We start from the raw sequence: 56,107 nt of genomic DNA, 5'->3' as shown, positions 1-56,107 counted from the left end.
AGAGCAGATTCCCACGCAGGCAAGAGCTCGGGGAATCGGTTTTGTAACCTCCTTTTCGGTGGCGATTTTCGGAGGCACAGCGCCCTATCTCAATACATGGCTCAATTCTACGGGACATGGGCATATTTATCTCGGTTACGTGATGGTGCTTGGCCTTGTTGCCTGTGTGGCGTCGATGATGATCCGAGAAACCGCAGGTGTCGATCTCAACGATATTACGGTTCCCGCCTCCGGCAAAAATGGAACCCAGAATGAGATTGTTCCCGGCAGCGTTTGATCCGGTTTCAAGACTAAAACCTGCTCTTCAATATTGAAGTGAATGCACAGACTGCAAGCAGATGTGCGAAGACCCGGCGATTTAAGCAGTATCTGCGTAAGTTGCCTTAATGAACAGGAAAATACCTATGAAGAATACTAATCCCACCGATCTCAATGGCAAAGTAGCTGTCGTAACAGGAGCCAATGGTGGCATTGGTCGTGCGACAGTGGAAGCTCTGTGCGCTCGGGGAGCCCGCGTCGTCATGACGGATATGAAACAGCCCGAAAATCTGCCCGCAGGAGTAGAGTTCCAGTTTCTGGACGTCACAGATGTGGAAGCCCTGCGCAATCTTGCCGGGACGGTCGCCGCCAAACATGGCTCGTTGGATATTTGGGTGAACAATGCTGGCATGTTGAACCGGCAAGATTCGCTTGAACTCGAGCTTGACAATTGGCTCAAGACCCAAGCCGTCAACCTTCAGGGAACGTTCTTCGGCGCACAGGCAGCGGCCAGACAGATGGCAAAGCAGGGCAGCGGCGTGATCGTCAACCTGTCGAGCTATGCAGGCGTCAAGGCTCGTCCCAACTGCGCTGACTATGCATCCGCCAAAGCTGGTGTTGCCCATCTGACCAAATGTCTTGCACTGGAATGGGGGCATCTCGGCATTCGGGTCAACGCCATTGCGCCGGGCTATATCGAAACGCCAATGAGCAGCTGGATGCACGGAGATCCCGAAAACTACAAAACCTATCTTGCGAAAATTCCGGCCGGCCGTTTGGGGCAGCCTGAAGAAATCGCCAAGACCGTTGTTTACCTGGCTTCAGATCTTGCCTCCTATGTAACCGGACATGTCGTGGCAGCGGACGGTGGAGCTTCCAAATCCTGACCGATGCAATGGACATAATCCGACCAGAGTGAAACGAGGGTCGATAAGATTATGCTTGGATTATAGGTGGTTAGAGCGACGATCCGATCCAATCAAGATCGAAACGCGCTCCAAGAACTTTCAAAATCAAATAACGGGGCACATCGAAAGTCGGAGTTATCGAAGTGCTCTCCTGGGAGATATGAATGGTACAGGATTATTGGGTCGATAAAGCTGCTGTGGTGACAGGGGGAGCACGTGGACAGGGTGCCGCAGAGGTCATAAGGCTTTTGAGCGCTGGTGCTATCGTTTATGCGGTTGATGTTTTGCCGGATAATGGTGAGAACTGGGGTGAATTGCGCTCTGCCTCCGACGCTTGGAAAGACAGGCTGCATATCGTTCACACTGATGTCTCGTCGGCCAAATCCTGGGACGATCTCGCAGCCAGATTGAAAAATGACGATGTAAAGCTCTATGCCCTCGTCAACAATGCAGGAATAACGCTGCGCAAGACCGTTACGCAAACCAGCCCGGAGGAATGGGAAAGGCTGATTGGCATCAATCTCAATGGCGCTTTTCTCGGAATCCGCGCATTGGCTCCGCTTATGAAGCGCGGTGGAGCGATAGTGAATATCTCTTCTACGGCCGGTTTGACAGGCTACTTCAGTGCCGCTTATTGCGCCAGCAAATGGGGGCTTCTGGGTCTTTCGCGCGCGGCTGCACTTGAACTTGCTGACAAGGGAATTCGTGTTAACTCTATATGTCCCGGTCTGGTCGAAACCCCTATGGCATTGCTTCCCAATGCCGAGCATGACGCCGAAAAAGCCAAAGCATTTTTTGACGGAAATCGTGATGCAACATTGCTTTCCCGTGGCGCTGATCCTGATGAAATCGCAGCTGCAGTAATGTTCCTGCTTGGACCCGATGCTTCTTTTATCACGGGAGCGGACTTGCCAGTCGATGGAGGTATGACCGGTGGCGGGATTTATTGGCGCATTGGAAAAGCAACCGGGAATCTATAAAATTTTCAAATAAGGTATCGACCAACGTCAACAATGATAAAGTATTGAATTAATATAGTTTATGGATTTGAAGTTCCTGAACGCCGACGTTGCGCAAAAGACAGAAACTTCATATCTGGCATGGAAGCAATTCCAGCCAAACTTAGATGCGAAGAAGCAAATACTTAGAGCGGCTTCAGCGACATTATTTTAACTGGAGCCGCTTCAAGGACCAACTCTTGTTCGTCCCTCGATCGGATATCTGTCTTCACGTTTATTGTGTTTATGCAACCTTGAACTTGCGAGTTGCAATCAGGCGCATGATCTTGATCTACGCTGCAGTTACTGCGGGTGATCTGCCCCCTGCAAAGTGATCCTTCATGAAGTATGGCTTTTTGAGCCTCAGAAGGACATTGAAATGGCAGCGACAAGACACAAGGCAGAAGAGATCGTCACGAAGCACCGCCAGGTTGACGTGCTGAATGCGCAAGGAAAATCGATGGTGGAAGCGATCCGTTCGATGGGCGTTAGGGAAGTTACATATTACCGGTGACGGTCCGAATACGGCGGATTGAAGGGCGATCAGGTGAAGCGGCTGAAGGAACCGGAGGCAGAGAATGCACGGTTGAGGCGGGCTGTTTCCGATCTCACCCTGGACAAGATGATCCTTGCCGAGGCCGCCAGGGGAAACTTCTGGGCCCCGACCGTCGCCGCGCTTGCGTAGACCATGGGATCGATGAACTGAAGGTGTCCGAGAGACGGGCATGTCGTGTTCTCGGTCATCCTAAGGGGCATCCCGACGCACGTTCGTTCCGACAACGGCCCGCAGTTCATCGCCAAGGCACTCCGGGAGTGGATCGCAGCAGTCGGGGCCAAAACCGCCTACATCATGCCGGGCAGTCCGTGGGAAAACGGCTATTGCGAAAGTTTCAACTCGAAGCTCCGTGACGAACTGCTCAACAGCGAAATCTTCTATACGCTCAAGGAGGCGAAAATCATCATCGAAAACTGGCGACAGCATTACAACACCGTGTGGCCCCACTCATCGCTGGGCTACAAGCCACCGGCACCCGAAGCAGCCCTCTGGCCTCCACAAAATGGGACAGCGTCAACACCAGTAGTGGCAAGTCGACCCAGCATGCACTAACATTCAAAACGGATCACCCCATGGGGGCAGGCCAGTTTGTGATTTAAGCTAGCTTATAGTAAACCTTGATGAACTTGACGCATAAGCAATTGGTCAAGCTCGCGCGACAGTTGAGTATTTTGAGGGTGTAATCGTCAGCATTTTCGCTCCCCAGTATCACGCTATATATTGAAACAGATTCAAAAAAAATTAGCTTGAAAACTTTGCAGGATTACCTTGCTTTGCGCGAACTGGTTTGCTGTCCCGAGCAGCTTTCAAGTTATAGAAGTTACAGTTCGACCGATAATCGAGGACGCTAACTAATGGTCACAAAATCGTGTGTGGCTTAATGTTTTCTGCAATCAAAACTTGCTGCTGATTTTTCGTTCTCGGTTATATTCATCGTTTTCCTCGCCTTCTATGCTCTCGTGGCTTTATGAGTGCTGGGAGGCAGAGGAGTGTTTATAATTTCGAAGGTTAATCCATATGACACCGACACGCAGGGACTTTCTGAGGTTTACAGCGTCAGGGATAGCGATCACCATTTTGCCCGTGCGTGCGGCAAGAGCTGCTTTGTTCGAGGATAAGATTCTGGAGCTGCCGCTTCCCCAGGGAACGAGCAAACTCAAGCGCCGCATCGACGGTGTGGCCAAGGTGACTGGCAGCAAGGTTTTCGCGCGCGATATTCGCGCCCGTGATATGGAGGGCTGGCCAACGGAACAGGCACATGCCTTCGTTATCTGGTCGCCGCGTGCGGATGCCTCCTTTATGGGTCTTGATCTCACCGTGCTTGGCGATGATCTCCAGCCGGATTATCTGGTGACCGCTGAAGACACCATGAAGGCGGGGCTGGATTTTTATGACGCCTATACTTACGGCGAAAAAATGCTGCTGCCCAAGGGAGAAGTGCCTCTATTCCTGGGACATCCGCTCGCTATCCTGGTTTATCGCGATTTTGCGCGTTTTACCGTGGCAAAGCGCACCTACAAGACCAAGCGTGACGAGATCATTCGCTACGGTGAAGCCACCGCGCCTGTCGAGCAAGGTCCATTCGCCAATTTCCGTTTCGTGCGTCTTGAAGGCGAAGGCGGCGCCAAGGGCGAAAAGGACCTCTTCAATCCGGTTGATGACAGCTATGTATTCGCTACCTATGACAAGAACGTGGTCAATTGGCCGAAGGCGAATGCATCGGGCGATGTCATGGGCCGCGGAATGGCCTATGCCGACGCCATCCGCTCGGAGCTGGAGACGCCGCCGGAAAATTGGCATGTGATCGAACGCGAATATTATTCGCCCTATATCGACGCGGCTGCGCTTGAACCGGACAATTGCAATTGCTGGTATGATGCGAAGGCGGGCAAGCTCGAAATTATCATGGCAAGCCAAAGCCCGCATGAAGTCATGACCGGCACTGCCGCCATGCTCAAGAAAAGTACGTTCAATATAAGCGAGCTGAAAGGTCACCCAGCCTATACGGTTGGCTACGGAACCAAGGAGCACAGCCCGTTCCCGTATTATTGTATCGTGGCAGCGCTTTTCGCCGAAGGGCATCCTGTGCGGTTGGCGCTCGACCGTGAAGAGCATTTCCAGACTGCCATCAAGCGTCATCCGGTTCGCATGACATACAAGCTGGGCATCGACCGTAAAACGCTAAAGATGCAGTCGCTTGCCGCCGATCTGGATCTGGATGGCGGTGGCCGCCAGAATTATACTACACCGGTAACCCAGGTGGCTGCTGGCGCGGCACAAGGTATCTATTATTTCCCGAAAAACGATATCGCCGCTATCGGCCGCTCATCCCGCGCGCCGCTTGCCGGCTCGGTGCGCGGTTTCGGTTCGCTCGAAGCACAGATCGGTACGGAAATGCTGGTCGAGGAACTGGCTGAGGAACTGGGCGTGGATTCGATGGAGCTACGCCTCATAAATGCTTTGCAGGATGGTCAACGTAATTCGGCCGGTGCATTTCCGCTGAGCCTGTGTCGGATGCGGGAAATGATTGAGCTTGATCGCACCAATCCCGTTTGGGTTGATCGCGCCAAGCGCAAGGCGGAATTTGAAGCAGAGAATCCGGCTTTGAAATACGGTGTTGGCTATGCAATCGCCAAGAAGGGCTTCGGGAATTCGAACGAGGCGGTCGCAGCGAGCATCGAACTTGGCAAAGACGGCAAGATTCGTCTTCAGCATATCGCTGTCGAAATCGGCACAGGCGCGGTCAGCACGCAGGCGCTGATCTGTTCGCGCTGGCTAGGCAAGCCTGCTGACGTGATTGAGAGCGCAGCACTCGACTGGTCGCCACTGGAAATGTTCGCTACGCTGAGTCCTTTCGTGATGGATAAGGCGCATCAAGACGAAATGTCCGTCAATCCGCTCTGGACACCTGCACTGGCGTCAGCATCAAGCGCAACCAATAGCGCGTTTTACTTTACGCACGGCACCAGTGAGGCAGGTCGCCTGATCTATGAACGCGGCATTATTCCGGCTGCGGCCCAGCTCTGGAACGTTACGCCAGAAACGGCGGCAGGCGCGACGTGGAAGGACGAGAAATTCGTCCTGCCTGACGGTCGTTCGCTTACGCTGGCCGAGATTGCAGCCAAGGCATACGAGATCAAGGCTATCACAGGCGCAATGATTCACGCTTTTGACCGTTGGGGCTGGGGTGAAGCGGATTACGATATTCTTGGCCAGACGACACGCCGTCCCATTGACGGTCTGGCGATCCAGACCGGATCGGATCAGTGGCAGCGCATTGAGCGACGCAATGTACACTATATGGACCCGCAGGTGGACAATGCCAGCTGGTCGCGGTTTGCGCCGATCTCGGCGCTCATCGAAGTCAGCGTCAATCGCGGTACGGGTGAGGTCAAGATTCTTTCGCACCATTCAACGGTCGATTGTGGTCGGATACTCGTTCCGGAATTTGTCTCGGGTCAGCTTCAGGGTGGTATTGGAATGTCGATCGGCCACGCTCTTTACGAGGGAATGCCGCTTTATGAAGGCGGTCCCGGCAGTGGCGACTGGAACTTCAACCGCTACAGGCTACCGCGCGGCAAGGATGTTGCGGTCTGGAAACATACGGCGACCATTCTTCCAGTCACCGAACAAGAGGATCATCCGAAGGGAATTGCAGAGGTCGTTCAGATTCCGACCATTCCCGCTATCGGCAATGCGGTCGCCCATGCAATCGGCAAACATCTGCGCGAACTGCCGTTGACGGAAGAAAAGATTAAAGAGGCTTTGTCATGAGTATTGCAACACGCGAGATCAGCCTGCGCATCAACGGCGAGAATGTCGGGCCTATTTCGGTTCCCGAAGAACTGCCCATGGTCGAATTCCTGCATGAGTATGTCGGATTGACTGGCAGCCGCTTCGGTTGCGGCCAGGGGCTTTGCCGTGCATGTACCGTTATCATTGATGAGGAGGATGGCAGCAGCCGTGAAATGCGAACCTGTATCACGGGAGCTCTCTATTTCAATGGCCGCTCCATCCGCACCATTGAAGGCCATGCGACCAAGGATGCAGACGGCAATCTGAAACTATCTCCTGTCCAGGAAGCATTTCTGGACCACTTCTCGTTCCAGTGTTCCTATTGCACGCCGGGCTTCGTCAATGCGGCTACTGTACTGATCGAGCGTCTGCAACGTGAGCCGGTCGCACGCGATCAGGTCGAGCAGGTCATTGAAGATGCACTTAACGACCATATTTGCCGCTGCACCGGTTACGTGCGTTATTATAGTGCGGTGCACGATGTTGTCATGAACACACCGGGGCTTGTGAAATGAAGCCGGTTTACAAGTGGTGTCTCGCTATCGTTGTGCTAGGCGGTATAGCGACAGCATCGGTTCCGTTCTGGCCAGCGAAGTCTTCCTACGACCAGGCGGTCGCCGATCAGCGGCTGTCTGCCGACAAGGACCGGCTGGTGGAGCGGGGAAAATACCTTGCAGCTGTCGCTGACTGCGCAGCCTGCCATCAATCACCCGATGGTGCCCCTTATGCAGGAGGTTTGCCGATTCAGACACCTTTCGGCGTCATCTACGGCACCAATATTACGCCTGATAAAGAAGACGGAATCGGCAGTTACACATCGGCCGATTTCTTCCATGCGGTGGCGGATGGTGTAAGAGCGGACGGACAAAGGCTTTATCCTGCCATGCCTTTTGGTTCCTATCATGCAATCCGTCAGGAAGATTCCGACGCGATCTACGCTTATCTGATGACCCAGCAGCCTGTTCACCGCAAGAATCCGCAGACAGAGTTGCCGTTCCCCTTCAATCAGCGCTGGGCGCTGGCCTATTGGGGTGTGGTCAATGGCAAAGTAAAACTGCCTGACGATCCGGCACGCGCACAGGGCGCCTATCTCACGGATGTTCTGGGGCATTGTCAGGAGTGTCATACGCCGCGTAACGCCGTTGGCGGGCTGAAACTGGCGGAAGCCTATCAGGGCGGTGATCTCGGGAAGATTTCGGCACCGAGCCTGACACCGGAAACACTTGCCGCGCGAGGCTGGACAGCGGAAGACCTCCGCACTTTCCTGAAAACAGGCATGGCGCCTCAGGGCACAATGACACTGGAAATGTATCCCGTGTTGCTGCATTCGTCACAATATATGAAGGATGAGGACATTGCCGCGATCCAGAACTATCTGACAGGGGACAAGCTGCCGGAAGCGGAAAAACGTGCGGAAGTACCGATTGATGCGGCTGTGCGTCAAAGCGGACGCGATGCTTATATTTCCGTTTGTGCTGGCTGCCATGGTCTGAATGGCGAAGGTAAGCCGCATATTGCCCCGTCGATGAACACCAATACGACTGCGCAATTGGCCGATCCCCGCAATCTTGTTCATGTCATCCTGGATGGATTGCCTGAGCAAAAGCTCGCCAACGGCGAGGCCATGCAAGCCATGCCCGGGTTCCGCGATACGCTATCGAAGAAGCAGACCGCCGATCTGGTCAACTATATGCGTGCGGAGTGGGGAGGCCAGCCAGCCAACATCACGATCAAGGATATAGAGAAGGCGGGCGGTTAATACCTGCCCGTCAGGATGGGGCATGATGGCCCCATCATTATGCAGGTTTTCTGAATGGATGGATATATTGTAACGGAATTGCCTGATCCGCATTGCGCCTTATCGACGGATCGGGCGGGGGATATTCTTCGTTTTGCGCATAATGCACTCGAACGAGGTCATGGCTGCGCCCTGGTCACACTCGTAGAAATTATTGGTGGAGCCTCGCGCGCACTCGGCGCACATATGGCTATTGCAGACAATGGCAGTTATTGCGGTTATGTCTCCGGCGGTTGTGTGGAAGGGATAGTGGCGCGTGAAGCGCTGATGGCATTGGCTGAGGGCAGAGACCGGGAATTGCGTCTGGGCAGGGGGTCGACCTATTTCGATGTCGCGCTACCCTGTGGTGGCGGCATTGTCTTGTCGATCCATATCATTCGCGAAATCGAACCAATAAAAGCTGTTCTGGAGGCCAACAAAATGCGTAAGGTCAGTGGGCTGACTTATGATCCGCAAGCCGGTCTGCTGACACAAACCGCATGCCCTGCCGAGACCGGTTGGCACTCCGGCATCTTTTCCCGCAACTATCGACCAGATCCGCGCATTTTGCTTTTCGGTCGGGGGCTGGAGAGCGATACTTTGGAAAAAGTTGCTGCTTCGCTGGATATCGATACAGTTCGTGAACCCATCGATATTTTGCCAGATCGAGATACAGCCATCGTCGTCCTCTATCACGATCTTGAAAAAGAGTTTCCTGTTTTACGGCAGGCGCTCGCGAGCGAGGCATTTTTCATCGGCTGTCTCGGCAGCAGGCGAACCCATGCACTTCGCTGTGCGGCATTGACCGAAGATGGCTTTTCGCAGGAGCAAATTGACCGTATTTCTGCGCCTATCGGCCTGTTTGGTCCGGCACGTGACGCACGGTCATTAGCGGTTTCCATTCTGGCAGAAATAATGTCACATAATCGATCTGCGAAGACTGGCTAAGTGGGGTATGCACCTTGGAAGATGCTTCTACCGTCGCGGTTCTTGTCCTTGGCGCTGGTCTTGGTTCCCGCTTCAATGGCGGCGACAAACTTGGAAAACACCTCGGCGGCATGCCGGTAGCCCATTATATCCTCTCTTCTCTGAAACCGTTCAACTGGGGACAAAGAATTTTGGTTTGCCGCGGCGCGCCACAATGGACGGAAGCTTATGCGGAAGAGGGTTTTGTACTGGCATCTCGCTCCGACGCGGAAAGCGGAATGTTGGGTTCAATCCATCGTGGACTGATGGAAATCGCCGGCCAGACACATGTATTGATCTGCCTTGCAGATATGCCTCTGATCCCGAAGGAACACATGAACCGCCTGTTAGAAGCCCGACAATCGAACCCTGTCACAGCCATTGCATCCCGGTCGCATTCATATCGCGGAGTCCCCGCGATATTTCCGATCGGCAGTTTGTCAGCTTTGCCGAGGTCGGGCGAAGGCGGTGCACGCGACCTGCTGGTGAATGCGAAACTCGTCGACGCGTTTGACCCATCGCTGTTTGTAGATATCGATACTGCACAGGATCTCGAACTGCTTCAGGCGCGTTGCTCGAGCACGGGGGTATGATCCGGTTACAGGCTTATTCCCTTTGGTATCTGTACTTTGAACAGGATAATTATCGATTGCAGCAACTACTGATATTTTTGAATATTATCTTCGATAATGGAAAGTCGCTTCCGGGTGAAGTGCTCCCCGAATTTGGACCACGGAGAACTGAAATTTTCCGGGTTCTGCACTGAGCCCAAGATTGGACCGCCGGGGATTAGAAATTTCCGGCTCTTATGCCAATGGCGGGCTGATGACGCCATCGGAATTATGCAAGGCAATCGGCACGTTATATCCGATTGTCGAGTGAGGGCGATCCTCATTATAGTGTCGACGCCAATTCTCCATAAGGGTCATAAGTGGAAAATTCCATTTCTGAATGGCTTAATTTAACGGGGACACATCAAATTCTACACCATCACATGCTGAGACTAAACACCTAACGCTTTTCTGCATTGCGCCGGGTTTCCGCGTCCACCATTTCGCGGAACTGGCGCAGTAGCGGATGGCGTGCCGTCTGCTTGACGCCGTAGCCGAGATTGAACGCATAATTGAAATCCGGTGGATTGCGCCCGATATTGTGCTGCATCATGGTTTCAAGCTTGTCGAAGCCCTTGGCAAAGATGGCTTCCACCGATTTACCCTCACTGTAATCCGTCCACAGCTCCATGATTTCGGTGCTGAGATCGTCCGGCAGCGGTGCGCAAAGTGTCATGAGGTCCGCTTTTTCACGCTCCGCACGTCCATCATCGGCGGATTGATGGATGGCAGGGACATCGCCGGAAATCGCCTCGCCCAGATCGTGGACGATGCACATCTTGATGAGTTTCAGCCGGTCGCAATCGCCCAGCTCCCGGTCGAACAGCGTCACCAGCAGGCATAGCCGCCAGCTATGTTCGGCTGTGCTTTCCGGTCGGCCCTGAGAAGTGTGGCCGGAACGCAAAGTGCTTTTCAGCCGTTCTGCATGTTGGATAAACTGGATTATGCCGCCAAGCCGGGCTGGATCGATCGGGTATTCCGTTTCGGCGCTCATGGCTGACTCCTGATTTATCTGTATGAATCAATACATATAATTGCAATTTTAACGGTTTATTTGCCATGATGAATATTAATCTGGATCAATAGCCACGGGTGAAAAGCGGGACGGAGCGATGGTGGAACGGGAAGGGGAGAGGAGACGTGTAGCTGCGCGCCCGCTTCTGGCCTATGCGCCGGAATTCCTTGAGCCTGTGCCACCTTTCCGTGCGATCGAAGATAACGACGAAGACCGTGAACATCAAAGGCGCCGTGAGGCGTTGCTTCGTCGCAAGCAGGATCTGCTAGATGCAGAACAGAGCGAACGGGTGGATCCGAAGGCTGATATGCAGGGCCGGATGAATGCCGTGCGGGAGGCATTGCAGGCCAATCTCGACGCTACATCGATCAAGGAACCGTCTGCGTCGGAAGCGTCGGCATCAGCCGCCGTCCCGAAACCTGAAAGCGAGCCGATACAATTACCGCGCCGCAAGCGGCGCTGGGGCCTTCTGGCCGGTTTCACGCTGCTGGGTGGAATTGTCGGAACCACATATGCTTCTCTGGTGCCGCCCCAATATGGTGCGACGGCATCCATGCAGGTTTTTCCACCAGAGCGGCGCAGCGAAATTGCCTCGACTATCGTTCTGGAACGCGCCGCACAGATGGCGCGCATCGAACGTGCAGCCGATCTCGGTGCTCCTTCATTTCTGGAGGAATTGCGCACTCGTCTGAACAGATTGCTGCCAGAAGACCAGCAATCCCCGGCCTTGGCAGGACACAAAAAGATGTCGGGTGCGCAATTGCTGCGCCAGCGGCTGGGTTTCACACAGGCGCTCGACAGCGGAACGGTGAGTGTCGAGGCTACGGCCGACAGGCCGGAAACGGCGGCGCTTCTGGCCAATGCCGTTGTGCAGGCGTTTCGCGATCATCTGCAGGGCGGCACAACGCTGAACGGTGCTGGGGGCGATCTTCCGACACGCCTGCTCAATCTGGAAGCGGATGCTGAGGCGGCAAAGCAGGCGGCAGCGGCTTTTCGCGTCAGCCGGGATTTTGGCGATGACGACAACAAGGCCGCACTTCAACGCGAATTTGCCGACAGCAAGGCGGAGACGGCGCGCATCGCAGCGGAGGCCAACAATCTGAACGGCGCAACCGCCGAGAGCCTCGCCAAAAAGGGCGTGCCCGAATCCATGCGATCCGGGACGCTGGGTACGCTGGTGGAGCGCTATCGCGCTGCGGGGCAGGGGAGTGAAGCGAAGCAAATTAAGGCCGAAATTGACAAGGAGATTTCCAGCCAGCGTAGCATGTTACAGGCCGATCTTAAGAATGCGGTCGAACACGAGCAAAAAGCAGCTGCCGCCATTGCCGGTTTTGGCTCGACGCCTGCGACGGACGAAGACAGAGCCCGCCTGCAAATGCTGGAACGCGATGCGGCGGCAAAGCAGGTGCTGTTCGAAGATTTGCAGATGCGTGCGGCGCGGGGCGAAACTTCCGCGGCGGGGGCTGCTGCAACCGTGCGGGTTGTTGCACCCGTCATGGCGGAACCGAACCCGCGCAATCTCTCCCCGCAAGGGGTTGTCGTCCTTGGATTGCTGGGCGGATTTTTGTTTGGTCTTGTTTCGATGATGCTGGCCGGACGCAAGCCCCGATCATCGGTCAGAAGCGAAGCCGAGCCGGAAGAGGTTCTGGAACCCTACGGTGAAACCCGTCTTGCTGCCGTTATCCGCGAAGCCAATGCGCGCTGGGAAGCCGAGAATGCAGGCTCGAACCGGCCGAAGGAAAATGCCGCGCTCGGTCGTGCCATCGACGACGTACGTTCTGAAACTTCATAAAATCCTGCATTGTCGCGCATTCGCCAATTGTCATCGGGCGTCATGACGCTTATGGGCATGTGTACGGAAAAGATGTCGTGTATCTCCCAGACATTCACGAAAGAACGGAGCGCTCGCTATGGCTCAATTGATTGATGGCAAGAAGCTCGCCGAGGATGTGGTTTCCACGGTGAAGCGTGAGACCAAAAAGCTCGTGGCCGCAACCGGCGTTGTGCCCGGCATTGCGGTGGTGATTGTCGGCGAAGATCCGGCAAGCCAGGTCTATGTCGCCTCCAAGAGCAGGAAGGCCAAGGAGTGCGGCTTTCACTCCGTTCAGCATGATTTGCCGGAAACGGCGTCGGAGCAGGAGCTTCTCGACCTGATCGAGAGCTTGAACAATGATCCCGCGATCCATGGCATTCTGGTGCAGTTGCCGCTGCCGAAGCACATCGATTCAGGCCGGGTGATCCAGACGATTTCGCCGAACAAGGATGTCGACGGCTTCCATTTCATCAATGTCGGCAAGCTTGGCACCGGCGAGGTCGAAACGGCCTTCGTTCCCTGCACGCCAGCCGGTGCGATGATTATGATCGAGCGCGTTCATGGCCGCGATCTTTCGGGGCTGAATGCCGTGGTGATCGGGCGTTCCAACATCGTCGGCAAGCCGATGTTCAATCTTCTGCTTGCTGCAAATGCCACGGTTACGGTTGCGCATAGCCGCACGAAAGACCTGCCCGAGATTGCCCGCACGGCGGATATTCTGGTGGCGGCGGTCGGGCGTCCACAAATGGTCAAGGGCGATTGGGTCAAGCCGGGCGCAACCGTGATCGATGTCGGTATCAATCGCATTCCGGCACCGGAACGGGGCGAAGGCAAGACGCGGCTGGTCGGCGATGTCGATTTTGTGGAAGCCGAAAAGGTCGCCGGAGCGATCACCCCGGTTCCCGGCGGCGTCGGTCCGATGACCATCGCCATGCTGATGGCGAATACGCTCACCGCAGCCTGCCGCACTACCGGCTTGAAAAAGCCAGTTTTTTAACACAATTGAACTGCGTTTTTCGTGCAGTTTAAATCCGGTTTTGATGGTTTGAGAGGCAAAACAGTGTGAATCACTGTTTTGCCTTAATTTCATTTGGGCTGTTTTCAGAACACCGAAGCGCCTTCGTCGGCCCGTCCGGCGATCTGGCGGAAAGCGCGGAACAATTCGCGCCCCATGCCGTGTTCGTTGCCGGAAAGATCAGGGCGATCTTCGCCGCGATCATGCAGCAGCGCGATATTGGTCAAAACTTCCAGAGTACCATTGACGGCATCGAGGCGGATAACATCGCCATCGCGGATTTTTCCGATGACGCCGCCGTCGAGCGCTTCCGGCGTGACATGGATGGCGGACGGAACCTTGCCCGACGCGCCGGACAGGCGACCATCGGTGACAAGGGCGACGCGCTGGCCGCGATCCTGCAAGATGCCGAGGACGGTCATCAGCTTGTGCAGCTCGGGCATACCATTGGCTTTTGGACCCTGATAGCGGACCACGGCGATGAAATCGCCGGTCAGCTCACCAGCCTTGAACGCGGCCTGCATTTCCGCCTGATCGTTGAACACCCTGGCGGGTGCTTCAATGACCTGACGCTCCGGTTTCACGGCGGAAACCTTGATGATCGCATTGCCGATATTTCCGGTCAGCACCTTGATGCCGCCGGTCGGCTGGAAAGGCGCATGGATCTTGGCCAGAACCTTGTCGTCGCCGCTTTTTTCCGGCACCGGCTCGCGCACAACCGTGCCGTCGGCGCCAAGCTTCGGTTCAATCGCGTAAGGACGCAGACCTTCGCCGAACACGGTGCGCACATCCTCATGCAGGATGCCGCCATCGAGCAATTCGCGGATCAGGAAACCCATGCCGCCAGCGGCGTGGAAATGGTTCACATCGGCAAGACCGTTCGGATAGACGCGGGCCAGAAGCGGAACCACATCTGAAATTTCCGAAATATCATGCCATGTCAGCTTGATACCGGCAGCTGCCGCCATGGCGATCAGGTGGATGGTGTGGTTGGTCGAGCCGCCGGTCGCATTGAGACCAATGACGCCATTGACGAAGGAACGCTCGTCCAGCATTTCGCCGACCGGCGTATATTCATTGCCGCAGGCGGTGATCGCCAGCGCACGCTTGGCGGCTTCGCGGGTCAGGGCGTCGCGCAGCGGCGTACCCGGATTGATGAAGGATGCGCCCGGCAGATGCAGGCCCATGATTTCCATCAGCATCTGGTTGGAATTGGCCGTGCCGTAGAAAGTGCAGGTGCCGGGGCCGTGATAGGATTTCGATTCCGATTCCAGCAATTCGGCGCGCCCGACCTTGCCTTCGGCATAAAGCTGGCGGGTCTTGGCCTTTTCGTCATTGGGCAGGCCGCTGGTCATCGGCCCGGCAGGCACAAAGACGGCTGGCAGATGGCCGAAGGTCAAGGCACCGATGATGAGGCCGGGCACGATCTTGTCGCAGACGCCGAGATAGACGGCGGCGTCGAACATATCGTGCGACAGGCCGACGGCGGTTGCCATCGCGATCACCTCGCGGGAGAACAGCGACAGTTCCATGCCCGCAAACCCTTGCGTGACCCCATCGCACATGGCAGGCACGCCGCCCGCAACCTGCGCCACGCCGCCCGCTTCACGCGCTGCCTGCTTGATGAGTTGCGGAAAGGTTTCAAACGGCTGATGCGCCGACAGCATGTCGTTATAGGCGGTGATGATGCCGAGGTTCGCAATCTCGTCGCCGGTCAGCGCCGCCTTGTCGTGCGGGCCGCAGGCGGCAAAACCATGGGCGAGATTGGCACAGGCCAGAACCGTGCGGTTCGGCTTCTTCGAAGCAGCCTCGCGCACACGGCCAAGATAGGCCTCTCTGGTCGGCTTGGAGCGTTCGCGAATGCGCGCGGTGATTTCCTGTATGCGTTTATGTGCGGACTGCATGGGCATGGGTATCACCTGTGCCAATCTGGCTTGAATCGAATTTAACTTGTCCAGTAAAGCTGGATCGGTGTGCGAGCGTGGTGGAAGACAGCCCGCACGGGCATTTCATTCTCGTCATCGCTGGAAAGCGCCTTTTCCAGCGTTGCCTGCTTGGCAGCGCCTTCAATATGCAGAACCAGCATTTCGGCCTCAGCGATGAGCGGCAGGGTCAATGTCAGGCGCTTTTCACCGGCACTCTCGGCATGGATCGGTAGCACGAGCGCGCGCGTTGCCGGGTCGATCGCCTGATCGAGCCGGTCGGCATCGGGAAAGAAGGAGGCGGTATGACCGTCATTGCCCATGCCAAGCACCACCACGTCGAAAGGACGGCGCAATGCGTCGATGCGGCTGGCGGCGGCAAGTGCTGCCGTTTCGACCGTCGCTGCCGGATTGTACAGGCCGACGAACCTCGCCACACCCGCATGATCGCGCAAAAGATGCTCCCGCACCAGCTTTTCATTGGATCGGTCGCTTTCAACGGACACGAAACGTTCATCCACAAGGGTGATCGTGACGAGATTCCAGTCGATCATCTTGCGGGAGAGCACCTCGAACAGCCTTAGCGGTGTGGTGCCGCCGGAGACGGCGAGCGTTGCCTGTCCCCGTTCAGCGATGGCGGCATTCAGCTTGTTCGCAATGGCTTCCGACAGTGCCTGCGCCAGTTCCGTTCCGCTGGTAAAATCATGCCGTTCGATGCTCATTCCATTCCTTTCCAAAGCAGTAACTGAAGCGCTCGGCTTCGGTGTCACAGGCTTTCGTGCCACGTGCGCCCGTCACGCTCGATGAGCGCTATGGACGATGACGGTCCCCATGTTCCTGCTGTGTAACCCTGCACAGGCTGGCTGTTCAACTCCCATCCCTGAAGGATCGGATCAACCCAGCGCCAAGCCGCCTCAACTTCGTCGCGGCGCATGAACAGGGTCTGGTTGCCGCGCACCACATCCATGATGAGGCGTTCATAAGCATCCGGATTACGCTCGCTGAAGGATTCGGCAAAGCTCATATCCAGCGGCACGTGACGCAGGCGCATGCCGCCCGGACCCGGATCCTTAATCATCAGCCACTGCTTCACGCCTTCATCCGGCTGGAGACGAATGACGAGCTGGTTGGCCATCACCTTACCGGCGCTTTCACCGAAGATGGAATGCGGGATCGGCTTGAAGGTCACGACGATTTCCGAAACGCGCGTGGCAAGCCGCTTGCCGGTGCGCAGATAGAACGGCACGCCAGCCCAGCGCCAGTTGGCGATTTCCGCCTTCAACGCCACGAAGGTTTCGGTATTGCTGGTGTCGCTTTCGAGGTCTTCCAGATAGCCGCGCACCGGCCCGCCTGCCGAAGCGCCGGCGCGATACTGGCCGCGCACCGTCACATCTTCGACATTGAGGTTGGTAATCGGCTTCAAGGAGCGCAGCACCTTGACCTTTTCATCATGCACAGCGTCCGCTTCAATCGAGGACGGCGGCTCCATGGCCACAAGGCAAAGCAGTTGGAGAATATGGTTCTGCACCATGTCGCGCAGCGCACCCGCCGTATTGTAATAACCGGCGCGGCCTTCAAGGCCGACGGCTTCCGCAACGGTAATCTGCACATGGTCGATATGGGCGGAGTTCCATAGCGGCTCATAGAGCGCATTGGCAAAGCGCAGCGCCATCAGGTTCTGCACGGTTTCCTTGCCGAGATAGTGATCGATGCGGAAGATCTGATCTTCGCGGAAAACGCTGCCCAGCGTATCGTTGAGCGCCATGGCGGATTCGAGATCGCGACCGATCGGCTTTTCCACGATAATGCGCGTATCGCGGGTAATCAGGCCATGCGCCTTCAGGCGCGTGGCGATATCGCCGAACAGCGTCGGGCTGACAGCGAGATAGAAAGCGCGGATCTTTTCCGGCTTCTTGCCAATCAGAGTCTTGAGCGCGTCCCAGCCCTCTTCGGACTTGGCATCGACTGCCACGTAGCTGAGGCGGGCGAGAAAATTATTGACTTCTTTCTCATCGATTTCCTCGGCCTTCACATGTTCATGGATGGCGTTGCGCGCGAACTGCCGATATTCGTCATCGGTCATGGCGCTGCGTGATGCGCCGATGATACGCGTCGGGTCGGTGAGCTGGCCTGCGCGCTGGCGCTGATACAGTGCCGGGATGAGCTTGCGTTCGGCAAGATCGCCGGAACCACCGAACACGATGCAGTCGAAAGGCTCTACCGGAATTGTCTGGCTGGTCATCTGTCGCTCTCTTCTCTTCTAGTGGTCTGATTCCGACATTTGCATTCCTCTGATACAGGCGCCGAGCAAATGTCGGAATTGCAAAGACCGCTAGTAACTTTATGTAACTAGCGGATTTTTCGAATTTGACGTTTGAAACAGCGTCCCATTCAGTCGGAATTCAAACGTCAAATTCAATCCGCTAGCGCAAATCAGTCTGCTTGTGGGCAGCATGCGATTTTCAAGCTGCCCTTGTCTATTATCTAATCGATTTAAATTCAACAGTTGCGATGCCGCATTCTCGTGATTGTGAGACATTCCTGACAATATTTCCCATAATGGGAATATTGCCCTTGTTCCCATTATGGGAATAGATTAAAATGTCTGTCATGCAGATCATTGCTCGCAAAACCCTGAGGGACTTCTGGATCAGGCATCCGCAAGCCGAAACACCTTTGGTTGTTTGGTTTTCTCTCGTGAGCAAGGCGCATTGGACCGGGCCATCCGACATAAAGAAGATGTTTGGTTCGACCGTCGATTTCGTAGCGGATAATCGTGTCATCTTTGATATTGCCGGGAACAAATACCGCCTGATTGTTCATGTAGCTTATCCATTCGGGCGCGTGCTCGTAAAATTTGTCGGCACGCATAAGGAATATGAGCGCATCAATCCGGAGACAGTGTGATGGAAAATATTCGTCCAATCAAAACCGAAGCTGATTATGAATGGGCTCTGGCAGAAGTTGCTGCCTATTTCGACAAGCTGCCGGAAATCGGCTCGCCGGATGCAGATCGGTTCGATGTGCTGTCGGCGCTGGTCGAAGCATATGAACGCGAACAATTCCCTATCCCTGTTGCCGGGCCGATAGAAACAATCACCGCCTATATGCAGATGCATGGGCTGAACCAGTCCGCTTTTGCGGCGGTTATCGGGTCGCGGTCGCGTGCTTCGGAAATTCTCAACCGGCGTCGGGCGCTGACGATGGACATGGCCTACAAGGTCAATCGGGCGTGGGGTATTCCCGCTGAAATACTGCTTCAACCGTACCATCTCGCCAGTTCCCGGTCCGATGCGGCCTGAATGCGAATTGCACTCGACCGATGGGTGAGAAAGCAGATAAAGCTGCTTGCTCGGTGAAGCGGAATTGAATCGGAATGTTTGGGGTTTTCGGGCCAAATCCTATTACAAAATTGATTTACGACATTGTGCCAAAGGAGAATGACATGAAGAGGCTGCAGGATAAGGTCGCAATCATCACCGGTGCCGGTTCGGGCTTCGGTTCAGGCATGGCGCGCCGATTTGCAGCCGAAGGCGCAAAGGTTGTTCTGGCCGATGTGAACGTCAAACGTGTCGAGGATGAGCTTGCCGATATCGGCAAGAACGCACTTTCCGTGCAGGCGGATGTATCGCGCAAGGACGACATGGAGCGCGTGGCGCGCACGGCCTTCGAAGCGTTCGGCCGCATCGACATCATGGTCAACAATGCCGGTTTTACGCATCGCAACATGCCGCTGACGGAAGTGACGGAGGACAGTTTCGACCTGATCTCGTCCGTGAATATGAAGGCGCTTTATTATTCGACCCAGATTGTTGTGCCGATCATGGAGCATCAGGGCGGCGGCGTCATCATCAACACGGCTTCGGCAACCGCATTGCGTCCGCGCAAGGGGCTTGTCTGGTATAGCGCTTCCAAGGGCTGGATCATCAGCGCGACCAAGGCGATGGCGCTGGAACTTGCGGACAAGAATATCCGCGTGAACTGCATCTGCCCGGCTGAAAGCGACGGTGAAGCATTGAAGCTGTTTCTGGAGGAGGACACGCCGGAGGCACGCGCAGCACTTAAGGCCACCATTCCGCTCGACCGGTTTTCGACGCCGGAGGATGTGGCGGAAGCTGCGCTCTGGCTGGCCTCGGACGCCGCTTCCATGGTGACGGGGACGGCGCTCAGCATTGATGGCGGGTATTCTATCTAGCCATCGGCTTCGGCAAGGAAGTCATCAAATATGGCTTCCAGCCGCCTGTGCCGTTCGGCGGCCATCAGCTTTCCGGTTTCCGTCTTGAAACCGGAGGCGAGGCCAAACAGTTTCGTGCGGAAATGATCGAGCGCGAAGCGCTTGTCATTCAGCGGGCGGTTTTCGGCGTGCGGGTCGCGCCAGTCGTAAAGTGCACTGCCCATGCGGCCCGCAATGTAAAAGCACCGCGCAGCTCCAATGACGCCGATGGCGTCGAGCCGGTCGGCATCCTGCAGAATCTTCGCTTCTGTCGTGACAGGCTCGATATTGGCCGAAAAACTGTGCGCCTCGATGGCATGGGCGGCGAGGTCGATGCGCGCGTCATTCCAGCCGAGGTTCTGCAGCAAGGTTGTTGCCTTTTCCGCCGCCAGTCGCGAAGCGCGGTTTCTGTCAGGCGAACTTTTCTCCACACTCACGCAGTCATGCAGCAGGGCTGCGGCGCAAAGCACTTCGGCATCGCCGCCTTCCTGACGCTGGATCGCAGCGGCATTTTTCCAGACGCGGGCAAGGTGAGACAGGTCGTGCGACCCGTCCTCGCCATGCTCGAGCGCATGGGGCAGAAGCCTTTCCGCAAGCATATCGAAAGGCGCGAAAATATGGGCTGTCATGCTGGTTCCGCCATGGGTTTTGGGGATTCGGGAGATGACGGAAATTACGGGTTCTTGCGCAGGACGGTCCAGTTATAAAATGCGCCGAGAGCCATAATCAGGCACGTGCCGAGGAATACGGACCGCATACCGAAGTGACCGCCGACAAAACCGCCAGCGACGGGACCGGCAACTTGGCCCACATATTGGGCCGAGACGGAATAGCCCAGAATGCCGCCCGCCACACGGTCGGGGACATTGTGCCGGATGACGCTGGTGATACAGGGCAGGAGACCGCCTAGCGCCAGTCCCATCAGAAAACGCAGGCCGATCAGCTGCCAGGCTTGCGTCACGAATGCCTGCGGGATTAGCAGCAATGCGGAAACAGCCAACGCGCCGATGATGACGCGCGTATGGCCGATGCGGTCGGCAAGACGGCCCAGCCGCGAGGACGACATGATGCTGCCGAGTGCTGCCGCAGCCATCACCACACCGGAGATGAGTGTCACTTTCGTCTGATCGTCCATCAGCTGGATTACATAGACGGTGATGATCGGTTCGATCGACATATTGGCGAAAAGCAGCAGCATGCCCGTCACCAGCATGGCGATGACCGGTTTCCTGTCAGGGATGGCGGCCCAGATGGATTCCGCCTTCTGCTCCTTGGTTGGCTTCAGCGGCCTGCGCTCTTCGCGGATCAGAAAGGTGGTGGCCAGAAAAGTGAGGAAAATCACGCCGCCAGCCAGCCAGAAGGTGGCGCGGATGCCGATCAGCGGGGGTAATGCGCCGCCGAGCAAGGGCCCCGCCAGATTGCCGGCCATGATGCCAGCCGAAAGCGCGCCCAGCGCCCAACCGGTCTTTTCCTTCGGTGTCTGTGTGGCGACGAGGATCATCGACCCGGACGAATAGCCGCCCGCAATGCCTACGAAAAGCCGCAGCGCCACCAATTGCCAGACGCTCGTCACCATGCCGATCAGCGACATGGCGATGGCCATGCCGAGGCTGGCGCGGATCAGCATCAGCTTGCGCCCGTATCGGTCGCCAAGCCTGCCCCACAGCGGCGCGACGAAGGCTGCAGCCAGAAAAGTAGCGCCATAGGCGATGCCCGACCATTGCACGATGGCCGCATGATCGGTGACGCCCAATTGCTCCACATAGAGCGGCAAGAAGGGTAGGAGAAGCGACATGGCAATGAGCGTCGTGAACGAACCGATGAGGCAGATCAGCAGGTTCTGCTTCCAGTAGCGTTCGTGGTTTTCGTCGGCAGTTTCATCCCTGGCAGCGGCTTGGGCGGTGCTCATGTCATGTCTCGCGATTGCAATGTATTCCATTTTGGGATACCAAAACGGCGTGCATGAATGCGCCTGTTGAACCGGCTTGTCAATCGTGGCGCGGATTCAAGATGGAGAATGGTCGCCAATGTCACAGATGAGGCAGGTTGAAACGCAGCTTCGCGACATGATCCTCGGGCTGGAACTGGGGCCGGGCGAACGGCTGACCGAGCGCTGGATCGAAGCGCGCTTTGAAGCCTCACGCACGCCGATCCGGGCAGCACTTTTGCGGCTGGAGGCGGAAGGGCTCATCTGTCGCGAGGGGCGCGGCTGGACGGTTTCGCCGATCAATCTCGGCGAAATCGAGCAGATTGGCGTCTATCGCGAGGCGCTGGAAATTGCCGCATTGAAGCTGACCTGTGCGCTTGAGGATCGCAGCCACGTGGAACCGATTGCGGCCATGCTGGATAGCTGCGATGCCGAAACCTCGCGCGAGGAATGGCACCGCATCGGCATGGATTTTCATATCGAGCTGGCGCGGCTGTCCGGTAACGCGTTTCTCAGCCGCGGCGTGCGCGATGCCATGCAGCGCCTTTCACGGGCGCGCTGGCTGGAGGTGCGCGACGAGGCGGCGCTCGCTCGCGCATGGGCCGAACACCGCGCCATTCTCGACGCGGTGCGCGAAGGGGATGCCGACAAGGCGACGGCGTTGATGAGCGCGCATCTGGACGGCAGCCGCAGCCGCCTCGTCAGCAATCTGCACGAGGACCGGCGCGGCCTCAAGGCGCGGGGCTTTGCCATCATCAGCGCGTGACACAGTCATCGCCATTCGGGCAGCTTATGGCCGTCGCGTGAATAATATTGCGTGCGTCCATCACCGATACCGATATCGCGCAGGAGATATTCCGGCGAATGTTCGGTGATGACGATATAAGTACGTTTGCGCGAAAACAGGCGGGAGAATAGCGTGCTCCAGCTGTTGCCTGCCTCATGGCAGACGGCGGGTGCTGTGGCGGTTGTGCAGGCAGAACCGAGGTTTTTCATGACCTTACCTATCGAATGAAGCAGCTATGGGAGGCGCTGCTTGTGAAAATCTGCCTATAGATATGCGCCTGAAAACTTTTGTTTTCCAATCGAACCTCGATTAGTATGCATAAGGAGGACTTATGTATCATGACGACAGCACTTCCCCCTTTATCGGCCATTCGCGTTTTTGAATCGGCCGCCCGCCATGCAAGCTTTACCCGCGCCGCGGAGGAGCTGGGCATGACGCAGGCCGCGGTCAGTTATCAGATCAAGATATTGGAGGAGCGCGTCGGCGCACCGCTTTTTCTGCGCATGCCGCGGCAGGTGGAGCTGACCGAATTCGGCAAATGTCTTGCGCCCGCGATCACGGAAGCGTTCGATGCGATGCGCAATGCCTTTGCCAGCCTGCGGGAAGATGCGGAAGGCACACTGACGATCAGTGTTCTCGCGACATTTGCGGCCAACTGGCTGGCGCATCGGCTGGGCTCGTTCCAGATGCGGCATCCATCACTCGCGGTCAGGCTCGACACGTCCGACAGCGTGATCGATTTTGCGACGACCAATGTGGATATCGCGATCAGGAGCGGTTTCGGTAAATGGCCGGGCCTGGAGGCCCATCAGCTCATCAAGGCGAGTTTCACGCCTATGCTGAGTCCGGCTCTGGCCGCGACCATCGGCGGAGTGAAAGAGCCTGCCGATCTGCTGCGGCTCAAGATAATCGATGTGAGCGATCCCTGGTGGAAAATCTGGTTCAATGCGGCGGGGATCGAAAACCCGCCAATGCAGGGCAATACGCAGAGCAGGCTGGGAGCACAGCACATTGAAGGTCGGGCGACTGTCGCGGGGCAGGGCGTCGGCATTCTCACGCCTGCTTTCCACCAGATCGAAATCGCCACTGGCCAGCTTATCCAGCCATTCGACATTCTATGTGATGATGGACGCGCTTATTGGCTTGTCTATCCCAAATCCCGTCGCAACATGCCAAAGGTTCGCGCCTTCAGGGAATGGATATTGAGCGAACTCGACTGTGGCTGAAGGGCGGTATCGGGTGCTATGGACGTAGAAATCGAAAAAATACAGGTTCGATGTCACATTCGGCATTGCTGTCTCGTCATGTCTATCGAAGCCCTTGAACCGAAAGGAACGATACCATGACCCCTCTGCTCAACCCGTTCAATGTTGCCCCTGCCACGATGAAATCCTGGATGAATGCCTCGATGACAATCGCATCCAGCCTGGAAGCGAGCCTGATCGAGCTTGTCAAAATCCGCTCCTCGCAGATTAATGCCTGCGCCAATTGCATCAACATGCATACGCTTGAAGCCCGCTCACTTGGCGAGACCGAACAACGCATCTATTTGCTGTCGGCATGGCGCGAAGCGCCGTGCTACTCTGAGCGCGAACGGGCGGCTTTGGGATGGGTCGACGCGCTGACCCGCCTGTCGCAAGGCCATGATCTGGAAGATGCCCGCACTGCCATGCAGGCGCAGTTCACTGAGGAGGAGCAAGTGAACCTTACGCTGATGGTCAACATCATCAATGGGTGGAACCGCATGGCGGTTGGCTTTGGTCTCTGGTTCGAACCGGAAGCCAAGAAGCCGGCGGTAAAGGCAGCCGTCTGATGGTCGACATATCCTCGCAAGGCGATGCAGCCGAAAGCTTCGATCCGCTGCGTCCGAAATTGATCCGCGTTGCCTATCGCATGTTGGGCTCGGTTGCCGATGCAGAGGATATGGTGCAGGAGGCGTTCATCCGATGGATGAACGCCAATCGCAGCGTAGTGCGCGAGCCGGAAGCGTTTCTGCGCCGCACCGTTACCCGCCTGTGCCTCGATTTTCTGAAATCCGGGCGCAACCAGCGCGAAACCTATTTCGGACCGTGGATTCCCGATCCGATTGTCGAAGAGGAAGCGGATGATGATGTCACCCTTCCGCTCATGCTGGCGCTGGAGCGTCTTTCACCACTGGAACGCGCCGCCTTCCTGCTGCACGATGTCTTCGGGCTGGATTTCGACGAGATAGCCAAAACAATTCAGCGCGATGCCGCCGCGTGTCGCCAGCTTGCTGCGCGGGCACGCAAGCATGTGCGCGAGGAGCGTCCGCGCTTTCAGGTCGACAAGAAGCGCGGGCTTGAACTGGCGGAGGCTTTCTTCGCGGCATCGCGCAGCGGCGATATGAATGCGCTTGGTGCGATGCTGGCGGCAGATGTGCATATGCAGACCGATGGCGGCGGCAAGCGCCCGGCTTTCCCACGGCCGTTGCTGGGTTTCGCCGATGTGATGTCGATCCATCAAAAGCTGGCCGCTTATTACGCGGCCAAACGATCGGAATTCATTCGTGCGGTCTATATCAACGGTTTGCCGGGCTTCATCACGCGCGAAGCCGATGGAGAAATCCAGACGACAGCGCTCGATATAGAAGACGGCAGGATTGTCGGAATCTATGTCGTGCGCAATCCCGACAAGCTAAGGCATCTGCACTGAACTCTGCCGCTATTTGTTCGGGAGACATGCTTATTTGCTTTCAAGCATGTCTTTATCCAAAAACCGGTTTCCACTTTTTGGAGACGTGCTTTACCCGATCAGGTAGCGGCAGGCGCCTGCCGCGCCAATGCCGATCAGCACGGTTGGAAGCATGGAAAAGCGCGTCGCGGCGAAGATCGTGATTGCAAGCGCGATCAGGTCGGCTGGCTTGTCGGACACGAAATCGGGCGCGATGACCGAGATTAGAACGCAGCCTGGTGCTGCTTCCATCACTGCCGTTGCGCGCTTGCTGAGCGTGCGGTTGCGCAACAGCACATAGCCGCCGATCCGCGTGAGATAAGTAACACTTGCCATCAGAACGATGGTCAGAACGGCTAACGGATCGATCATTCTTCACCTGCCAGCAGATAGGCTGCAACAAGACCGGACAAGGCACCGGCGGCGACATACCAGGCGCCGGGAATGGTGAGATAGGTCAGCGCCGCCACCACAAGGCTGACCAGCCATGGGCGCGCGGCGGCAAAACCCTTCCACATGCCCGCCAGCAGAACCAGAAACACCGCCGGAAAGGCCATGTCGAAACCATAGGGGCGCAGGTCGCCCATCATCGGGCCGAAGGCCGCGCCCAGCGTGGTGAAGACCACCCATGCGAGATAGAAGGGAATGGCCACACCGGCATAGAAGGTGAGGCTCAGCGCCGGATTGACGCCTTTCGACTGGCGGCGTTTCGCATCGGCAAGGCCGAGCGCCCAGCTTTCATCGCACATGAGAAACAGGCTCGCAAAAGCCTTGCGCTTGGGCAGATGGCGGATGAAGGGCGCCAGAGCCGCGCCCATCAACAGATGGCGGCTGTTGACCAGAAAGGTGATCGCGACAATCAGCAGGACATGCGGCGGCGAGGTCCAGAGCTGGATGGCCGCGAATTCCGACCCGCCTGCGAAGTTCAGCCCCGTCATCATCGGCACTTCGACGATGCTTAAGCCCTTTTGTGCGGCCTGCGCGCCCAGAACCAGCGCATAGGGAATAATGCCAAGCAGAACCGGCAGGCCGGCGGCGGCCCCGCGACGGAATTCCGAGCCGCGCCCGGACCTGCTTTTTTGAGGCGCATAGGCCTGTGAAATATCCATAAAATTCCCGTTGGCTGGCCGGTAATTGGCTGCCCCTTGCTCAGTCTCTTGCCTGTTTGCTTGAGAGTTTCGCAACTATAATCAATTCCGTGAGCAATTTGATTGCGAATTATGGGTGTTTGCATCAATGTTTGGCAGAGAATGCCAGTAATATCGCCATAAATGGAATTGAAAGCCAATGAAGCTGGATGATATCGACAAACGGATTCTGCGCGTGCTGCAGCGTGACGGCCGCATTGCCAACAACGATCTTGCGCGCGAGGTCGGGCTTTCGCCTTCGCCCTGCCTGCGGCGGGTCAAGCTTCTGGAAGAGGCGGGGGTGATCGACCGCTATGTCGCGGTGCTGAACCCGGCCAAGGTCGGCAAGGGGCTGACCTTCTTCACCCGCATCCGGCTGGACCAGCAGGACGAGGAAACGCTGCAAACCTTCGCCAAGGAGATATTGAAGCTGCCGCAGGTGCTGGAATGCTATTTCATGCTTGGCGATTATGATGCGATGATCCGGGTGGTTGCGGCGGATATCGAGGATTACCGCCGCTTCCAGTCGGAATATCTGAGCCGGATCAAGGGTGTTCAGAACCTGAAGACCGACGTACCAAGCCAGACGGTCAAGCAGACTTCCGAAATGCCCCTGTAAAATGACCTGCGAATTGTCAATGAAAACAATCGCGGTCAAATAATCACGTTCGGTGGCGTTTCACTCACTGAAAGTCAGACTATACTTTCCGCCTTATGGGGTGTCTGGCCCCAGGGGCTTTATACTTCTCATCGCCACAACAACTATCTCTGTCGTCGCAGTCAAGCGTACGATCACATCTCCCGTCAGGAGAGTTGTCGATTCAGCTGAACAGATTGACGGTCTGTTTGGAGGCCGAAGAATTTCCGACCTTGATACGCCGGCAGAACAGAAGCCAATGGTTGCAGCCTTCAACACAGCTCTCACACGAATCGACAATGCAAGGCTTGGTTATCAGTTTGGCGTTTCCTGACCCTCAAAATAAGCTCATTCATTAAAAATAATGCGCAAACGGGATGATCCACCCTAGGCTTCAATTGTGGAACATTGAGCACTGACGGATGAATGCCTGAAGTGTCGGATAGGTCGAACTTTAGGTCACTCATCCATAAAATATTGCTGAAGAGATATCAGACTGGATAACTTTGCTAACTGGTTTCGGTAAGGTTTTTGACTGCCTCAAGAACCGGCGCTGCCGTAAAAAGTTTGGTTGGACGGAAACAGCCAACATCCAATATCAGGCGATACGTTATCGTTGCCAATATCGTCCATTACCGCAGTGTTGGAGCACGCGTCAGATATGTTTTTTCCGCACAAAGATCGATGCATGTCTTTATAGTTTTCTCGATTGACGTCGGTTAGGTGCGTGACTTCCCCAATCAAAACCGATACTCAATCGATAATGGCTCAAGTTGATCGACAATCTCGTGATAGCCGCTGAAAATTATCAGTATGATCGCTCATTCGTCGTTACCTGTGTTTCGGTTTCATATTTTTCTTCCAACGCTCTTGCCAGATATTTTGTCCATCTCTGTATGCCGGGTGGGGTCGAAATAAGATCGTGACGCAGTTCGATCAGAACTGCGGGAATACCACGCTTGTCGCCATGCACAGGTATTGCATAATCATTGATATCGATTTGATAGGGTTCATTTTCGCCAATACATGTAATATTTTCACACTGCAGACAGCCGATGATCTGCTGGCCAAATCCCTTTGCTGTGCCATAGAGAATACCGACCTCCCACGGTCGAGTTTCATCTTTATAAATGGGGGTGAAGCTGTGAACCGTTACTATGCGTGTTGACTGCAATTGTTCCAGACGCCGATCAAGAAAGCGGTCAATGGCGGTGTGAAACGGCTCGAAGAAATAAGCAACACGTTGGGCCTTTTCCGCTTCGCTTAAGTTCAAGTTACCCGGGATAACGGTCCTTTCGGATATTTCCGGAAACATTTGCTCTGAAGCATGAGGCCGATTGGCATCCAGTACTAGCCGGGAATAGTTGGTATAGAATAGCGGCGCATCGAGCAAATCAGCGAGCTGCTCGGCAACTCTCAATGCTCCTATATCCCATCCGATGTGGCGCTTTTGATCGCTATCGGGCAAGCCCAACCCATTCAGGGCCTCTGGAATCAACGGAGAAGCGTGCTCACATATCAATACGACGTCGGAGGTGCCCGATGGGTTGTAAACTCCATAAGGTGGCGGCTCACTCAACCCAATGAGTGGTTGGCTGGTTCGCATTGTCAATATTCTATCCTCAATAAATCCGGCTGTAACGCTCGCAAATTGCCCAGTCATCCAGACCGGCTGTTAGCTGGATTTCCTTACGGCGCATCGCGAGGTATGCTTTCTTGAAATTCTGATGAAACCAGCCCATTACGGTTTCGTCTGCTTCAAGCGCCTCCAGCGCTTGCGGCAATGAAGATGGCAATCTTGAAATTCCATTGTCCATGCGGGTTTTCGCATCAAGGGTTTCCGGATCGCCCTTGGTGATGGGAGGCAGATCGGTCCCGTTTTCCAGCCCCTCCATTCCCGCACGAATAAGCGCGAACAGGGAAAGATGTGGCGATGCTGTCGCGTCAGCAGCACGGAACTCCATGTTGAATGCACGGCTGGGATCGTAATCCGGTTTCGAAGGCGTGGGACAAATTCTCAGTGTGGCCTCACGATCCTTTTCCCCCAATGTCGTCCAGGCAGCCGACCAGTTATGCGGCTTCAAACGCTGATAGGAAACAACCGAAGGCGCACAGAGCGCAGTCAATGCAGGCATATGGCGCAAGATCCCCGATGCAAAGCGCGATGCAATAGCTGACAATCGTCCGGGGCGTTCTGCGTCAAAGGTTACCGAATTTCCCTCGATGTCCGTGAACGACAGGTGGATATGAACACCGTTCCCCACTGCATCCGGTGCCGTCTTGGGGGAGAAAATCGCTCGCATGCCGTTGGCTCTGGCGACCTCTCGCGTAATTATCCGCAATGCGGTCGCACGGTCTGCCGCCTCAAGCGCTGGCGCTGGTGCGTTCACGAGTTCATATTGGCGCGCACCATATTCAGGCAGGAAGCATTCGGGTTCGAGTCCGGATTCTTCGAGAGCTGCCCACAACATGGCAGGGAAACCACCTGATGCGCGCAAAGATGTGATTGAGAACGATGGCCCAGAATCAAGAGCTTCGCCTGTCAGCGAGAATTCATGCTCAAAGGCGGCGATCACTCGCAATCCATATTTTCTCTCAAGGTCTGAACTTGCATTCTTGAGCATCGAGCGGACACAGCCTTCCCATGGGCTTCCATCCAGCTCCTGCAGATCGCCCTGATAGAAGCTCAGCTTTGGCAATCCGGCTACGTTGCAAATGTCAGTATGTGCCCTGACGTCCGGCATCAGCCGCAGATCGCCGGCCGAGCCATAAGGATTGTCGTCGGCAATGATATCAAAAGGCGTAAGCGCTATATTTGCCGGAACCCAGCCGCATCCCTTTTCCAGTTGCGAAGCGCAACGCTCCGCTGAGAAAGCCCGCCCACGCGTGATCGCGCAGATGTCAGTTGTAACAAAGGAAACCAGATGTGATGTCATTGCGCTTTTCCCATCGCATCAATGCGACGCACAACTTCATCGGTTGTCGTAATCCAGCAATAGCCACCGAATGCGCGCAGAGCCGCCCGATGCCGTTCGTCCGTGTAGGTTGCGCAAGCATCTTCGACAAGAGTAACCAGATATCCGCGGTCAGCGGCATCGCGAACCGCCATATCCACACATTGATCGGTCACAATTCCAGCAATGATGAGAAAACGTGTATTTAAATTGCGAAGCACGTAATCAATATTGGTGGAGTTGAACACGCCTGACGATGTTTTCGGCAGAATGATTTCATTTTCCGCAGGGGCCAGAGGCTCGATGATTGCGCCCATCGGGTCGCCTTTCGGCACGTGCATATCCGAGAGTTTGTGATCCAGGGACCGGTCGCGTCCGTCCGCGGTCAAGCTCTCGATGATTGTGTGCAAGACGTTTTGATCAGCCTTGCGGAATGCATCCAGCAGGCGCTTTTGATTTGGTATGACCGTAGACCACAGCCGTTGCATAAAAGGCGTATCCTCACCCTGGGGATGGACGGGGTCAGCGCCCGGTTCCGCCCATATTCTCTGCATATCCACCAAAAGAAAGGCTGTTTGACCTGCCTTATAGTCCGAAGAACGCCTGATATTTTCTCCGGCAAATTCGATAGAAAATTCGGTCATGTGTCACCTTTTGAGATAAGTCAGCTGCGCTGGACTTTCGATGCTGGGAGCAGGCCTTGAGGGAAGGCGAGCAAAATCAGAAGAACACCGGAAAGCACGATGGCATCGCGGTAAGCGGCAAGATCGGGTGGGAGAACGGCCTGGAGTATAACTTCAATTGCGCCAAGCAAGAGGCCGCCTACGACGGCTCCCCGTAATGAGCCGAGACCTCCAATGACCGCTGCGATGAAAGCTTTGAGTACTGGCGCGAAGCCCATATATGGGTCGACGGATGCACGCTGAGCAACCCAGAGAAGAGCGGCGATGCCGGCCAGGATTCCAGATATGAGGAATGCCGTCGAAATGATGCGGGAGGCAGAAATTCCCATCAGGCGAACGACGGCAAAATCCTCCGCTGCAGCGCGCATGGCAATGCCCGTATTGGTGAACTTGAGGAACAGTTCCAGTCCGACGAGCGCAAGTGCAGAAACAGCGATAGATATCATCGGGCCATTGCCGACGGTGATATCTCCGATTTGCTGCGCGGACGTGAAAAAACCGGGCATGGAAATCGCCTGCGGTCGCGCCGATATTGTATTCTGGAAAACCACTTTCAACAGCGACGACACCGCAAACGATGTCAGCAACAGGGATGTGACCGACGCGGATCGCATCGGGCGGAAAGCGACAAACTCGATGATGACGGCGGATAATGCCGCCGCTGCTACAGCCACGAGCACGGCGATTGGAAATGGTAATCCGGCCAGAAGCGCGCCCAGAAGACTGTAACCTGCGATCGTCATCAACTCGCCATGTGCAAAGTTGATCAGACCCACGATGGAAAAGACGATAGCCAGACCGAGCGCCAGCAAGGCATAGACCCCACCGAGACTGAGAGCATTGATGAACTGTTGCAGGATCATGCCGACGCTCCCAAATAGGCCTGACGCACCAGGTCCGAATGACGTAATTCTGCGGCACTCCCCGACATGGTGACTGCCCCGTTGGCCAATACGATTGCGCGGTCGGCGATTTCCAGCGCGAGTCCGATATTTTGTTCGATCAGAAGGACGGTCAGTCCGCGCTGGCGTAATCTGGCAATCAGCTCAAACACGGTGTCGATCAACTGTGGAGCCAATCCCAGTGAGGGTTCGTCCAGCAAGATGAGCGATGGCGCGGACATAAGCGCCCGCGCTATGGCGAGCATTTGTTGCTCGCCACCCGATAAAAGGCCGCCGCGCGTGCGATAATATCGCCGGAGTATGGGAAACAGATCGAGCATCTCGGCTTCGCTGCGTGTAAAATCGTCCCGTCCGAGATGACTTGCCCCACCCAGCCGGAGGTTCTCCGCTACGGTGAGATTGGCAAATATCCGCCGCCCTTCGGGGACAAGAGCTATGCCCATTCGAGAGATTCGTTCTGCCGCGAGGCCTGTCAAATCCGCACCTTTGAACAGAACTTTTCCCGATTTTGGTTTAACCAGACCGGCTATCCCGGAAAGAGTGGAGCTCTTTCCGGCGCCATTGGCTCCGACCAATGCCAGTATCTCTCCTTCTCCAACCGTAAAGGAGACAGATCGAACGGCTTGTATCTCGCCGTAGCGAACGACAAGTGACTGAACATCAAGCATTGTACTTTTCCTGGGGCACAAATCACGGAGCTGGAATGTCTTCCGGCGTCGGCACTCCGCTCTCGAGGAACACGGCTTTCCCATCTTGATATTTGTACAAAGCTACCGAACGGACAGGCATGCCGGTCGTGCCCTCGTAAGTGATCCTGCCGGTGACGCCTTCAAAGTCTTTGAGGTGTGAAATTGCCTCCCGTATCGCCGCTGGATCGGTGGAACCGGCTGTTGTCACCGCAGCGTCGATAATCCCTGCAATTTCGTAACCGTTCGCCTCATATGCAGACTCAGGCGCATGCCCATAGACCTTTTTGAATTCCTCATTGAACGCCTCAAGCTTGCTGCCTGGCGCGGCGTGGCCGGGTGCCGTGAAGAGGACGCCGTTGACGAGATTGCCTAACCCGGCAACCGTCGGGGTATTGATCGCGTCCGCACCCCATACCGGAACCGTCACGCCAGCGGCACGCAGCTGCTGAATGAACGCTGGAAAATCGGGTTCATAAGCAGCAGTGAAAATGATGTCCGGCTTCTCCGCCAAGTTCTTTATTTTTGTCACTTCTGCCGAAAAATCCGGCTGTCCAACCGAATAGTTGCCGCGTCCGATGATCTTGCCGCCCTTTTTCTCAAATACGGTCGCGAAGAATTCGGGCAGATTTGCATGATAGGCGCTGTCTGGCGAAATCATGATATATGCGGTTTTCAGTCCGCTTCTGGAAGCGTAGTCGGCAATCTTGGTGGCCTGGAGATTGTCAGCCGGATAAGAGCCAAACATGACATCGCCAACCGCTGTGGTCAGGACGGGAGCAGAGCCACAAAATGTCATAGTTGGAATGCCAGCAGGCTGAGTAACCTGACCGGCAGCGATTGATGCATCAGCGTCACAAGGCGAAATAACAAACTTTACGCCGTCATCGACAAGCTCTTGCGTGGCTGCTGCCGTCTGCGACATGTCCGATCTGGTGTCTTTGATGATCAGTTTGACCGGATACTTGCCTGCGAGGCCGCCTTTGGCATTAATCTCGTCGATGCCCATCCGAAAACCGTTCAACGCCGGCTGGTCATAGGGTGCCAGAACGCCGCTTTGAGCGGTTGCCAATCCAATCTGGAAATCTTCTGCAAGCGCCTCGCCAGTAAACAGCAGGGCGGTCGAGGCGGTTAATAGCGACAGATATTTTAGCATCATTTATTCCCCTTGTTTTATTTATGCTGTCTTTCCTGCAAGCATTGCGTCGGCAGCCCTGGATCCGAGATAGGCTGCAATGACTTCCGGGTTCTGCTGGATTTTGCCTGGCAGGTCGTCTGCTATGAGCTCGCCGTGATCAATGACCGCCACGCGCTCGCATAGCGACATCACAAGCCCCATGTCGTGCTCAATCAGGATGATCCCCAGTCCGCGTTCATCACGCACCTGACGCAATAAGGTGACAAGCTGGGCCGTTTCGGCGCCGTTCATGCCTGCGGCGGGTTCGTCAAGCAGAAGAAAACTTGGACGCAGGGCCAAGGCCCGGGCAATTTCCAGCCTGCGTTTCTGACCATAGGCGAGGGAACCGGCCCGGATATGAGCATATTCTTCCAGTTGCATGAAACGTAGCTCATTTAAGGCGTTTGTTTCAGCTTCAATTCCGGATCCGGCGACTTGCGCTGCGGCAAGCGCGACATTTTCGAGGACGCTCATATTGGGAAAAATTCGTAAATTCTGGAATGTCCGTGCGATTCCGTGACGCGCAAAGTCGACAGATTTCCCATTGATGGTCTGGCCGTTCAGTACAATCTTACCGTCTGTGGGGGCGATGTCTCCCGACAGCAGATTGAGAAAGGTGGTCTTGCCCGCGCCGTTCGGCCCGATAATGCCGCTGATGCGTGCGGTTTCAAAAGCGATGGTGATGCCGTTGACAGCCTTCACGCCTCCGAAAAAGCGGCTGACATTAACGGAGCCAAGCGTCTCGGTCGTAGTGATTTCTTGTGGGGCGCGGGGGGCTTGCGACATCGCCCGTTTGCCAAGACGTTCGAGAGTTCGAAGCTCGCTTTGACCAAACAGCCCAACCGGACGCCGCCAGATGATAAGGATCATGGCGATTGCCAGAACACCTTGGGTCAGGCCAAAAATCGGAGGCACGTCCATGCCCAGAAATTGGCCGCCGCCCTCCACGCGCCGGACAATTTCGTTTAGCAAGGTTATGACCGCTACGCCCGAGAGTGCGCCTGTCACCGTTCCCATGCCGCCGACGATCAACATTGCAAGTAGGCTGAATGACAGTTCAAAATAGAAGTCCTTGGGTGAGAATGCTCCCAGGAAATGGGCCATCATCCCGCCCGCCACGCCGGCAAATACGACGCTGAGTATCCAGCAGATCACGCGTGCCCGGTGAAAATGGACGCCGATTGCAGCGGTTCCGCGTTCGTCATCAGAACTGGCACGGGCGCCACGGCCCCATTTCGTCTCCCGATACAGACGCGCTATGAGAAGCCCGGCCATAGCTGCCGTTCCAGCGTGCCATAATGTCATTGACCTCGGCACGCCATAGAATGGTTGGGCCCCGCGTGTGATTTCACGCGAGGCAACCAGCATTGAAAATACAATGATGAGCATGGCCAGAGTTGCGATCGATGCCGATGAGCCGCCAAGTCTGAAGAACGGCAAACTGCTCACAACTCCGAGCAGCAGCATTATACCAACGACCACCAGCAGCGCACTCAACATAGACATTTCATGTCCGGCCAGCCATGACGGCAAATCCTTCAAGGCGGTGCGTTGAATCGCTGCGGGCAAAGTCAGGATTCCGGTCGTATAGGCACCAATCGCCATGAACCCGGCATGACCGAATGAGACTATACCCGTATTACCCGAGAATATCTGCAATCCCAACACGGCGATCAGCAGGATCGCAGCATTCGTTGCTACTCGGATGGCCGAAGCCGTACCAAAGCTTTGAACCAGTACCAGAACGATTCCAACCGAGGCCATCATAATGACGGCATCCAGCCAGGCTTGGCGCGTCGCGAAGGACATGTTTCTGCTCCGGTCAGGCAAAGCGAGAGGGTGAAAAAGGCGCAATTACAGGCGCGCTTCCTTCCACAATCAACTGAGCCAAGGCTTCGCCAACTGCTGGTCCTGTTTTAAAGCCGTGGCCGGAGCTGCCGGCTGAAACATAAAGCCCCGCAATGCCGTCAATCTGCCCCAAAATCGGCATATCGTCCGCAGACATGTCATAGAGACCTATATAGCCCGGACGAATACCGAGTTCGACCATCGCTGGTGCCCGTTTCATGAAGGTTTCAAGGATGGCGATGCTTTCTTCCTCATCCATCGAATCCTGATAGTTTTCAGGGTCTTCTATACGGCGCGGGTGTACCGGATCTTCACGCCGTACGGCAGTGCCGCCACCTGCCCATGTCCCGCACAGAACGACGCCTTCACCATCAGGGCGGGCATAGTTTGCAGAAAGATCATCACACCAGGAGAAGGGCATGATTTTCTTCGCCTCGCCTTTGGCGTCGAGAACAGCCATGGGGTGACGTTCAATATGTATCGGAAGTGTTTGATCGATGGTCGCAAGAAGCTCTTTTGTCCATGGTCCTGCCGCGACAAGAACTGCATCGGCCAGAAGCTTGCGTCCATCCGAGAGCTGAACGCCCGTGACTTTGTCGCTATCGCGTATCAGGCCGGTAACCTTTGTGCTCTGCAGCAGGGCCGCGCCGTTTTCTCGCGCCCCATTGGCTAGCGCGTTCGTCGCGCCAAAAGCATCGGCATAGCCAAAATCCGGTTCCCAAAGCGCCAAAGCCACCCCGTCCACATCGAAGTCGGGTGCTTTTTCTTTTAGCTGCTCGGCTGATAATTCTTCAATTCGCGAGCCTTTAGCGCGAATTTGCGTTGCTGCCCTGGCCCAATCCTCGCGGCATTCTTCGCCGCAGACCCACATCATGCCAACCGGATAATGATAGTGATGACCTCCAGAAATTTGCGAAAGTTCATCGACAAGAATTTCGCGCCCGCGGATAGCCAGTTGCTGAAGGCTTTCATCGAGATAGAAAGCATGGGTTACAGCGCTTGATCTGCCGGTGGGGCCGCCAGCCGGATGAAATTGGTCGATGAACGTGACCTTAAGTCCATCGTATTTACTTAGAAAATAGGCCGCACTCGAACCTATGATGCCTGCGCCTACAACGATTACCGACATCTCTCCCATATTGTTCTCCCATATTTTGTAATATTTTTTACAAATAGGGCACAGTATGATAGATACTGTCAATAGCGTTACATGAATAAATTAAATCCAATCAAACTGAAATGATTTGTTCAAAGAGGTCCGATGTCTGTAAAGGAAACCTTGTTAAGCTTTAAAGGCTCGTTTACCCCTTCGGAGAGGAAACTGGTCCAGACGCTTTTGAATGATTATCCGATGGTTGGCTTGACCAGCGCCGGAGAATGGGCGCGGCTTGCAAATGTCAGTGCGCCCACCGTTGTAAGACTGGCGACGAAGCTCGGCTTCAGCGGCTATGCTGGCTTTCAGGCCGCCTTGCTTGGCGAAGTAGATAAACGTTTTCAATCACCGCTGAATCTTCTCGAGTCCCGACGGCAGAACTTTCCGATCACCACAATGGACACAGCTGTCGATTCATACACTCGGGCCTCACAACAAAGCCTTGAAGACAGCAAGATGCTGATGCCAACGCAAAGGTACAACGAGTTGGCGGACATCCTGTTAAATAACAAGGGCAAGATCTACGTCGTCGGAGGACGTTTCTCCGGCTCGATCGCGACAATTCTGGGGAGCTACCTGCGCCATTTTCGCGGCGATGTGATCGACCTGTCGCCTGTTTCGCAAAATTCACGAGAGCGTTTGGTTGATATGGGCCCCCCAGACTGCCTGGTTGTTTTTGATTATCGCCGATATCAGCAGGATGTTGTTGATCTAGCCGTCAGTGCTGCAGGTCAGGAAGTGAAAATTATTCTCTTTACCGATGAATGGCTTTCTCCCATTGCAAAGCATGCCCAGATATTCGTGCCATCGCGCACCGAGATTTCATCGGCCTATGATACAATGCTCCCGGCCCTCATGCAGGTCGAAGTCCTTTTTTCGATCATGCTGGATCGGATGGACGAGCGCACTCAGCGTCGTTTTCTGGCCTTTGAAAAGCTGGGGTTTTCGGCGCGATAAAAGGCCTTCACATCTCGCAACAATGATACCACAGTTCCAGCGCTGTCTCGATTGAAGCACTCACCGTCCATGATCTCCGAATCATGGAAACTCATTGATTCAGAGGCGCAATCAATCTGCAACTGTAATGCTAGCCTTTGTTCCAGTTCCTGAATTCGAGACAAGCAGCACTCCACGAAATCCTACACGCGCCGGAATGACTCTTCGCCTATGTAGACCCAGCTTTTACCAACCGATGTTGCAAGGAATTCATCGGAATAGCCACTTTCGATTTCGAGCTGAGGATTGCCGGGCAGAATTATGATCTTCATGAGTATGTAATACAGGAGTAATCCGAGTGGAAAGCCGATGATGAAGGCATAATCTGAATACCAGGCCGCCACGCTGCCAGCCATGATCCATGCAATGAGACCGGCCCAGTTGATGCCGCCCGCATAGCGGAACTGTCCGCTCATTCGGAAGAGATCGGGTACGTTTACCCGTCGCCGACGAATGAGATAATAGTCGGCGGCCATAATCCCGCCAATAGCCGATAGGAAGGCACCATAATAGCCGAGGAAGATAAATAAGTTGTCCAGAATCCGCCAAGGAAAGCATAGCGTGCCAATGATGCCGGCCAGCACCACACCGAGTTTGTAGTTGATATGGCGGGGTGCGAGGTTCACCAGCGTCAGTGCTGCGGGGATCAGATTGGCGGCTGTATTCGTGGACCACTGTGCCAGAATGATCAATACCAAGAGCATGATCAGCGCTGTCCCCTGGCTCTGCGCCTGAATGACTTCGATCGGATTCCAGTTGCCGGTGGCGATCAGGGAAACGGCGCCAATGCCCGCGATCATGGCCTGGGTTATAGGGAGTGCGATCAACTGCGCGGCGAAGATATTCTTGTTGCGCCTGAGAAAGACGCGTTCGCCGGGCACTGTCTTCACGAAGCGGGTCAGATTCGGAATATCGATTGCCATCGTAGACCAGAAGCCGAGATTGGCGATGAACAGCACCAACAGTGACATTTGCCCTTCGGCGCGAAAGGTCCAGATGTTCAAGCCTTTTGTTTGGGCTATGCCGTCAAGTGTAAAATACATCCAAATCGAGATCGCGATGATACAAGGCGCGGCCAAGGCGGCCAGTCGTTCAATCGATTTTATGCCACTGGCCGTGTTGGCCACCTGCACAATGCCGAAAGCGACATACCAGACAAACCAGTTGTCGAAGCCTAAAAAGTGCGAGCCTATGCCGTTCAGTGCCAGCGCTCCGAGATAGGTCTGAATGCCGAACCACATGGCTGCGACCAGTCCGCGTGAGACCGCAGGTATATGCGTGCCGCGCACGCCAAATGGCGCGCGCAGATAGACCGCGAAAGGCAAACCGTGTTCCGTGCCTATATCTGCGGTCAGTAGCATGAACAGACCGATGCCCACATTGGCGAGGAAAATAGTCAGCACGACTGTTGGAAGAGAAACACCTCCGGCAATGCCGGTGGCGCCCAGCGAGAAGGTTGCGATGATGACAGCGATGCCGATCCAGATCCAGGAATAGCCCAGCATGCCGATAGGTCGCTGGTTGAGAGCGGTAGGCAGGATAGATTCTTCGATAAGCCCGTTATGTTGTTGTGCGGAATGCGTGTGTTGCGCGGTGATTGTCATGTTCTCCTCCGCTTTTCTTGGTAAATTCGGGCATGTTTCTGTAGTCCCGATTTGAACTTCATCCGCTCATACATCTTTGGACATCGCCGCTCTTTGTCTGGCCGTTGCCTCCACATCGACCGTTTCCCGGTCAAGATTGACGACAACGCCATAGACTTCACGTGCATGTTCGGCCGAATAGAACCCGTCCAGCACATCCTCAAGTACCTTTTGAGCCTGTCTTTTCAGCGGGGAGCCGTAGCCGCCACCATTGGGGCTGTAATAGGCCATGGTGTCGTTGGCCTTGACCGCCAGCCCTGAGAACTTGGAATGCATTTCCGTTGCATTGTCAGGTGCGGTTGCGTTGTAGATCAAGCAGCGACCGACCGCACCGTCACTGCCGCCGAAAATGCCCCAGGGGGCATCCTTGTGACGTTCCGATTCGTGGGTGATGAAACCATCGGTAAGCATCCGCTGTGCCTTGACCACGCCAAGTCCCCCCCTGAATTCGCCCGCACCCGGAGGCATGTCGTCGCGAAGTTCGTAACGCTCGCAGATCATCGGGATATGCATTGCTAGGTCTTCCAGAGGGTTGTTTCGCGTGTTGGCCATCAGATTGTCGATGCTGTCTGGACCGTCCGAGCGTGGGCGACCTCCATAGGCACCCTCATTGACCTCCAGAAATACCCAGTAATCGCCGCTTGACCGCACGCCGGAATAGGCGGCAAACGAAATCGAGGCCGAACTGCCGGCGATCACCGTGTCTGGCATCACTGGCGCCAGTGCGCGGATAATCAGGTCGATCATTCGATTGCATTGGGTGAAACGAGCTTCAGCCGAAGCGGGCGGCTTCGGGTTGAAGATGGAGCCTAGTGGCGCGATCACGTTAATCGGCCGGAACGAACCCTCGTTGGAAGGAACCCTGACGTCCGATGTACAGGCGTCAAGAAGCAGTTTGCGGAATGCTGCATAGGCGGCAACCTTGGTCGACCCTTCAAAAGGCACATTATATGCCGTGGATGTCTGATCAGCGGAGCCAGTCAGGTCCACGTCGAGCTCGTCTTGCCTCACGCGCACGGTAACCTTGATTTTCAGTCGCTGATCGCGGTTGCGACCGTCATCGTCGAGCCAGCCTTCTGCTGTGTACTCACCGTCAGGAATGGCCATGATGCGCTGGCGCATCATGCGCTCGGCATAGTCCATAAGCTGGTTTGCTGCCTGGAAGACGGTGTCCTCGCCAAACTTCTCGATCAATTCCACAAAGCGTCTCGCGCCGAGCCGGGCAGAGGCGACCTGTGCTTCGATGTCGCTAACCAGTTGCTGGGCTGCGCGGCTGTTGTTGCGGATAAAATTCCACATTGCGTTATTGGGCTCGCCCTTGCGGTAAAGCTTGGTGCCGGCAAACAGCATGCCTTCGGCGTAAACATCGGGCACATCGATAATGAGTCCGGGCGTTGCGGCCCCGATATCGACATGATGTGCCGTGTTTCCGGCGAAGCCTATCAGCCGGTTCTGAAAAAACACGGGCACGACAATGGCCAGATCGGGCGTGTGGCTTGAGCCGTGATAGGGGTGGTTGTGGACGACGACGTCGCCCTCATACCATTCGCCGTCCTCCAGCGTTTCCCGTATGCCGCGTAAATAACCCGGGATCGAGCCGATATGCATGGGCGTCGATTCAGACTCGCATAAAGTGTTGAAGTGGACGTCAAAGAGTCCCGCACCGAGGTCTTCCGACTCCCGGATGATCGAGGAGAACGACATGCGATAGAGCACATGCGCCATCTCCTCGGCGATGGTTTCGAACGAGCCCCGGATTACCTGAAGGGTGATCGGATCGATCCCGGCGGAAACTTCCTTCACCGCCACGGCCTTTGTCATGCTGTTCATCTGAGTTCCTCCCTGATCACGCAATGCCAGCGGTGCACACGCGCATGTTTCCGTAGTCCAGCACTTCGGCGACGTAGCCCGGCGGAACGAGTGTGGTGGAATCGTGCTGGACCACAATCGCCGGTCCGGGGACCTTGTCGCGGGCGAAAAGTTTCGACTTGTCGTAGCGTGGCGTTTCCAGCGTCTGCCCGTCATCGAATGTCGTTGGCCGCTTGAATTTCAGCGCCCGATTGATGCTTGAGCCGTCGGTCACCTGCAATTTAGGTATATTCAGCCGGTCGATGGAGGCTTTGCCTATGACGCGCAAGGTAATCAGCTCCACTTCCGCATCACGATAACTGTAGCCGTAGTCGAGATGGTGCTGGTCATGGAAACTGGTGACGACCGATTTCTTGTTGAGCTGGGTCAGCGGACTCTCCGGCATTGCGGCGCGCAGCTCGAAGCCCTGACCGTGATAGCGGCATTCAGCAACTATCTGCACTTGATGGTGCTCGCGCGGAATTCCGTCATCCTCAAGTTCCGCGATAACCCGCTCGCGCAACGCTGCGGCTGTGCGATTGATCCGCTCTATCTGTGTATCGGTCGCGCCATTCAGTTCCACGATGACCGCTTCCGTGTGTTCATATTGCAGATCGGTCTTGAGCAAGCCGACGGCGGCGGTGATGCCCGGCGCCACTGGCACGACGACGTCCCTGGCGTGCACTGCTTCGGCCAAGGCCACACCATGCAGCGGTCCCGCACCGCCGAAGGGCAAGATGGAGAATTGGCGCGGATCGATGCCGCGCGCCACTGAATTGGAGCGGATAGCCAGCGCCATGTTTGAATTGATGATCCTGAGGATGCCGAGCGCGGCTTCCGTAACCGACATGCCGAGCGGTCGGGCAATCTTTTCCTCGATGGCCTTATGCGATAGCGCCGGATCGAGCCTGAGATCGCCGCCGAGGACAAGGTCCGGGTCAAGGCGTCCGAGAACGATCTGAGCGTCGGTGACAGTCGGCTCTGTGCCGCCGCGCCCATAGCAGGCCGGCCCCGGTTCGGAACCGGCAGAGCGCGGACCTACATTGAACGCGCCAGCCTCATCCACATAGGCAACTGAGCCGCCTCCAGCCCCGATGGTGACGAGATCGATCATCGGCGTCAGTACCGGATGGCCGGAAACATAAGTATCGCGCGGATTCATGATTTTCACGGTGCCGCCGGGTATCGTGCTGATATCGGCGGAAGTACCGCCGATATCTACGGTAATGATGTTCTTTTCCCCTGCCATCTCGCCTTCGGAGGCGCCGCCGATAACACCCCCGGCCGGACCGGACATCAGGATGCGGATCGGACGCGCGGCACAGGATGCGACCGTCGATACGCCACCGTTCGACTGCATGATGCGCAGTCTCGAAGACACACCCGCCTCCCGCAGCCTGGACTCCAGATCGCGCAGGTAGAATGCGGTCTTGGGACCGACATAGCTGTTCATCGCAGCGGTGGAAAAGCGCTCATATTCGCGCATCACATTGGCCACTTCGCTTGACAGTGTCACATAAGCGTCCGGCATTTCCTTCAGGATGATCTCTTTGGCGCGGCGCTCATGGGCATCGTTAAGAAAGGCGAACATAAAGCCGACGACGATCGAATTGATGCCGCGCTTCTGAAACAGCCTGACGGCGGCGCGCACCTCGTCCTCGTCCAGCGCTGTCTCCACGTCGCCATGAGGCGGAACGATACGCTCCGATATTGCGATGCGGTTGCGGCGCTTGACCAGCGGCTGGCTCTGCCATGGTACGGTGAAATGCAACGAGAAATTATAGGGGCGTTTGTGGCGACCTATATGCAGAATGTCACGAAAGCCCCGCGTGGTCAGCATTCCGGTCTCGGCGCCATTATGTTCGATGGTGATGTTGGTTGCGGTCGTCGTTCCGTGCACGATCAGATCGACATCGGCGGTGCCGATACCGGCCAGCGCGCAAATCGCCTTTACACCTTCGACAACGCCAATCGACTGGTTTTTCAAGGTGGTCGGGACTTTGTGATAAAAAACGCCTTTGGGGCATTCGAGCACAAGGTCTGTGTTCGTTCCTCCGACGTCCACGCCTATTCTTGCCATCTGAAGTTTCCTCTCAGGTTGTTTTCAAAACCGGCTCTTTCTGGCGTCCGGCTGGTGCCGCTTTGCGATCCTGCACCGGATTCGCTGGCTGCTTTTTCCGTCAGGCTCGGGTCGGACCGGCCTGTCCGGCGCCCTGCAGGCCATCGTCTTCATCCATGGCGTGCGTGCTGCCGAAGTCGCGACCAGCCGTTTCCGGGCTCAGGAGTGAAACCAGAAGTGCAATCGCCGCGACGATGGTGATGTATATGGCTGGCGCCAGCTGGTTGTCCGTGATTGAAATCAGATAGGTTGCAACAAAGGGGGCAGTGCCGCCAAAAACGGCATAGCTGACATTGTAGGTGATTGCGGAAGCGGTGTAGCGCACCCTCGTCGGAAAGACTTCGCACAGGAGAACCGCAGTCACCACATTGGCGGTTACGGCGCCGACAGCCAGCAGGAGCTGGGCTGACAGCGCGCTGTTAACGGTGGCGCCGGATGCCAGAATATAGGAGGGAACGGCGAGAAAACCGAGCAGCAACGCGGCTGCGATCATCGTGGGACGGCGGCCTATGCGGTCGCAGATACGCCCGATGACAGGCGCAGCCGCCGCGGCGAAGGTGAGAGCGACGACATTTGTTACCAGGACCTGCCCGGAGGGCATCCCAATAACGGTGCGCAGAAATGTCGTCATATAGGTCGAGAAGATATAGAACGAGAGAGCCGTGAGGCTGATATATGCGCCCAGCCGCACGATCGGTTTCCATTGCTCCCTGATGGTTTGGCCAAGCGGTGCATGCACCGTTGCCGGACGGTCGAGAACCGCCTGAAACAGCGGACTTTCTTCAAGACGGTAGCGGATATAGATCGCAATCAGGCCCAGCGGTGCGGCGAGCAGGAACGGAACTCTCCAGCCCCAGCTTTGCATGGCGTCGTCGGACAGGCTGACCGTGAGCATGTAGGACACAAGGGCTGCGAGCGCGAAGGACGCGAAGGTGGCAGCCGGCATCCAGCTGCTATAGCGCGAACGCTGGTGGTTCGGCGCGTGCTCGATGACATAGGTGACAGCACCGGCATATTCACCGCCCGCCGAAAAGCCTTGCAGGCAGCGCGCGACAGTCAGCAGTATTGGCGCCCAGATACCAATCTGATGGTATGTCGGCAGCAGCCCGATACCGGCGGTTGCTATGGACATCAATATGACCGTCAGCGACAGGACGCGTTTGCGGCCCACCCGGTCGCCCATCATTCCGAAATAGGCTCCCCCGATCGGCCGCAATGCAAAGGCGACGGCAAATATTGCAAAAGTCTGCAGCAAGCCTGCCAGACGGCTGCCTTCCGGAAAGAAGGTCACAGCTATGATAGGAGCAGTAAAGCCATATATGGCGAAATCAAACCATTCGATGACGGTGCCAGCGATTGCGGCCGTCGTGACCTTGCGAAGGTCGGATGGATCGGACGTCGAAGGACGTGGCATGAATTCCCTCCCAGTGTGGATACGCTTCCCCGGAGCGCGGTGAAAAGTACGCCGAAGCCTTGTCGGTCGGTTTCTGGCGTAACGGGTTGGTGCCGGCAGGAGCCGGCATCAACGTCATTTCGGTATTCCCTATGGCTGGCAGGCTTCGCCTCCGACAGACTCCCTCTTGCCGGAGGCAAATTCCATTATTCGGCTGCCGCGCGCGTTGCGTTGACGGTGTTGAGATATTGCACACACTCATCCACGCTATGGACATCGGCGAATTTTGCATCGATGTCATAGAGGTTCCAGGCAACGGCACCAGGCACGCGGTCGCCAATGCATTCGCGCACGGCAATGGTGCGGAAGCCGTCAGCAAGCCCGTCGCAGATGGTGGTGCGTACGCAGGCCGTAGCGGTTACGCCTGTAACGAGGATGGTGTCGACGCCCGCGGCGCGCAAAATGCCTGCGAGTTCGGTGCCGTGGAATGAACTCGCCCGCTTCTTGAGCAGCGTATATTCGCCCTCCACCGGCGCAATACGCGAGTCGATCGCCCAGAGGTCCTTGTCCTTCAGATTGACGACATCGATAGGGATCTTGCAGTGCCACAAACCCATGTCGGTGAAACTGGCATCACGCTCGGTAATCTCATAGGCGGTGGTAACATGAATGACCGGATGGCCGTTATCCCGGCATGCCTTGAGCAGGCGCTGCATGCCTGGAATGATCTCATTGTCCATGGCGTCCTGATCGCAGGTGAACGGATTGCCTGGACGGGTCCATGCATTGGCGAGATCGACGCTGACCAGCGCCGGACGGCTGCCGAAGCCGACGCGGCGCTGAAAGCCGCGCTCCTGATAGATTTTTGTCGACGCGTCGAAGGCCTGCTTCAGCATCCGGTCGAGTTCCTTGTTGTCGATATCGCTCATTGAATGTCCTCTCAACTATGCGGCACTGGCCGCTTGGTCTGGCTGCGATGACCGTCACCAGCAAGGGATGGTGTCGGTTATCTGGACGCGAGGATGTCGTTTTGAAGAGGCGGACGGAATTGGTCATTTGCCAATTACTATTGCGCGCAGTGCATCAATCAGTAAGGATCAAGAAAAAACGGGGAACCACGTGTCAACAGAAGCAGAAGCCGGGCTTGAGCTCACGCAATCCTTTCTTATCGTTGCCGAGGAACTGAATTTTCGCCGCAGCGCGGAGAGGCTGAACATCGATCAGTCGGCGCTCACCCGACGTATTCAGAAGCTTGAGCATCTGCTTGGCTTTTCGCTGTTTGAACGAACCACCCGGGAAGTATCGCTGACACCCGCCGGACGTGCCTTCTACGAGGAAAATGCCCGGCTGATCTACGATTATAATCGTTCTGTGAAGGCCGCGCGTCTGGTCGCCGAAGGCAAGACGGGTATATTGCGGGTGGCCTATATGGCCTTTGCCGCCACCGAGCTGATGCCAAGCGCAGTGCAGCGTTTCCGTACCGCCTATCCGCATGTGGACGTCAATCTGCGCTATATTCGCACGCAAGGCCAGAAACTGGCGATTGCCCACGATGAGGTCGATATCGGTTATATGATCGGCCCGTTCGAGCACAGCGATTTTCATAGCCTGCTTCTGACATCCGATCCGCTTTATGTCGTCACGCCGAAGAACCATGCACTTCTGCACAAGCCTGACATCAGGCCGGTGGATCTGGCCGATTGCGATTTGATTCTGGGCGACATGATCGAATGGGAAGCTTATCGCTGGCAGCTCAATGAGATGTTTTCCGCCGAAGGCGTGTTACTCAATATCAAGCTTGAAGCATCGAATACATTGGCCTTACTGGGGTTGGTGGCAGCGGGGCTGGGTGTGACGATCTACCCAGAAAGCCTGATCGGCTTTCTGGGCCGCAACGTCGAAGTGCGTCCGATCATGCATCCTGATTTCCGTATCCAGACAGTGCTGGCGTGGAAGCGCGTGAATCGCGCAAAATCCGTGCGCCATTTCGTCAACATCGCCAAGAACCTGCCTGTGCGTCTTTGAAGAGCCATGGCGCAATACAATCGGAAGTGTATCTGTGTCAGCCTCAGTCTTCGATTTTGATTAATGGGATCGCATGGCAAAAAGTGCAAACCAGATTTCGGAAAAGATGCGCGTCAAACAACGAGTACTAATCTTGGCCTGCTCCCCTGAAATGTCTTCGCAATTTGGTTGGTCTGTTCTCCGGAAAAGGAGACAGAACATGAAACGATCCCGCTTCGGCGAAGAACAGATCATCGGAATATTGAAGGAGCATCAGGTTGGGATGTTGGCCGTTGAGCTGTGCCGAAAGCACGGCGTCAGTGATGCGACGTTTTACAAGTGGCGCTCGAAGTATGGCGGCATGGAGGTGTCCGATGCCAAGCGCCTGAAGTCTCTTGAAGACGAGAATGCCAAATTGAAGCGTCTTATGGCTGACGCGATGTTGGACGTATCGACTCTTCGCGATCTCGGTGGACCAAACTTCATCCGATAACCTCCCGCAACCTGGGCGCCAGGCAACATTGCGCGAATGCAAGAAACGGACAGCGTCAGGTCGCCAATGCTGACCTCTGCCGCCGATGCTACCGTTGCACCACAAAACGTGATGAATGTCATGGAAAGGAGAAGCGGCAGGAGCTTCTTTGCTTTCGCCGTTGGAATTTTCCTTGCCGCTGGACGGCTGAGACAGTGTCGCATTCTTTAATGTCCCTTTGTTTCATTGAGGTTCCGCAAGTCGCGTTGCAGCCCGCATGGTCAGATAGACGACCGGGCCGTGATTTTATTCCATGGCTTTGAAGGTCAATTCTGAAGCCATTCAAAAGCGCGGGAAGCGGCGCTTGCCTCGCAGGCAATGATAAGGAAATGCCGGACGACGATCAGTAAATTCCAACGCCAATGGATTAAATTCGACTGCTTCGCCGTCTACGACCATGCAGTCTCGTGGGCCGTTCGCCGCAAACTGGCCCGGCGGATGGGCGAGGAACAATCTAGCAAGGAGAGAGCGGTCTTTGACGTCGCTTTGGCACAAAATGCAACATCTGAAAACACTTGCCACTTATCTCGCTTGTGCGCTGTCCAGAGCGGCCGTGATGGCTGTTATCCTGATCGTTTCCTTGTCAGCAGCAGAGGTGAAGTCGCCTTCCCGTCTTAGGCAACTGGTTTCCAACGTGATGTCGGTTTGTAACATAGGCATAGAGGGCTTCGGTGACGAAGCGGCTTATCATCAGTACGATGAACAATGCCATGGAACAGATGATGTATGACATGGTCGTTACCCCCACCGGCAATCTCGATCGTGATTTCGTCCAGATGATGACGCCTCATCACCAAGGAGCGATCAATATGGCCCGGATCTATCTGCGCTTCGGTAACAATGAGCAGTTGAAGTGCATTGCGCAGGAAATCATTATCGATCAGTTGCAGGAAATGAACGTCATGCGGCTGGCCATCGGTAATGAGCCGTTACTCCCTACACCGGCGCCAACGCAGGTTGAAAATAATTAGTGGTAGGGGAAAGGTCAGCTTATCGTGGTTTTATGAGTGCTGAAGATTTTCTTGGTTGGATACCGTCGGTGCATTCGACTTCTTGTCGCTCGTTCAGCGATTGAACGAATGGTTTGTTTTGTTATGATTTTCACGTGGACGAACTGACACGCAGGCAACAATTCTATCAGTTTTCGAAAGGGCTCCCGTGTACCGGACCTTCGCAGAGCGCAAGCTCACGGTCAGGGGGCAAATCCGTGAAGTTCGGCTCCAGAAACTCAAGAGTCATCTTGAATGCGCCGATGACCGGCAGACACCGGATCAGGTCTACTTCAACGCGCTGACACCGATAATGGCGGCGGCATAATCGAGGCGGAAATCCACTCGGCAAAACGCCAGAAACTGTTCAGACAAACCGAGCAACCTCTGATTACCCAGTCAGAATAAAACTTTATATAATATGCATTAACATCACATTTATTGCGGCATTCCCATCCTTCCTTTTGCACTACCAGCCACGGCTACGTTTCAATGGAACCAATAGCCTGTGTTGCCATTAGGTCTATAGCGGCACTCTTTCATGGAAGCCGCTGAAACGAACAGGAGGATTTGATCCATGAAACAGGTCAACCCGACTGAAGCAAGGCAAGGGCGCGAAGGCAAGCCCGTTCTCATGGTGCTGCTGATCAGTATCGCTGCGGTGCTGGCCGTCTGGGTGCTGGTGGAAATCTACGGCACCGCTATTTCCCCTGAGGAGAACACGCCCAACGGTGAGAACTCCTTGCCGCCTGCCGCAACCGAAACGGTTCCGCTGGCTCCGCAAAATGATTTGTGAGTGATCGTTATAGGCACACGCCCATAGCGGAACCAGACCCCACCATGTCCGTTATCGGGCATGGAACAATTCTGGGCTGAATTTACGCACGACAATGTAATCAGTTTGCCGGTGGTTGTGGCGCGAATGCTGCTGGCAACGCTGCTCGGTTCCATTATCGGACTGGAGCGCGAATGGCGCAGGCGTCCGGCCGGGCTGAAGACCCATATGCTGGTCTGTCTCGCATCCGCCACATTCACCATCGTTTCTCTGGAACTGGTCAATGTGGCGGTATTCAACGATCAGAATATCCGAATGGACCCTTCGCGGCTCGTGGAAGCGATTACAAGCGGCGTCGCCTTTCTGGCGGCGGGCTTCATCATTTTCGCACGCGGAAAAATAACCGGCATCACGACTGGCGCGGGCATGTGGCTTGCGGCATCCGTCGGCCTCGCCAGTGGTCTCGGCCTCTGGCACATCGCAATCATGGCGACGTTTATCGCCGTCACGGTTCTGATCGTGGTGGGAAGAATGGAAAATTCGGTTGGCCCAGACAACAGCAAGATCAAGGACAAAGCCTCCTAAGCTGTTATCGGGCCTGTAATGTTATCCCGAACGACACATCAGGCTGCGGCAAGCGCCTCAGCGATGCTGTCCTTCAAGGTGAGGCGCTGTTTGCGCAGGTTCGTTTCTTCTTCCTGGCTCACGGGCGCAATCTTCGTTTCGGCGCGGTGGATGCGGTCATTGACAGAATCATATTCTTCCAGAATGCGAGCAAAATGAGCATCCTTTGCTTTCAGGGCATGAATGGCGTCGAGCTGGCCGGGAAACTCTTCTCCGAGTGTATGGGGGGTGTTCGACATTCTGTGGCTCCTTCCTTTGGTTGAAACGAGCTTTGCAAGATGGTGAGTGAACGGCATTGATCGCAATCAAGACAGGCTGAAAGGAGCATGCCGAAACTGCATGGCTGGCATGCAAATGCCGATCTTCTAAGTCGTGTGAGCGCTCCCCATCTTTCAGGTGCGGACCAATGAAGTGTCCGTGATGGAGAGAAAAATGTTTACCCGCTTCAATAATCGTTTCGGTCGTGCATTCGCGCAATTCGGCAGCGCCGTTCGTGCTTCTGCTGCTGTACGCGCTGGTCAGAAGCCTACTGCCCAGGACCTTGAGACGCTTGGCATCGACGTTGACCAGTTCCGTCGTATTCAGGGTTGAGCAATTAAGTAAGCGTACGTGTATCTGAGTAAAAAGCCCCGGATTTCCGGGGCTTTTGTTTTTAGTCTTCGTCTGTCGCCATCTGGCTCAGCAGTTCGCCTTTGCCGCGCTGGCGCATGATCATGGGGACGATGACTGCGGCAATCGCCAGTGCGATCAGCACAATCGATACCCAGGAATGCACCAGAGTCATCGGGTTTCCCTGGCTGATCTGCAAGGCCTGACGCAGGCTTTTTTCGGCCATCGGTCCGAGGATCAGGCCCACGACAACCGGCGCGATGGGGTATGAGAAGCGCCGCAGCACATAGCCCAGCACACCGAATGCCAGAAGCAGGCCAAGCTCGAATGAAACCGGCAGGCCGAACAGCATCGAGGTGGAGGCATTCGCGCCGATTGTTCCAAGCGTTGCGAAAACCAGAATGCCTGCATAGAGCCAGTGGCGCGGGATGGTGAGCATCTTCACCCACAGGCCGATCAGCGGCAGGTTGAGAACCAGCAGCATCAGATTGGCAACAAGAAGGCTCGCCACCAGACCCCAGACCAGCGTGGCATTGGTCACGAACAGGAGAGGGCCGGGCTGTAGGCCGAACTGCTGGAAACCGGCGAGCATGATTGCAGCTGTCGCGGTGGTGGGCAGACCGAGCGTCAGAAGCGGGACGAGAGTTCCGGCGGCGGAAGCATTGTTGGCCGCCTCCGGCCCCGCAACGCCTTCGATAGCGCCTTTGCCGAATTCTTCCGGATGTTTCGAAAACTGCCGTTCCGCCGAATAGGAAAGGAAGCTCGACACATCCGCGCCGCCCGCCGGCATCGCTCCGATCGGAAAGCCGATGGCGGTGCCGCGCAGCCACGGCATCCACGAGCGCTTCCAGTCGTTCCTGGTCATCCAGACGGAACCCTTGACAGCGATGACTTCATCTTCTGGCCGAAGCTTCTTCGACACGACCGCAAGGGTTTCACCGATGGCGAACAGCGCCACTGCCAATGTGGTGACATTGATGCCATCGAGCAGGTTGGGCGTTCCCATGACAAGGCGTGCCTGTCCGGTCAGCTGATCAATGCCGATCAGGCCGAGCGCCAGTCCGATGAACAAGGATGTCAGGCCGCGTAATGTGGAATCGCCGAATGCAGCCGAGACCGTCATGAAGGCGAGAAGCATGAGCGCAAAATATTCGGACGGTCCGAAGGACAGGGCGAATTTCACGACCCATGGTGCGACGAAGGCAAGCGCCAGAGTGGCGATCAGGCCCGCAATGAACGAGCCGATGGCTGCTGTTGCAAGCGCTGGCCCGCCACGTCCGGCGCGTGCCATCTTGTTGCCCTCCAATGCGGTGACGATGGAGGCGCTTTCGCCCGGCGTATTCAGGAGGATCGATGTGGTCGAGCCGCCATACATGCCGCCGTAATAGATGCCCGCAAACATGATGAGGGAGCCGGAGGGGTCGAGCTTGTAGGTAACGGGCAGAAGGAGCGCGACGGTCAGCGCCGGGCCGATGCCAGGTAGCACACCAACGGCTGTGCCGAGCGTGACGCCGATTAACGCATACAGAAGATTCGATGGTTCAAGCGCCACCAGAAGCCCGTTGGCGAGAAGTGCGACAGTATCCATAATGGCATTTAGCCTTTAAAGCATTTCCAGCAAAAATGCGAAGCGGTTTTGCGTAGGATAATGCGACAAAACAAGGACTTAGGGCATTTCCAATGTTTCAGGGAATGCTCTAAACGAATTGTTCGAGCCAGCCGGACGGCAGCGATAGCTGCAGGCCGCGCGCAAAGATGAACCAGATCACGAAGGCGAAGACGATGCCGACGGGAACGCTGATCCAGAACTTGCGATAGCCGAAGCCACGGGCGGTTGCTGCGAAAAGCAGGCCGGTGGATAAGGAAAAGCCGACAGTCTTCATCGTCAGCATCTGGATGGCCAGACCGCCGATGATCCATGCCATCGGAGCAATTTCCTGATGCTCGCGCTCGGGAAAATCACCGCGAAGCGCCTCGAATACGGTCCATATGGCGAGGCCGAACAATCCGGCGGCAACGACATAAGGAACGGTTTTGGGCCCGACCGGCGAATAACTCGTCACGTCGTTGCCGTAGGTTGTCGACCATGCAATGGCAATGGCGACGGCTGCAAGAACGAGAGCGATGACAAGGGCGGCGAAATCTGGCGCCGCCCCTTCCGGGCGGCGCTTTTCCTGCGGTTCTGTTCCGGTCATTTGACGAGGCCGATTTCCTTGAGGATGGTCTCAGTCGCGGCGACGTCCTTGGCCAGCTGCTCCTTGAATGCCGGACCGGCGAGATAAGTATCCGCCCAGCCCTTGTCTTTCAGAGCCTTCTGCCAGGATTCGGACTTCACCATTTTCTCGATATCGGCATTGATGGCAGCTTCCTGTTCGGCAGTGATGCCGGGAGCCGCACCCACCATGCGCCAGTTCTGGATCGAAACATCTACGCCGCCTTCCTTGAAGGTCGGTGCGTCGATGCCTTCCACGCGCTCGTCGCTCGAAATGCCGATGATACGCAGCGTACCGGCCTTGATCTGGGCTTCGAATTCGCCGTAGCCGGAAATGCCAACAGTCACCTGATTGCCGAGAATGGCCGCCAGTGCTTCGCCGCCGCCGGAGAAAGCGATGTAGTTGACCTTTGTCGGGTCGACGCCTGCCGCCTTGGCAAAGAGGCCGGCGGTGATGTGGTCGGTGCCGCCCGCAGAACCGCCGCCCCACGAAACGGAGCCCGGATCAGCCTTCAGCTTTGCGGCAAGATCGCCAAGATTCTGGATGTCGGAAGATGCCGGTACGACGATGGCTTCATACTCGCCGGTGAGGCGTGCAATCGGCGTGATGGCATCGAGTGTCACCGGCGACTTGTTGGTCAAGATAGCGCCGACCATGACATAGCCGCCAACGATGAGCTGGCTCGGGTCGCCCTTGTTCTGGTTCACGAACTGCGCGAGGCCGATGGTGCCGCCAGCGCCCGGAACGTTGATGACCTGAACGCTGCCGGAAATCTTTTCGTCCTGAAGCGCGCTCTGCATTGTGCGCGCCGTCTGGTCCCAGCCGCCGCCAGGTGCTGCAGGCGCCAGCACTTTGTAGTCTTCTGCAGAAGCAGAGCCTGCCATCGCCAACGCCGCCACCGACGTCAGGGCCAGAATAAATCTACGCATATGTCCTCCCAGATAGAATGTATGCCGCCTTCCGGCGGACCTCCCCAAAGTCCCGCTCCTCTAGCGGGAGTTGTCTACATGGATATTGCCCAAAACAAATTCAATAGGCCAGCGTAAGCGACAATAGTTTGGCTGCAATTTAAGTAACTAGCTTTCGAAACAATTGAAAACTGCGCGCTGGAAATAGCCGTCGAGACCTGCTTGACGGTGACAACGGGCTAACGTAATAGTGTAACGACGGTTCCCCGACCGAGAGTGAAGGGGATTAATAGGGAACACGGTGAGGACGACCCGAAAAGGGGCCAAGACCGTGGCTGCCCCCGCAACTGTAAGCGGATTGCCGTTCATCCTCGTGACGTTCAAAGCGTCATGCCACTGTGCCGGAGAAGCGCGGGAAGGCAGATGAACAGCAGATATTCGTGAGCCAGGAGACCTGCCGTCTAGTGTTGTCCATTGTCACGGGCGGGGATGCCCGGAGCAGGAGCCGGTTATGACAGATTTCCGCGTCGCAGGACGCTTCCTCCCATCGTCATCGCATGATTTCGGTATGATCCCGGATATGCCTGTTCGTCTTCCGCGCCGGATTTTATCCGCCGCCTGACAGGGCGTCTTTCTCTCATCATTTCGGGGACTTTCATGAATATTCTCGGCAAGATGCCGTTTCGCGCCGCCTTTTGCGCGGCTGCATTTTTTCTCGCAGGCGGATTGGCCGCCCAGGCGGCGGAAACGCAATATCCGCTGACGCTGAAGAATTGCGGTCGGGAGGTAACCTTCAACCATGCACCCACCCGCGCCGTTGCAGTCGGACAAAGCAGCGCAGAAATTCTTTACAGCCTCGGCCTTGGCGACAAGGTTGTCGGCACGGCGGTGTGGTTCGGGCCTGTTCTCAAAGGCTTTGAAGAGGTAAATTCCAAGGTAAAGCGGCTCGCCGATAACGATCCGAGCTTCGAAAGCGTTCTGGCACAGAAGCCGGATATCGTGACGGCGGATTTCCAGTGGCATGTCGGCCCGGCGGGTATCGTGGCAAAGCCTGAACAGTTCGAGGAGCTGGGCATCCCGGCCTATACCTCGCCATCCGATTGCGTTGGCAAGGACAATTCCGGCGGCGGCGACGGCGTTCGTACAGCAGCGTTCAAGATGGGTATCGTCTATCAGGAAATCACCGAACTGGCGGAAATCTTCAATGTGCAGGACCGGGGCGAAAAACTCGTCGCCGATCTGAAGGCGCGCGAAGCGGCTGCGCGCGAAAAGGTTGGGTCTGCTGGCGGTAAGCTTTCCGCCGTTGTCTGGTTCTCCAGCACGCAGGTCGATGCCGATCCCTATGTTGCAGGCAAGTTCGGCGCGCCCGCCTATATTCTTTCGGTGCTTGGCATCAAGAATGTGATCGACAGCGAGGAAGAATGGCCGACGGTCGGATGGGAAACGATTGCAAAATCGAACCCTTCGATGATCGTGGCTGCGAAACTGGATCGCCGTCGCTATCCGGCTGACGACATTGCCGTCAAGCACCAGTTCCTCGAGAACGATCCGGTCACGAAGCTGATGCCTGCGGTCAAGGACAAGTATGTCTTCGACATGGATGCACAGTCGATGAGCACGTCGCTTCGCGTGATCGAAGGCATCGAAACGCTAGCTGCCGACATTGCCGCCTCGGGCCTGAACAAGTGACGGTTCGGGCGGCGACAACAGGCTTCAAACAGAAGGGAAGGGCACGCTCCGGCGTGTTCTTCCTGGCCTTTTCGCTTGTCCTGCTTCTTCTTGCCCTTTGGCTCGGAGCGGCGATAGGCGAAACGGCAATACCGCTTGATGTGGTCGCGAAGACCGTGGCCAATCGGGTGTGGAATGCCGGGTATCCGCTCGAACCCATCGATGAAGGGATCGTCTGGAGCTATCGCCTCAGCCGTGCGGTTATCGCGGCATGTTGTGGCGCGTCGCTCGCAATATCCGGTGTTATTCTGCAGTCGCTGCTTCGGAATTCGCTCGCTGATCCGTATATTCTGGGCATCTCCGCTGGTGCTTCGACAGGCGCTGTCGGCGTTGCTATTCTCGGCATAGGCGCTGGCGTGCTGACGCTTTCGCTGGGTGCGTTCATTGGCGCTATTGTTGCTTTCGGCCTCGTCTCCCTTCTGGCGTTGCGAGCGGGGCGCGGCAGCAGCGCGATCATCCTCGCAGGCATTGCGGGTTCACAGCTTTTCAATGCGCTAACGTCATTCATCGTCACAAAGGCTGCAAATGCCGAGCAGGCGCGCGGCATCATGTTCTGGCTTTTGGGTAATCTTTCCGGCGTGCGCTGGCCCGACGTCACACTTGCTCTGCCTGCCTGCCTGATTGGTCTGGCCATCTGCCTGTGGCATGCACGTGCGCTTGATGCCTTTACCTTCGGAACCGAATCCGCTGCTTCGCTCGGCATACCGGTGCGTCGCGTCTATGCGGTGCTGATTGGTGTCAGCGCCATGATGACGGCGGTCATGGTTTCCATCGTCGGCTCTGTCGGCTTTATCGGTCTCGTCATTCCCCATGCGGCGCGCATGGTGGTCGGGGTCAGACACGGCAGGCTGTTGCCTGCGGCAGCACTCATGGGCGCGATCTTCATGATCGTCGCCGATATTCTGTCGCGTATCATCATTCCGGGGCAGGTTCTGCCGATCGGTGTCATCACGGCCTTGTTCGGTGCACCGGCATTCGCCCTGTTGCTTGGACAAAGGAGGGCGTCGTCATGATTCTCTCAGCACGCGATGTCGGCTGGTCGGCAGGCAATGTCGAAATTTTGCGCAATGTTTCGCTGGACGTGGCGGAAGGTGAGTTTCTTGGCATCATCGGGCCGAACGGATCGGGAAAGACCAGTTTTCTCTCGCTGCTGTCCGGCGTTCGCAGGTGCCATGTCGGCGAAATCAGCCTGTGCGGCGCGCCCATCGACAGTTTCAGCCGCCGCGAGATAGCCCGGAAAATGGCACTGGTCGAGCAGCAGGCGGGTACGACAGAACGCATTACGGCACGTCAGGCCGTCGAACTCG

At 56.1% G+C, this 56,107-nt stretch carries 54 protein-coding genes, 3 pseudogenes and 1 riboswitch (2 of these 58 only partly in view); of the genes and pseudogenes, 30 read left to right on the top strand and 27 right to left on the bottom strand.

What is annotated here, in order from left to right:
* The 9 genes and pseudogenes from JNC70_RS01855 to JNC70_RS01815 form a co-directional block, all read left to right on the top strand.
* Positions 1-277, top strand: partial view of an MFS transporter gene (locus JNC70_RS01855; RefSeq protein WP_104757572.1) — the end only. It extends 1,055 nt beyond the left edge of the window; 277 of the gene's 1,332 nt are visible here — the last part of the coding sequence; its start codon lies beyond the left edge, outside the window; the stop codon is at positions 275-277.
* Between the two features lie 127 nt (positions 278-404).
* Positions 405-1,145, top strand: a complete 741-nt coding sequence (locus tag JNC70_RS01850; RefSeq protein ID WP_104757571.1) for an SDR family NAD(P)-dependent oxidoreductase — start codon at positions 405-407, stop codon at positions 1,143-1,145.
* A 185-nt stretch (positions 1,146-1,330) separates the two neighbouring features.
* The gene (locus JNC70_RS01845) at positions 1,331-2,146 is read left to right on the top strand and encodes an SDR family NAD(P)-dependent oxidoreductase (RefSeq protein ID WP_104757570.1); all 816 of its coding nucleotides are present in this window, start codon (positions 1,331-1,333) and stop codon (positions 2,144-2,146) included.
* A 397-nt stretch (positions 2,147-2,543) separates the two neighbouring features.
* Positions 2,544-3,272, top strand: a pseudogene (locus JNC70_RS01840) (integrase core domain-containing protein).
* Positions 3,273-3,737: 465 nt separating this feature from the next.
* A complete protein-coding gene (locus tag JNC70_RS01835; protein WP_104756808.1) occupies positions 3,738-6,494 on the top strand; it encodes a xanthine dehydrogenase family protein molybdopterin-binding subunit in 2,757 nt (918 codons plus the stop codon).
* On the top strand, positions 6,491-7,030 hold the full coding sequence (locus tag JNC70_RS01830) for a (2Fe-2S)-binding protein (RefSeq protein ID WP_104756807.1): 540 nt from the start codon (positions 6,491-6,493) through the stop codon (positions 7,028-7,030). Before JNC70_RS01835 ends, JNC70_RS01830 begins: the two co-directional genes overlap by 4 nt.
* The gene (locus tag JNC70_RS01825; RefSeq protein ID WP_374788533.1) at positions 7,027-8,274 is read left to right on the top strand and encodes a c-type cytochrome; all 1,248 of its coding nucleotides are present in this window, start codon (positions 7,027-7,029) and stop codon (positions 8,272-8,274) included. Before JNC70_RS01830 ends, JNC70_RS01825 begins: the two co-directional genes overlap by 4 nt.
* Positions 8,275-8,328: 54 nt before the next feature.
* Positions 8,329-9,240, top strand: a complete 912-nt coding sequence (locus JNC70_RS01820; RefSeq protein WP_104756805.1) for an XdhC family protein — start codon at positions 8,329-8,331, stop codon at positions 9,238-9,240.
* A 14-nt stretch (positions 9,241-9,254) separates the two neighbouring features.
* The gene (locus tag JNC70_RS01815; protein WP_167394085.1) at positions 9,255-9,851 is read left to right on the top strand and encodes a nucleotidyltransferase family protein; all 597 of its coding nucleotides are present in this window, start codon (positions 9,255-9,257) and stop codon (positions 9,849-9,851) included.
* Positions 9,852-10,064: 213 nt separating this feature from the next.
* Here JNC70_RS01815 and JNC70_RS01810 read toward each other — a convergent pair whose 3' ends face one another.
* Positions 10,065-10,178, bottom strand: coding sequence for an integrase core domain-containing protein (locus JNC70_RS01810; RefSeq protein ID WP_374788537.1), 114 nt, complete (start codon positions 10,176-10,178; stop codon positions 10,065-10,067).
* Between the two features lie 91 nt (positions 10,179-10,269).
* Positions 10,270-10,863, bottom strand: a complete 594-nt coding sequence (locus tag JNC70_RS01805; RefSeq protein WP_104756802.1) for an HD domain-containing protein — start codon at positions 10,861-10,863, stop codon at positions 10,270-10,272.
* Positions 10,864-10,981: 118 nt separating this feature from the next.
* On the opposite strand from JNC70_RS01805, the gene JNC70_RS01800 reads away from it, so the two are divergent.
* Both JNC70_RS01800 and folD read left to right on the top strand, forming a co-directional pair.
* Positions 10,982-12,676: a GumC domain-containing protein gene (locus tag JNC70_RS01800; protein WP_104756801.1), complete on the top strand. Its 1,695-nt coding sequence runs from the start codon at positions 10,982-10,984 to the stop codon at positions 12,674-12,676.
* 118 nt (positions 12,677-12,794) lie between these two features.
* A complete protein-coding gene (folD, locus tag JNC70_RS01795) occupies positions 12,795-13,694 on the top strand; it encodes a bifunctional methylenetetrahydrofolate dehydrogenase/methenyltetrahydrofolate cyclohydrolase FolD (protein ID WP_104756800.1) in 900 nt (299 codons plus the stop codon).
* Between the two features lie 104 nt (positions 13,695-13,798).
* Here folD and edd read toward each other — a convergent pair whose 3' ends face one another.
* The 3 genes from edd to zwf are packed head-to-tail and all read right to left on the bottom strand — an operon-like array spanning position 13,799 to position 17,876.
* A complete protein-coding gene (edd, locus tag JNC70_RS01790) occupies positions 13,799-15,622 on the bottom strand; it encodes a phosphogluconate dehydratase (protein ID WP_104756799.1) in 1,824 nt (607 codons plus the stop codon).
* 35 nt (positions 15,623-15,657) lie between these two features.
* Positions 15,658-16,356 (bottom strand): 6-phosphogluconolactonase, encoded by a 699-nt coding sequence (gene pgl, locus JNC70_RS01785; RefSeq protein WP_104756798.1) that lies wholly within the window; start codon positions 16,354-16,356, stop codon positions 15,658-15,660.
* A gap of 44 nt (positions 16,357-16,400) precedes the next feature.
* Positions 16,401-17,876: a glucose-6-phosphate dehydrogenase gene (zwf, locus tag JNC70_RS01780; RefSeq protein ID WP_104756797.1), complete on the bottom strand. Its 1,476-nt coding sequence runs from the start codon at positions 17,874-17,876 to the stop codon at positions 16,401-16,403.
* Between the two features lie 368 nt (positions 17,877-18,244).
* Between zwf and JNC70_RS01775 the strand changes: the two genes are divergently transcribed.
* The 3 genes from JNC70_RS01775 (at position 18,245) to JNC70_RS01765 (ending at position 19,829) form a co-directional block, all read left to right on the top strand.
* Positions 18,245-18,541, top strand: coding sequence for a type II toxin-antitoxin system HigB family toxin (locus tag JNC70_RS01775; protein ID WP_104756813.1), 297 nt, complete (start codon positions 18,245-18,247; stop codon positions 18,539-18,541).
* Entirely contained in the window at positions 18,541-18,936 is a 396-nt protein-coding gene (locus JNC70_RS01770) for a helix-turn-helix domain-containing protein (RefSeq protein WP_104756796.1), read from the top strand. The genes JNC70_RS01775 and JNC70_RS01770 overlap by 1 nt, the downstream gene beginning before the upstream one ends.
* Positions 18,937-19,079: 143 nt before the next feature.
* Positions 19,080-19,829: an SDR family oxidoreductase gene (locus JNC70_RS01765; protein WP_104756795.1), complete on the top strand. Its 750-nt coding sequence runs from the start codon at positions 19,080-19,082 to the stop codon at positions 19,827-19,829.
* Here JNC70_RS01765 and JNC70_RS01760 read toward each other — a convergent pair.
* On the bottom strand, positions 19,826-20,476 hold the full coding sequence (locus JNC70_RS01760) for an HD domain-containing protein (protein ID WP_104756794.1): 651 nt from the start codon (positions 20,474-20,476) through the stop codon (positions 19,826-19,828). The two genes, JNC70_RS01765 and JNC70_RS01760, sit on opposite strands and share 4 nt — an antisense overlap.
* Positions 20,477-20,520: 44 nt before the next feature.
* On the bottom strand, positions 20,521-21,756 hold the full coding sequence (locus JNC70_RS01755; RefSeq protein WP_245414790.1) for a multidrug efflux MFS transporter: 1,236 nt from the start codon (positions 21,754-21,756) through the stop codon (positions 20,521-20,523).
* Positions 21,757-21,874: 118 nt separating this feature from the next.
* Here JNC70_RS01755 and JNC70_RS01750 point away from each other — a divergent pair, with 118 nt between their 5' ends.
* Positions 21,875-22,540, top strand: a complete 666-nt coding sequence (locus JNC70_RS01750; protein WP_104756792.1) for a GntR family transcriptional regulator — start codon at positions 21,875-21,877, stop codon at positions 22,538-22,540.
* A 5-nt stretch (positions 22,541-22,545) separates the two neighbouring features.
* Here the strand turns inward: JNC70_RS01750 and JNC70_RS01745 are convergent, their stop codons facing one another.
* Entirely contained in the window at positions 22,546-22,770 is a 225-nt protein-coding gene (locus JNC70_RS01745) for a hypothetical protein (protein WP_104756791.1), read from the bottom strand.
* 129 nt (positions 22,771-22,899) lie between these two features.
* On the opposite strand from JNC70_RS01745, the gene gcvA reads away from it, so the two are divergent.
* From gcvA to JNC70_RS01730, 3 genes are all read left to right on the top strand, one after another.
* Positions 22,900-23,787 (top strand): transcriptional regulator GcvA, encoded by an 888-nt coding sequence (gene gcvA, locus JNC70_RS01740; RefSeq protein WP_104756790.1) that lies wholly within the window; start codon positions 22,900-22,902, stop codon positions 23,785-23,787.
* Positions 23,788-23,903: 116 nt separating this feature from the next.
* Complete coding sequence (locus JNC70_RS01735) at positions 23,904-24,374, top strand: carboxymuconolactone decarboxylase family protein (RefSeq protein ID WP_104756789.1); 471 nt, start codon at positions 23,904-23,906, stop codon at positions 24,372-24,374.
* Positions 24,374-25,234 (top strand): sigma-70 family RNA polymerase sigma factor, encoded by an 861-nt coding sequence (locus JNC70_RS01730; RefSeq protein WP_104756788.1) that lies wholly within the window; start codon positions 24,374-24,376, stop codon positions 25,232-25,234. Before JNC70_RS01735 ends, JNC70_RS01730 begins: the two co-directional genes overlap by 1 nt.
* Before the next feature lie 90 nt (positions 25,235-25,324).
* On the opposite strand, the gene JNC70_RS01725 is transcribed toward JNC70_RS01730, so the two are convergent.
* Positions 25,325-25,624: a branched-chain amino acid transport AzlD family protein gene (locus JNC70_RS01725; protein WP_010659133.1), complete on the bottom strand. Its 300-nt coding sequence runs from the start codon at positions 25,622-25,624 to the stop codon at positions 25,325-25,327.
* Entirely contained in the window at positions 25,621-26,361 is a 741-nt protein-coding gene (locus JNC70_RS01720; RefSeq protein WP_104756787.1) for an AzlC family ABC transporter permease, read from the bottom strand. The genes JNC70_RS01725 and JNC70_RS01720 overlap by 4 nt, the downstream gene beginning before the upstream one ends.
* Positions 26,362-26,539: 178 nt before the next feature.
* Between JNC70_RS01720 and JNC70_RS01715 the strand changes: the two genes are divergently transcribed.
* Positions 26,540-26,998 carry an Lrp/AsnC family transcriptional regulator gene (locus tag JNC70_RS01715; protein WP_010659131.1) on the top strand — a complete coding sequence of 153 codons (459 nt, stop codon included), beginning with the start codon at positions 26,540-26,542 and terminating at the stop codon, positions 26,996-26,998.
* A gap of 826 nt (positions 26,999-27,824) precedes the next feature.
* Here the strand turns inward: JNC70_RS01715 and JNC70_RS01710 are convergent.
* The 8 genes from JNC70_RS01710 to JNC70_RS01675 are packed head-to-tail and all read right to left on the bottom strand — an operon-like array spanning position 27,825 to position 36,467.
* Entirely contained in the window at positions 27,825-28,622 is a 798-nt protein-coding gene (locus JNC70_RS01710; RefSeq protein ID WP_104756812.1) for an N-formylglutamate amidohydrolase, read from the bottom strand.
* Positions 28,623-28,638: 16 nt separating this feature from the next.
* Complete coding sequence (locus JNC70_RS01705) at positions 28,639-29,952, bottom strand: type I glutamate--ammonia ligase (protein ID WP_104756786.1); 1,314 nt, start codon at positions 29,950-29,952, stop codon at positions 28,639-28,641.
* Positions 29,949-30,614, bottom strand: a complete 666-nt coding sequence (locus JNC70_RS01700) for a cysteine hydrolase family protein (RefSeq protein ID WP_104756785.1) — start codon at positions 30,612-30,614, stop codon at positions 29,949-29,951. Before JNC70_RS01700 ends, JNC70_RS01705 begins: the two co-directional genes overlap by 4 nt.
* 20 nt (positions 30,615-30,634) lie before the next feature.
* Complete coding sequence (locus JNC70_RS01695; RefSeq protein WP_104756784.1) at positions 30,635-31,516, bottom strand: branched-chain amino acid ABC transporter permease; 882 nt, start codon at positions 31,514-31,516, stop codon at positions 30,635-30,637.
* The gene (locus JNC70_RS01690; RefSeq protein WP_104756783.1) at positions 31,513-32,223 is read right to left on the bottom strand and encodes an ABC transporter ATP-binding protein; all 711 of its coding nucleotides are present in this window, start codon (positions 32,221-32,223) and stop codon (positions 31,513-31,515) included. Before JNC70_RS01690 ends, JNC70_RS01695 begins: the two co-directional genes overlap by 4 nt.
* Positions 32,224-32,245: 22 nt before the next feature.
* Positions 32,246-33,400 (bottom strand): ABC transporter substrate-binding protein, encoded by a 1,155-nt coding sequence (locus JNC70_RS01685; protein ID WP_245414789.1) that lies wholly within the window; start codon positions 33,398-33,400, stop codon positions 32,246-32,248.
* A gap of 18 nt (positions 33,401-33,418) precedes the next feature.
* Entirely contained in the window at positions 33,419-35,227 is a 1,809-nt protein-coding gene (locus JNC70_RS01680) for a branched-chain amino acid ABC transporter ATP-binding protein/permease (protein ID WP_104756781.1), read from the bottom strand.
* Positions 35,228-35,240: 13 nt separating this feature from the next.
* Positions 35,241-36,467, bottom strand: coding sequence for an NAD(P)/FAD-dependent oxidoreductase (locus JNC70_RS01675; RefSeq protein WP_245414788.1), 1,227 nt, complete (start codon positions 36,465-36,467; stop codon positions 35,241-35,243).
* Between the two features lie 60 nt (positions 36,468-36,527).
* Between JNC70_RS01675 and JNC70_RS01670 the strand changes: the two genes are divergently transcribed.
* The gene (locus tag JNC70_RS01670) at positions 36,528-37,376 is read left to right on the top strand and encodes a MurR/RpiR family transcriptional regulator (protein WP_104756779.1); all 849 of its coding nucleotides are present in this window, start codon (positions 36,528-36,530) and stop codon (positions 37,374-37,376) included.
* Positions 37,377-37,558: 182 nt separating this feature from the next.
* Here JNC70_RS01670 and JNC70_RS01665 read toward each other — a convergent pair whose 3' ends face one another.
* The 5 genes from JNC70_RS01665 to JNC70_RS01645 form a co-directional block, all read right to left on the bottom strand.
* On the bottom strand, positions 37,559-39,019 hold the full coding sequence (locus tag JNC70_RS01665) for an NCS1 family transporter (protein ID WP_104756778.1): 1,461 nt from the start codon (positions 39,017-39,019) through the stop codon (positions 37,559-37,561).
* 66 nt (positions 39,020-39,085) lie between these two features.
* Complete coding sequence (locus JNC70_RS01660) at positions 39,086-40,888, bottom strand: hydantoinase B/oxoprolinase family protein (RefSeq protein WP_104756777.1); 1,803 nt, start codon at positions 40,886-40,888, stop codon at positions 39,086-39,088.
* Positions 40,889-40,904: 16 nt separating this feature from the next.
* Positions 40,905-42,986, bottom strand: coding sequence for a hydantoinase/oxoprolinase family protein (locus tag JNC70_RS01655; protein WP_104756776.1), 2,082 nt, complete (start codon positions 42,984-42,986; stop codon positions 40,905-40,907).
* A 100-nt stretch (positions 42,987-43,086) separates the two neighbouring features.
* Positions 43,087-44,439, bottom strand: coding sequence for an MFS transporter (locus JNC70_RS01650; protein ID WP_104756775.1), 1,353 nt, complete (start codon positions 44,437-44,439; stop codon positions 43,087-43,089).
* 185 nt (positions 44,440-44,624) lie between these two features.
* Positions 44,625-45,347, bottom strand: a complete 723-nt coding sequence (locus JNC70_RS01645) for an isochorismatase family protein (protein WP_104756774.1) — start codon at positions 45,345-45,347, stop codon at positions 44,625-44,627.
* Positions 45,348-45,537: 190 nt separating this feature from the next.
* Here JNC70_RS01645 and JNC70_RS01640 point away from each other — a divergent pair, with 190 nt between their 5' ends.
* The 6 genes and pseudogenes from JNC70_RS01640 to JNC70_RS01615 all read left to right on the top strand — a co-directional run bounded on the left by JNC70_RS01640 (position 45,538) and on the right by JNC70_RS01615 (position 49,303).
* Positions 45,538-46,443 carry a LysR family transcriptional regulator gene (locus JNC70_RS01640; RefSeq protein ID WP_245414787.1) on the top strand — a complete coding sequence of 302 codons (906 nt, stop codon included), beginning with the start codon at positions 45,538-45,540 and terminating at the stop codon, positions 46,441-46,443.
* A 199-nt stretch (positions 46,444-46,642) separates the two neighbouring features.
* Positions 46,643-46,909 (top strand): annotated as a pseudogene (locus JNC70_RS01635) (transposase); the annotation flags it as partial.
* 520 nt (positions 46,910-47,429) lie between these two features.
* Entirely contained in the window at positions 47,430-47,684 is a 255-nt protein-coding gene (locus JNC70_RS01630; RefSeq protein ID WP_167394084.1) for a hypothetical protein, read from the top strand.
* Positions 47,656-47,925, top strand: a pseudogene (locus JNC70_RS01625) (DUF305 domain-containing protein); the annotation flags it as partial. The gene JNC70_RS01630 and the pseudogene JNC70_RS01625, both read left to right, overlap by 29 nt.
* A 595-nt stretch (positions 47,926-48,520) precedes the next feature.
* Positions 48,521-48,739: a hypothetical protein gene (locus JNC70_RS01620; RefSeq protein ID WP_104756772.1), complete on the top strand. Its 219-nt coding sequence runs from the start codon at positions 48,521-48,523 to the stop codon at positions 48,737-48,739.
* Positions 48,740-48,799: 60 nt separating this feature from the next.
* Complete coding sequence (locus tag JNC70_RS01615) at positions 48,800-49,303, top strand: MgtC/SapB family protein (protein ID WP_104756771.1); 504 nt, start codon at positions 48,800-48,802, stop codon at positions 49,301-49,303.
* A 38-nt stretch (positions 49,304-49,341) separates the two neighbouring features.
* Here JNC70_RS01615 and JNC70_RS01610 read toward each other — a convergent pair whose 3' ends face one another.
* Positions 49,342-49,581: an HP1242/YdcH family protein gene (locus JNC70_RS01610; RefSeq protein WP_061346959.1), complete on the bottom strand. Its 240-nt coding sequence runs from the start codon at positions 49,579-49,581 to the stop codon at positions 49,342-49,344.
* A gap of 193 nt (positions 49,582-49,774) precedes the next feature.
* On the opposite strand from JNC70_RS01610, the gene JNC70_RS01605 reads away from it, so the two are divergent.
* Positions 49,775-49,933 carry a hypothetical protein gene (locus JNC70_RS01605; RefSeq protein WP_100229493.1) on the top strand — a complete coding sequence of 53 codons (159 nt, stop codon included), beginning with the start codon at positions 49,775-49,777 and terminating at the stop codon, positions 49,931-49,933.
* Between the two features lie 61 nt (positions 49,934-49,994).
* Here JNC70_RS01605 and JNC70_RS01600 read toward each other — a convergent pair whose 3' ends face one another.
* The 3 genes from JNC70_RS01600 to JNC70_RS01590 all read right to left on the bottom strand — a co-directional run bounded on the left by JNC70_RS01600 (position 49,995) and on the right by JNC70_RS01590 (position 53,093).
* On the bottom strand, positions 49,995-51,539 hold the full coding sequence (locus JNC70_RS01600) for a tripartite tricarboxylate transporter permease (protein ID WP_104756770.1): 1,545 nt from the start codon (positions 51,537-51,539) through the stop codon (positions 49,995-49,997).
* A 109-nt stretch (positions 51,540-51,648) separates the two neighbouring features.
* Complete coding sequence (locus JNC70_RS01595) at positions 51,649-52,146, bottom strand: tripartite tricarboxylate transporter TctB family protein (RefSeq protein ID WP_010659103.1); 498 nt, start codon at positions 52,144-52,146, stop codon at positions 51,649-51,651.
* A complete protein-coding gene (locus tag JNC70_RS01590) occupies positions 52,143-53,093 on the bottom strand; it encodes a Bug family tripartite tricarboxylate transporter substrate binding protein (protein WP_061346962.1) in 951 nt (316 codons plus the stop codon). The genes JNC70_RS01595 and JNC70_RS01590 overlap by 4 nt, the downstream gene beginning before the upstream one ends.
* A gap of 221 nt (positions 53,094-53,314) precedes the next feature.
* Positions 53,315-53,548, top strand: a riboswitch (cobalamin riboswitch).
* Between the two features lie 181 nt (positions 53,549-53,729).
* Between JNC70_RS01590 and JNC70_RS01585 the strand changes: the two genes are divergently transcribed.
* The 3 genes in view from JNC70_RS01585 to JNC70_RS01575 are tightly spaced (each overlapping or abutting the next) and all read left to right on the top strand, a layout consistent with a single transcriptional unit that may run on beyond the window.
* On the top strand, positions 53,730-54,761 hold the full coding sequence (locus tag JNC70_RS01585; RefSeq protein WP_104756769.1) for an ABC transporter substrate-binding protein: 1,032 nt from the start codon (positions 53,730-53,732) through the stop codon (positions 54,759-54,761).
* Positions 54,758-55,813, top strand: a complete 1,056-nt coding sequence (locus JNC70_RS01580) for a FecCD family ABC transporter permease (protein ID WP_104756768.1) — start codon at positions 54,758-54,760, stop codon at positions 55,811-55,813. The genes JNC70_RS01585 and JNC70_RS01580 overlap by 4 nt, the downstream gene beginning before the upstream one ends.
* Positions 55,810-56,107, top strand: partial view of an ABC transporter ATP-binding protein gene (locus JNC70_RS01575; RefSeq protein ID WP_104756767.1) — the start only. 497 nt of this gene lie beyond the right edge of the window; 298 of the gene's 795 nt are visible here — the first part of the coding sequence; its start codon is at positions 55,810-55,812; its stop codon lies beyond the right edge, outside the window. Before JNC70_RS01580 ends, JNC70_RS01575 begins: the two co-directional genes overlap by 4 nt.

This window comes from Brucella oryzae, assembly GCF_041929965.1.
Classification (GTDB): Bacteria; Pseudomonadota; Alphaproteobacteria; order Rhizobiales; family Rhizobiaceae; genus Brucella; species Brucella oryzae.
The sequence above is the reverse complement of the archived record's forward strand: the minus strand, read 5'-3'. Positions and strand labels throughout refer to the sequence as shown.

Excerpts from the sequence above, each read along its gene's own strand:
- JNC70_RS01850 (WP_104757571.1), top strand. The coding sequence starts at position 405 with ATGAAGAATACTAATCCCACCGATCTCAATGGCAAAGTAGCTGTCGTA.
- JNC70_RS01845 (WP_104757570.1), top strand. The coding sequence starts at position 1,331 with ATGGTACAGGATTATTGGGTCGATAAAGCTGCTGTGGTGACAGGGGGA.
- JNC70_RS01835 (WP_104756808.1), top strand. The coding sequence starts at position 3,738 with ATGACACCGACACGCAGGGACTTTCTGAGGTTTACAGCGTCAGGGATA.
- JNC70_RS01830 (WP_104756807.1), top strand. The coding sequence starts at position 6,491 with ATGAGTATTGCAACACGCGAGATCAGCCTGCGCATCAACGGCGAGAAT.
- JNC70_RS01825 (WP_374788533.1), top strand. The coding sequence starts at position 7,027 with ATGAAGCCGGTTTACAAGTGGTGTCTCGCTATCGTTGTGCTAGGCGGT.
- JNC70_RS01820 (WP_104756805.1), top strand. The coding sequence starts at position 8,329 with ATGGATGGATATATTGTAACGGAATTGCCTGATCCGCATTGCGCCTTA.
- JNC70_RS01810 (WP_374788537.1), bottom strand. The coding sequence starts at position 10,178 with ATGGAGAATTGGCGTCGACACTATAATGAGGATCGCCCTCACTCGACA.
- JNC70_RS01805 (WP_104756802.1), bottom strand. The coding sequence starts at position 10,863 with ATGAGCGCCGAAACGGAATACCCGATCGATCCAGCCCGGCTTGGCGGC.
- JNC70_RS01800 (WP_104756801.1), top strand. The coding sequence starts at position 10,982 with ATGGTGGAACGGGAAGGGGAGAGGAGACGTGTAGCTGCGCGCCCGCTT.
- folD (WP_104756800.1), top strand. The coding sequence starts at position 12,795 with ATGGCTCAATTGATTGATGGCAAGAAGCTCGCCGAGGATGTGGTTTCC.
- edd (WP_104756799.1), bottom strand. The coding sequence starts at position 15,622 with ATGCCCATGCAGTCCGCACATAAACGCATACAGGAAATCACCGCGCGC.
- pgl (WP_104756798.1), bottom strand. The coding sequence starts at position 16,356 with ATGAGCATCGAACGGCATGATTTTACCAGCGGAACGGAACTGGCGCAG.
- zwf (WP_104756797.1), bottom strand. The coding sequence starts at position 17,876 with ATGACCAGCCAGACAATTCCGGTAGAGCCTTTCGACTGCATCGTGTTC.
- JNC70_RS01775 (WP_104756813.1), top strand. The coding sequence starts at position 18,245 with ATGCAGATCATTGCTCGCAAAACCCTGAGGGACTTCTGGATCAGGCAT.
- JNC70_RS01770 (WP_104756796.1), top strand. The coding sequence starts at position 18,541 with ATGGAAAATATTCGTCCAATCAAAACCGAAGCTGATTATGAATGGGCT.
- JNC70_RS01765 (WP_104756795.1), top strand. The coding sequence starts at position 19,080 with ATGAAGAGGCTGCAGGATAAGGTCGCAATCATCACCGGTGCCGGTTCG.
- JNC70_RS01760 (WP_104756794.1), bottom strand. The coding sequence starts at position 20,476 with ATGACAGCCCATATTTTCGCGCCTTTCGATATGCTTGCGGAAAGGCTT.
- JNC70_RS01755 (WP_245414790.1), bottom strand. The coding sequence starts at position 21,756 with ATGAGCACCGCCCAAGCCGCTGCCAGGGATGAAACTGCCGACGAAAAC.
- JNC70_RS01750 (WP_104756792.1), top strand. The coding sequence starts at position 21,875 with ATGTCACAGATGAGGCAGGTTGAAACGCAGCTTCGCGACATGATCCTC.
- JNC70_RS01745 (WP_104756791.1), bottom strand. The coding sequence starts at position 22,770 with ATGAAAAACCTCGGTTCTGCCTGCACAACCGCCACAGCACCCGCCGTC.
- gcvA (WP_104756790.1), top strand. The coding sequence starts at position 22,900 with ATGACGACAGCACTTCCCCCTTTATCGGCCATTCGCGTTTTTGAATCG.
- JNC70_RS01735 (WP_104756789.1), top strand. The coding sequence starts at position 23,904 with ATGACCCCTCTGCTCAACCCGTTCAATGTTGCCCCTGCCACGATGAAA.
- JNC70_RS01730 (WP_104756788.1), top strand. The coding sequence starts at position 24,374 with ATGGTCGACATATCCTCGCAAGGCGATGCAGCCGAAAGCTTCGATCCG.
- JNC70_RS01725 (WP_010659133.1), bottom strand. The coding sequence starts at position 25,624 with ATGATCGATCCGTTAGCCGTTCTGACCATCGTTCTGATGGCAAGTGTT.
- JNC70_RS01720 (WP_104756787.1), bottom strand. The coding sequence starts at position 26,361 with ATGGATATTTCACAGGCCTATGCGCCTCAAAAAAGCAGGTCCGGGCGC.
- JNC70_RS01715 (WP_010659131.1), top strand. The coding sequence starts at position 26,540 with ATGAAGCTGGATGATATCGACAAACGGATTCTGCGCGTGCTGCAGCGT.
- JNC70_RS01710 (WP_104756812.1), bottom strand. The coding sequence starts at position 28,622 with ATGCGAACCAGCCAACCACTCATTGGGTTGAGTGAGCCGCCACCTTAT.
- JNC70_RS01705 (WP_104756786.1), bottom strand. The coding sequence starts at position 29,952 with ATGACATCACATCTGGTTTCCTTTGTTACAACTGACATCTGCGCGATC.
- JNC70_RS01700 (WP_104756785.1), bottom strand. The coding sequence starts at position 30,614 with ATGACCGAATTTTCTATCGAATTTGCCGGAGAAAATATCAGGCGTTCT.
- JNC70_RS01695 (WP_104756784.1), bottom strand. The coding sequence starts at position 31,516 with ATGATCCTGCAACAGTTCATCAATGCTCTCAGTCTCGGTGGGGTCTAT.
- JNC70_RS01690 (WP_104756783.1), bottom strand. The coding sequence starts at position 32,223 with ATGCTTGATGTTCAGTCACTTGTCGTTCGCTACGGCGAGATACAAGCC.
- JNC70_RS01685 (WP_245414789.1), bottom strand. The coding sequence starts at position 33,400 with ATGATGCTAAAATATCTGTCGCTATTAACCGCCTCGACCGCCCTGCTG.
- JNC70_RS01680 (WP_104756781.1), bottom strand. The coding sequence starts at position 35,227 with ATGTCCTTCGCGACGCGCCAAGCCTGGCTGGATGCCGTCATTATGATG.
- JNC70_RS01670 (WP_104756779.1), top strand. The coding sequence starts at position 36,528 with ATGTCTGTAAAGGAAACCTTGTTAAGCTTTAAAGGCTCGTTTACCCCT.
- JNC70_RS01665 (WP_104756778.1), bottom strand. The coding sequence starts at position 39,019 with ATGACAATCACCGCGCAACACACGCATTCCGCACAACAACATAACGGG.
- JNC70_RS01660 (WP_104756777.1), bottom strand. The coding sequence starts at position 40,888 with ATGAACAGCATGACAAAGGCCGTGGCGGTGAAGGAAGTTTCCGCCGGG.
- JNC70_RS01655 (WP_104756776.1), bottom strand. The coding sequence starts at position 42,986 with ATGGCAAGAATAGGCGTGGACGTCGGAGGAACGAACACAGACCTTGTG.
- JNC70_RS01650 (WP_104756775.1), bottom strand. The coding sequence starts at position 44,439 with ATGCCACGTCCTTCGACGTCCGATCCATCCGACCTTCGCAAGGTCACG.
- JNC70_RS01645 (WP_104756774.1), bottom strand. The coding sequence starts at position 45,347 with ATGAGCGATATCGACAACAAGGAACTCGACCGGATGCTGAAGCAGGCC.
- JNC70_RS01620 (WP_104756772.1), top strand. The coding sequence starts at position 48,521 with ATGAAACAGGTCAACCCGACTGAAGCAAGGCAAGGGCGCGAAGGCAAG.
- JNC70_RS01615 (WP_104756771.1), top strand. The coding sequence starts at position 48,800 with ATGGAACAATTCTGGGCTGAATTTACGCACGACAATGTAATCAGTTTG.
- JNC70_RS01610 (WP_061346959.1), bottom strand. The coding sequence starts at position 49,581 with ATGTCGAACACCCCCCATACACTCGGAGAAGAGTTTCCCGGCCAGCTC.
- JNC70_RS01605 (WP_100229493.1), top strand. The coding sequence starts at position 49,775 with ATGTTTACCCGCTTCAATAATCGTTTCGGTCGTGCATTCGCGCAATTC.
- JNC70_RS01600 (WP_104756770.1), bottom strand. The coding sequence starts at position 51,539 with ATGGATACTGTCGCACTTCTCGCCAACGGGCTTCTGGTGGCGCTTGAA.
- JNC70_RS01595 (WP_010659103.1), bottom strand. The coding sequence starts at position 52,146 with ATGACCGGAACAGAACCGCAGGAAAAGCGCCGCCCGGAAGGGGCGGCG.
- JNC70_RS01590 (WP_061346962.1), bottom strand. The coding sequence starts at position 53,093 with ATGCGTAGATTTATTCTGGCCCTGACGTCGGTGGCGGCGTTGGCGATG.
- JNC70_RS01585 (WP_104756769.1), top strand. The coding sequence starts at position 53,730 with ATGAATATTCTCGGCAAGATGCCGTTTCGCGCCGCCTTTTGCGCGGCT.